At 54.7% G+C, this 57,671-nt stretch carries 46 protein-coding genes and 1 pseudogene; 30 read left to right on the forward strand and 17 right to left on the reverse strand.

The annotated features are described in order from the left end of the window. Window positions 1-253 (forward strand): transposase (locus B060_RS24955; protein ID WP_018081519.1); only part of this gene is annotated, 253 nt, incomplete at its 5' end. A gap of 64 nt (window positions 254-317) precedes the next feature. Here B060_RS24955 and B060_RS28465 read toward each other — a convergent pair. From B060_RS28465 to B060_RS0116590, 3 genes and pseudogenes are all read right to left on the reverse strand, one after another. Continuing rightward, a pseudogene (locus B060_RS28465) lies at window positions 318-429 on the reverse strand (IS5/IS1182 family transposase); the annotation flags it as partial. A 115-nt stretch (window positions 430-544) separates the two neighbouring features. After that, window positions 545-1,756, reverse strand: coding sequence for a glycosyltransferase family 4 protein (locus B060_RS0116585; protein ID WP_018082929.1), 1,212 nt, complete (start codon window positions 1,754-1,756; stop codon window positions 545-547). Window positions 1,757-1,759: 3 nt separating this feature from the next. Continuing rightward, a complete protein-coding gene (locus B060_RS0116590) occupies window positions 1,760-2,050 on the reverse strand; it encodes a hypothetical protein (protein WP_023447354.1) in 291 nt (96 codons plus the stop codon). Window positions 2,051-3,566: 1,516 nt separating this feature from the next. On the opposite strand from B060_RS0116590, the gene B060_RS0116600 reads away from it, so the two are divergent. From B060_RS0116600 to B060_RS0116645, 9 genes are all read left to right on the forward strand, one after another. Beyond that, entirely contained in the window at window positions 3,567-4,742 is a 1,176-nt protein-coding gene (locus tag B060_RS0116600; RefSeq protein WP_201768109.1) for a glycosyltransferase, read from the forward strand. Between the two features lie 697 nt (window positions 4,743-5,439). After that, a complete protein-coding gene (rfbF, locus tag B060_RS0116610; protein ID WP_018082933.1) occupies window positions 5,440-6,213 on the forward strand; it encodes a glucose-1-phosphate cytidylyltransferase in 774 nt (257 codons plus the stop codon). Between the two features lies 1 nt (window position 6,214). Then, the gene (gene rfbG, locus B060_RS0116615) at window positions 6,215-7,282 is read left to right on the forward strand and encodes a CDP-glucose 4,6-dehydratase (RefSeq protein ID WP_023447355.1); all 1,068 of its coding nucleotides are present in this window, start codon (window positions 6,215-6,217) and stop codon (window positions 7,280-7,282) included. 14 nt (window positions 7,283-7,296) lie between these two features. Then, on the forward strand, window positions 7,297-7,854 hold the full coding sequence (gene rfbC / locus B060_RS0116620) for a dTDP-4-dehydrorhamnose 3,5-epimerase (RefSeq protein ID WP_018082935.1): 558 nt from the start codon (window positions 7,297-7,299) through the stop codon (window positions 7,852-7,854). After that, window positions 7,851-8,750, forward strand: a complete 900-nt coding sequence (locus B060_RS0116625) for an NAD-dependent epimerase/dehydratase family protein (RefSeq protein ID WP_018082936.1) — start codon at window positions 7,851-7,853, stop codon at window positions 8,748-8,750. The genes rfbC and B060_RS0116625 overlap by 4 nt, the downstream gene beginning before the upstream one ends. Then, entirely contained in the window at window positions 8,751-9,650 is a 900-nt protein-coding gene (locus B060_RS0116630; RefSeq protein ID WP_018082937.1) for a glycosyltransferase family 2 protein, read from the forward strand. After that, window positions 9,647-10,852, forward strand: a complete 1,206-nt coding sequence (locus B060_RS26670; RefSeq protein WP_018082938.1) for an acyltransferase family protein — start codon at window positions 9,647-9,649, stop codon at window positions 10,850-10,852. The genes B060_RS0116630 and B060_RS26670 overlap by 4 nt, the downstream gene beginning before the upstream one ends. Then, window positions 10,849-12,234: an oligosaccharide flippase family protein gene (locus B060_RS0116640; protein ID WP_018082939.1), complete on the forward strand. Its 1,386-nt coding sequence runs from the start codon at window positions 10,849-10,851 to the stop codon at window positions 12,232-12,234. The genes B060_RS26670 and B060_RS0116640 overlap by 4 nt, the downstream gene beginning before the upstream one ends. Before the next feature lie 35 nt (window positions 12,235-12,269). Beyond that, the gene (locus B060_RS0116645; protein WP_018082940.1) at window positions 12,270-13,643 is read left to right on the forward strand and encodes a hypothetical protein; all 1,374 of its coding nucleotides are present in this window, start codon (window positions 12,270-12,272) and stop codon (window positions 13,641-13,643) included. A 348-nt stretch (window positions 13,644-13,991) separates the two neighbouring features. Here the strand turns inward: B060_RS0116645 and B060_RS0116650 are convergent, their stop codons facing one another. The 3 genes from B060_RS0116650 to B060_RS0116660 all read right to left on the reverse strand — a co-directional run bounded on the left by B060_RS0116650 (window position 13,992) and on the right by B060_RS0116660 (window position 17,414). After that, window positions 13,992-15,206, reverse strand: a complete 1,215-nt coding sequence (locus B060_RS0116650) for a hypothetical protein (RefSeq protein ID WP_018082941.1) — start codon at window positions 15,204-15,206, stop codon at window positions 13,992-13,994. Window positions 15,207-15,397: 191 nt separating this feature from the next. Then, a complete protein-coding gene (locus tag B060_RS0116655) occupies window positions 15,398-16,273 on the reverse strand; it encodes a glycosyltransferase family 2 protein (RefSeq protein WP_018082942.1) in 876 nt (291 codons plus the stop codon). A gap of 91 nt (window positions 16,274-16,364) precedes the next feature. Further along, window positions 16,365-17,414 carry a glycoside hydrolase family 16 protein gene (locus B060_RS0116660; protein ID WP_236621623.1) on the reverse strand — a complete coding sequence of 350 codons (1,050 nt, stop codon included), beginning with the start codon at window positions 17,412-17,414 and terminating at the stop codon, window positions 16,365-16,367. A 72-nt stretch (window positions 17,415-17,486) separates the two neighbouring features. On the opposite strand from B060_RS0116660, the gene B060_RS0116665 reads away from it, so the two are divergent. Beyond that, the gene (locus B060_RS0116665) at window positions 17,487-17,774 is read left to right on the forward strand and encodes a hypothetical protein (protein ID WP_018082944.1); all 288 of its coding nucleotides are present in this window, start codon (window positions 17,487-17,489) and stop codon (window positions 17,772-17,774) included. Window positions 17,775-17,939: 165 nt separating this feature from the next. Continuing rightward, on the forward strand, window positions 17,940-18,818 hold the full coding sequence (locus B060_RS0116670) for a sugar transferase (RefSeq protein WP_236621624.1): 879 nt from the start codon (window positions 17,940-17,942) through the stop codon (window positions 18,816-18,818). Window positions 18,819-19,714: 896 nt separating this feature from the next. Here B060_RS0116670 and B060_RS0116675 read toward each other — a convergent pair. The 5 genes from B060_RS0116675 to B060_RS0116695 all read right to left on the reverse strand — a co-directional run bounded on the left by B060_RS0116675 (window position 19,715) and on the right by B060_RS0116695 (window position 27,060). Beyond that, window positions 19,715-21,187 carry a V-type ATP synthase subunit I gene (locus tag B060_RS0116675; protein WP_018082946.1) on the reverse strand — a complete coding sequence of 491 codons (1,473 nt, stop codon included), beginning with the start codon at window positions 21,185-21,187 and terminating at the stop codon, window positions 19,715-19,717. A gap of 95 nt (window positions 21,188-21,282) precedes the next feature. Further along, a complete protein-coding gene (locus B060_RS0116680) occupies window positions 21,283-22,737 on the reverse strand; it encodes an oligosaccharide flippase family protein (protein WP_018082947.1) in 1,455 nt (484 codons plus the stop codon). Window positions 22,738-22,868: 131 nt separating this feature from the next. Continuing rightward, window positions 22,869-25,052, reverse strand: a complete 2,184-nt coding sequence (locus tag B060_RS0116685; RefSeq protein ID WP_018082948.1) for a GumC family protein — start codon at window positions 25,050-25,052, stop codon at window positions 22,869-22,871. A 37-nt stretch (window positions 25,053-25,089) separates the two neighbouring features. After that, window positions 25,090-26,361: an outer membrane beta-barrel protein gene (locus tag B060_RS0116690; protein ID WP_018082949.1), complete on the reverse strand. Its 1,272-nt coding sequence runs from the start codon at window positions 26,359-26,361 to the stop codon at window positions 25,090-25,092. A gap of 96 nt (window positions 26,362-26,457) precedes the next feature. After that, window positions 26,458-27,060, reverse strand: coding sequence for a polysaccharide biosynthesis/export family protein (locus tag B060_RS0116695; RefSeq protein ID WP_018082950.1), 603 nt, complete (start codon window positions 27,058-27,060; stop codon window positions 26,458-26,460). 589 nt (window positions 27,061-27,649) lie between these two features. Here B060_RS0116695 and B060_RS0116700 point away from each other — a divergent pair. Beyond that, window positions 27,650-28,384 (forward strand): metallophosphoesterase family protein, encoded by a 735-nt coding sequence (locus B060_RS0116700; protein ID WP_236621625.1) that lies wholly within the window; start codon window positions 27,650-27,652, stop codon window positions 28,382-28,384. A gap of 110 nt (window positions 28,385-28,494) precedes the next feature. Here B060_RS0116700 and B060_RS0116705 read toward each other — a convergent pair whose 3' ends face one another. Further along, window positions 28,495-29,580 carry an acyltransferase family protein gene (locus B060_RS0116705; protein WP_018082952.1) on the reverse strand — a complete coding sequence of 362 codons (1,086 nt, stop codon included), beginning with the start codon at window positions 29,578-29,580 and terminating at the stop codon, window positions 28,495-28,497. Between the two features lie 648 nt (window positions 29,581-30,228). Here B060_RS0116705 and B060_RS0116710 point away from each other — a divergent pair. From B060_RS0116710 to B060_RS0116800, 14 genes are all read left to right on the forward strand, one after another. Further along, a complete protein-coding gene (locus B060_RS0116710) occupies window positions 30,229-30,849 on the forward strand; it encodes a RipA family octameric membrane protein (protein ID WP_018082953.1) in 621 nt (206 codons plus the stop codon). Between the two features lie 1,147 nt (window positions 30,850-31,996). After that, window positions 31,997-32,263 (forward strand): tetratricopeptide repeat protein, encoded by a 267-nt coding sequence (locus B060_RS28470; RefSeq protein WP_018082956.1) that lies wholly within the window; start codon window positions 31,997-31,999, stop codon window positions 32,261-32,263. A gap of 139 nt (window positions 32,264-32,402) precedes the next feature. After that, complete coding sequence (locus B060_RS0116730; protein ID WP_018082957.1) at window positions 32,403-33,365, forward strand: endonuclease/exonuclease/phosphatase family protein; 963 nt, start codon at window positions 32,403-32,405, stop codon at window positions 33,363-33,365. A gap of 288 nt (window positions 33,366-33,653) precedes the next feature. Next, window positions 33,654-34,820 carry a nucleotide sugar dehydrogenase gene (locus tag B060_RS0116735; RefSeq protein ID WP_018082958.1) on the forward strand — a complete coding sequence of 389 codons (1,167 nt, stop codon included), beginning with the start codon at window positions 33,654-33,656 and terminating at the stop codon, window positions 34,818-34,820. Window positions 34,821-34,935: 115 nt separating this feature from the next. Then, on the forward strand, window positions 34,936-35,916 hold the full coding sequence (galE, locus tag B060_RS0116745) for a UDP-glucose 4-epimerase GalE (protein WP_018082960.1): 981 nt from the start codon (window positions 34,936-34,938) through the stop codon (window positions 35,914-35,916). Between the two features lie 2,318 nt (window positions 35,917-38,234). Then, window positions 38,235-38,948, forward strand: a complete 714-nt coding sequence (locus B060_RS24975) for an AAA family ATPase (RefSeq protein WP_018082963.1) — start codon at window positions 38,235-38,237, stop codon at window positions 38,946-38,948. Beyond that, entirely contained in the window at window positions 38,945-39,298 is a 354-nt protein-coding gene (locus B060_RS26225; RefSeq protein WP_018082964.1) for a ribbon-helix-helix domain-containing protein, read from the forward strand. The genes B060_RS24975 and B060_RS26225 overlap by 4 nt, the downstream gene beginning before the upstream one ends. 52 nt (window positions 39,299-39,350) lie before the next feature. Continuing rightward, on the forward strand, window positions 39,351-40,277 hold the full coding sequence (locus tag B060_RS0116770; RefSeq protein ID WP_018082965.1) for a replication initiator protein A: 927 nt from the start codon (window positions 39,351-39,353) through the stop codon (window positions 40,275-40,277). Between the two features lie 771 nt (window positions 40,278-41,048). Further along, on the forward strand, window positions 41,049-41,780 hold the full coding sequence (locus B060_RS0116775; RefSeq protein WP_236621626.1) for a hypothetical protein: 732 nt from the start codon (window positions 41,049-41,051) through the stop codon (window positions 41,778-41,780). After that, entirely contained in the window at window positions 41,780-43,474 is a 1,695-nt protein-coding gene (locus tag B060_RS26230) for a hypothetical protein (protein ID WP_018082967.1), read from the forward strand. The genes B060_RS0116775 and B060_RS26230 overlap by 1 nt, the downstream gene beginning before the upstream one ends. After that, window positions 43,461-44,414, forward strand: coding sequence for an AAA family ATPase (locus B060_RS0116785; protein ID WP_018082968.1), 954 nt, complete (start codon window positions 43,461-43,463; stop codon window positions 44,412-44,414). Before B060_RS26230 ends, B060_RS0116785 begins: the two co-directional genes overlap by 14 nt. Then, the gene (locus tag B060_RS0116790) at window positions 44,414-45,730 is read left to right on the forward strand and encodes a DUF58 domain-containing protein (RefSeq protein WP_018082969.1); all 1,317 of its coding nucleotides are present in this window, start codon (window positions 44,414-44,416) and stop codon (window positions 45,728-45,730) included. The genes B060_RS0116785 and B060_RS0116790 overlap by 1 nt, the downstream gene beginning before the upstream one ends. Before the next feature lie 13 nt (window positions 45,731-45,743). Then, a complete protein-coding gene (locus B060_RS0116795; RefSeq protein WP_018082970.1) occupies window positions 45,744-46,799 on the forward strand; it encodes a stage II sporulation protein M in 1,056 nt (351 codons plus the stop codon). Then, on the forward strand, window positions 46,799-47,719 hold the full coding sequence (locus B060_RS0116800; protein WP_018082971.1) for an RDD family protein: 921 nt from the start codon (window positions 46,799-46,801) through the stop codon (window positions 47,717-47,719). The genes B060_RS0116795 and B060_RS0116800 overlap by 1 nt, the downstream gene beginning before the upstream one ends. A 235-nt stretch (window positions 47,720-47,954) precedes the next feature. Here B060_RS0116800 and B060_RS0116805 read toward each other — a convergent pair whose 3' ends face one another. The 4 genes from B060_RS0116805 to B060_RS0116820 all read right to left on the reverse strand — a co-directional run bounded on the left by B060_RS0116805 (window position 47,955) and on the right by B060_RS0116820 (window position 52,889). Further along, window positions 47,955-48,704: a hypothetical protein gene (locus B060_RS0116805; protein ID WP_018082972.1), complete on the reverse strand. Its 750-nt coding sequence runs from the start codon at window positions 48,702-48,704 to the stop codon at window positions 47,955-47,957. Between the two features lie 68 nt (window positions 48,705-48,772). Beyond that, window positions 48,773-49,855, reverse strand: a complete 1,083-nt coding sequence (locus tag B060_RS0116810; protein ID WP_018082973.1) for a LacI family DNA-binding transcriptional regulator — start codon at window positions 49,853-49,855, stop codon at window positions 48,773-48,775. A gap of 481 nt (window positions 49,856-50,336) precedes the next feature. Beyond that, window positions 50,337-51,203 carry a glycoside hydrolase family 16 protein gene (locus tag B060_RS0116815; protein ID WP_018082974.1) on the reverse strand — a complete coding sequence of 289 codons (867 nt, stop codon included), beginning with the start codon at window positions 51,201-51,203 and terminating at the stop codon, window positions 50,337-50,339. An 81-nt stretch (window positions 51,204-51,284) separates the two neighbouring features. Next, complete coding sequence (locus B060_RS0116820) at window positions 51,285-52,889, reverse strand: sodium:solute symporter family transporter (protein WP_018082975.1); 1,605 nt, start codon at window positions 52,887-52,889, stop codon at window positions 51,285-51,287. 142 nt (window positions 52,890-53,031) lie between these two features. Between B060_RS0116820 and B060_RS0116825 the strand changes: the two genes are divergently transcribed. From B060_RS0116825 to B060_RS24985, 3 genes are all read left to right on the forward strand, one after another. Further along, window positions 53,032-54,936, forward strand: coding sequence for a S9 family peptidase (locus B060_RS0116825; protein ID WP_051081103.1), 1,905 nt, complete (start codon window positions 53,032-53,034; stop codon window positions 54,934-54,936). A gap of 58 nt (window positions 54,937-54,994) precedes the next feature. Beyond that, window positions 54,995-55,510, forward strand: a complete 516-nt coding sequence (locus tag B060_RS0116830) for a mismatch-specific DNA-glycosylase (RefSeq protein WP_018082977.1) — start codon at window positions 54,995-54,997, stop codon at window positions 55,508-55,510. 89 nt (window positions 55,511-55,599) lie between these two features. Beyond that, on the forward strand, window positions 55,600-56,529 hold the full coding sequence (locus tag B060_RS24985; protein WP_018082978.1) for an NUDIX domain-containing protein: 930 nt from the start codon (window positions 55,600-55,602) through the stop codon (window positions 56,527-56,529). Window positions 56,530-56,921: 392 nt separating this feature from the next. Here the strand turns inward: B060_RS24985 and B060_RS0116845 are convergent, their stop codons facing one another. Beyond that, entirely contained in the window at window positions 56,922-57,482 is a 561-nt protein-coding gene (locus tag B060_RS0116845; protein ID WP_018082980.1) for an OmpA family protein, read from the reverse strand. Window positions 57,483-57,671 lie beyond the last annotated feature (189 nt).

Here is a 57,671-nt window from a genome sequence, read left to right on the forward strand (position 1 = left end):
TATCAAACGCGAACTGAAACGCAGAAGTGCCATCGAGCCTGTCATCGGGCACATGAAAGCCGATGGAAAACTCGAGCGGAACTGGCTTGCCGGAGCACATGGCGATGCGGTCAATGTCCTCCTGGTGGCCGCCGGCCATAACATCCGTCTCCTCTTGAACTGGCTGAAGAGTTTTTGTGCCTTCGTCATGGCCCTGTCCATGGCGGTCACGAAGACAAAAAACTATGCGGACTACAGCCAACTTGCCGCTTGAGTTCAAAAACTGAATTGTTCACGGGCGACTCGCTAGACGGTTCGAAGATGAGCTGTGATGAGGCCTTTTCAGCAGCCAATGTGATGCGATGACGCCCCTCCATGCGGCCAAGCATCCAGTGCGGCCTCGCGCTCCGCGGTTCCGCTTGCATGGGTCAGCGTGGCATCGACGACCAGACACCCAAGTCGCCACGCATCATATGCTCCATAAACGGAAATTTATCTCAATTGCACGCTTGCAAGTTGTGCACCGCCCTACCCTTCAAAATTTTAAACGAAAGCTGCTCAATTTTTACAACAGTCTTTTGAGTAAACCATTGGCCGCGCTTATCGCATCAAACTTGCCCAGACAATCGTCGAACGCCTTTTTTTGCATCCCGTTTAAGTAATCAGAATTATCAATATGTTCGATTATCAAGTCGGTCAGTGAGACAAGATTTGAGGCTTCCAAATAACCCAACCCTGCAGGCGTTGGCAATCCACTGACGGCACCGGTCACCCCCATTATGGGGAGCCGGTGAAAAACATATGACAGTAGCCTTAATTTGAAGCCACCACCGACAGTGTCGGCGATAATACCAATTCGGCATTCCGCCATCAGCGCCTCGATATCACTTACGTACCCCCTCACAATAACCTCAGGGTGAGCTCGCTCAATATGCTCTCTTAAGGCAGAGTCCATCGCTCCTGCAACAACAATTGAAATGCCCATTTGACGAAGGGGGGCGCACGCAATTTCAAGCCAATCCCTTAAAATCTGCCGCTTCTGTTCAGATTCTCTTCCTCCAAAAAGCAACACCTGCCTCGGAGTAGTCGAATCGATGCACCGCGCCTCGACTACTCGCTCACTATACCCTGGAGGAAATAAGTAATAAGGGACGTGTGGTGATAGCGACTCAAAGGTCGCTTTGTCCCCTTCGTTTATTACCGTAACGAGATCGACAGATTTTAACAGCTGTAACTCTGCCCTTTTTACTTTCAGTTCGTCTATTTTGGCGGCGAAAGTAACAAGCGGGCTTAGTTTATAACTTTTATATTTTTGTCGCCGAGTAAGATATTCATATTCATGAGAAATATAGACAAGTCGTACATCTGGATGGATTAGTTTATATTTCAAGCACTTGGGAAGACAATGTACAGAGCCCAAATTATCCAGAACTATAATATCCCAGTCTTGGCGCAGCAGAGCGTCCAAATTTTTGTGATAACCATTGGTTCTACCCTTCCAAGCAACATTTGGCAAACTTGAAAACACAGATCCCGCCCGGCCCTTACGTACAGAACCGCCAATATGCCATTTCGCTTTCCCAAAAGCATTCAGGCCTTCGGTACTAGAGGCGCATAGCACTTCGACACGCGCAAGGGTGGAGAGCGCCTCAATGATGCCTCTAGAATATACGGCGTCGCCGGCCATCGCCCGCCCATATGGCATGAGCTTTGTGAGATACAATACTTTCGCATCTGCCAGATCTGCTTCTTGAAAGTTATGATGAATTGATTGCATGACCTATCTCGATTTGACCAGATTCCAGACGAAGAACCTTTGCACACACATCGCCCTAACCACCCCCGCCAAGGCAGCAACTAGTCCGACAATTACTTCAATAAGAGCGCCAGCAAGCGCCGTACCGATCAATTTGCCCCGCATTAAACATGCCGCCAGCAAAAATGTAGCCGCCAGGCCAATGGGCACAGAAAGCTGAAATACAACCAACAGGCCGTTAATCGCTCCAATAATGAGAAACAGTCCGGCAAACCAGCGAATAATTTTTCTAAAAGTATTTTTGGTGCTTTTCATTTTCGCCCTCCGTGAATAGGCGTGACCAAATTTTAACACTCAGCCAACCCATCATCGAAGGCTAGAACCTGAAGGTGCAGATGCCTTGCCTTCAGCAACTCTATATTTGCCAATTTTGCAGGCATAGACGTTTTTTGACGATAGGCTGCAAATACGAGCGTGGCTTTAACATAACGCCGAGACCTCAATATAACCAAGGATGAATTTAACGACATCAAAAGAAAAAAGAAAATAACATATGTGTACACAAGCACAATTGCACAATAAATCTTTAAAAAGATGTCGGTAACATTAGGAAACATGCGATCAAATTATCAGGACGTAACTTGACGTTAGTAAGGTTATTATGCGCCCAAGAAGAGCAAGACCATGTAAATATTGAAACGCAACCAGATCATAAGATTGGTAGTTTCCAATCAAACTACCGCAGCTGACCATCCCGCTAGATCACAAGCTCCTAACGCTGACATGAGCATAGCGCACCGAATTCTAATTTGTAAATGAAATTGATGCGCCGCAGCATAGATTGTGAGTATTGGCTCGGCTATGCCAGAGCAAAGATTCAGTCGATGAGCTGGACGCCGCGAAAAGCCCTAACCGGTCCAATTCAGCGTAACCAAGCCGGGGCTAAGCCCCCTAAATCGAGAGGGCGACGTCGGCCAGATCCACTTGCAGCTGTTACTGAGTTACTGAAGGCGTCGTTTGACGCTGATCCCTGGAAGACGTCTCCCGAGCCACTCGACAAATTACAGACCGAGGTGCCCGAAAAATACCCGAACAAGCTCTTACGTAAATTGCAGCGCCGATTGAAGGTCTGGCGTAGCCAGCGGGCTCACCTGATGGTCTTTGGTGACAGTCCAGGTAACGATGTCGCAGATTGATGCGAAATGACTACAGCATTCACCCAGCAGATTTTGGTGGCCGGGGCGCGGCGCAGCTTAATCGCGACGCGCACCTAGCACCAAAATGGCCCCACATGTGAACACCGTGTTGGTTAGGCTTTATATGGTGTCGTAAAGGAACATTATTCTGAGGTAACTTAGACAGAGTTGGGGAGCATAATCTGGTGAGGCAATACGTCCTCTCATCCTGATTGACGCGCTACAAGCATAAGCCATCGGCCCGCTTTGCAGCCATATAGCATCGAGCTCAGTTGAGTGACTGTTTCATCTTAAAACCGACGCGATTACTAAAAAAAGAAATTTCTCTCTCGACAGCGCTTCGGTTGCGGTGCACAATCGCTCGTGAAATGGACTAACGGAAAGACCTATAGAGTTTCAATAGGCCGCATGTCACACTTCTGATCAAATGTAGGGTTATTTTTTATAGCCAGTGGGCTCCACAGATGGCTATAACCCGCGAGTTGGGCGTTCCCATTTCGGGAATATTTGGAAATGATTGACATATGGCATTGAAACAATAGAAACAGAGCGCATCGCTTAAACTACTTGCGCCATAATGAAGTCCTGTAGCAAATTGGGTTTTGCCACTAGCACGGCAACTTAGCAAAGCTTAATTGTGGACTGAATTACCTAAATTACAACTTAACTTACATGGTGTCTTGGTGTTTATAAATATCGCAATTGCTGTAACATTTTGTTGCGCGTTGTTAATTGTGTATCCATACGCAATATACCCGATAGTACTGCATCTCCTGCCCAGTAAGCCGGTTGCCACTGACGCAGCATACAACTGTCAGGTGACGCTAGTTTTTTGTGCTTTTAATGAAGAGCGCTCGATTGCGCAGAAACTGGCCAACATCGAAATGCTGAAAAAAAGGCATCCACAGCTCCAAGTGCTGGCATTCGATGATGGCTCTAAAGATAATACCGCTGAGCTTATCGCAGCGCGTCCGGACCTGGTTACATTGGTACGTGGTGCTGGAAGAAACGGAAAAGCCTACGGCATGAAGATCTTAGCTCGGATGTCGCAAGGAGACATAATTGTCTTTACCGACGCAAACGTGACTTTGAGAGAAGATGCTATTGCTCGGCTAATGCAGTATTATGCAGACCCTACAGTTGGAGGTGTATGCGGATCTCTCCGATACTATGGAGAAGGTCAATCTTCGACCGCAGAAATCGGGTCCCTATACTGGAAGTTAGAAGAGCATCTTAAAAAGGAAGAGTCGCGAACTGGCAATGTGATGGGGGCCGATGGTTCCATTTTTTCCCTTAGACGTGAGCTTTATCCGGAATTTCCAGATACTGTCTTAGACGATTTAACCGTCTCAATGGCTGCCGTTTTCAGTGGGCATCGATTGATTAAAGCCGAAGATGTGATTGCTTTCGAGGCTTTGGTCGCAAAGCGGGGGGAGGAATTCGCTCGTAAAATGCGAATATCAACGCGCGCCTTTCATACACATTTGGTAATGCGTCCACAGCTTAAGAAAATGGCTGCTGCTGATAAATTTAAGTATGCTTCTAGAAAAATGATTAGATGGTTTGGCGGGCTTTTTTTAATTTTGGGTGTCTTTAGCGCCGTCCTAACAGCATTAAAAATCTACACAATGCTGGGTATTGGAATTGCACTTCTACTCGTGTTTACCGTCATGATCGGCATGAAGGCCACGCGTGGCCCACTTGCCGCAGCCATTGAGGTAGCAATGGCGCTCGTAGCTACACTTGTCGGCGTCTTTAAAGCAATGCGTGGGCAAACATTTACCATTTGGAATCCGGCGAAGTCTAGATGAACACGCTAGTTTCCGATGTTAAAGTCATGTCCTCTGGCCGCGCTAATAGCCCCCATACTCGCTATCTAACAAAAATCTTTCCTTTTCTGCCGGCTTATGGTGAGCCCCACATGACGGAACGTGAAATCGGAGCCACAACGTCCCGCCGGATAGCGGCTTTGGGCGGTCGAGCGCCCCTTCAGACGCAGCAAATACTGAAGGATTGGTTTGAGTTGTCTTATGACCAGCTTCTCCGCTACCGTAACAAAATTAAAATTACCGCCTCCATGAGCGCTACTCTACGAGACTTCATTTCTGTCAAGTATCCTAAAGCGAACCTACGTAGGCACGTGGAAGACATACAAGCCCTCCTCGCTAGATGCAGAGCCGGTGTTGTGGATGGTTTGGTGGGAGGTGATCTTAAAGTTCGCCTGCTGACATATATGTTTAAGCGTCCCCGGATGCTGATATTGCAAGGATCGGTGAGTGGGCTTCCCAGACATGCCAGGCGCGGCTTCTTGTCCGCCCATCACCTGCCCGCGTTGGCCGGCCTTGTTGTCAAGAGCAATGATGACTTCGCAGGTTTGAATGCCCTAGCATCGCCAAGCTTTCGAAGACCGCAGAGCCGAGTTAGACCAGGTCGTTCACAACCGCAAACTTCAACAAGCACTCGATTTGGCACATCCAATATAATCGCAATTTACGAAGGGGTTAATTAATGCGTGCAGTAATTCTGGCCGGTGGCCTTGGAACACGTCTAGCCGAGGAAACTTCAGTTCGGCCAAAGCCGATGGTCGAGGTGGGTGGATACCCGATTCTGTGGCACATTCTAAACATCTACTCCCAACACGGGATCAATGAGTTTGTGATTTGCCTTGGGTACAAAGGCTACTACATCAAAGAATACTTCGCGAACTACGCACTCCATCAATCCAGCATCTGCGTAGACATAAAGGAAAAATCGGTTTCATTCCTTGGGGACGATAAATTGCCGCCATGGAAAATATTCCTGGTCGACACAGGTGCGGAAACTATGACCGGCGGGCGCCTGAAGCGTGTTCGCGATTATCTGCCCGCTGACGAGCCGTTTTGCATGACCTACGGAGATGGGGTCGCCGATATCGACATCTCAAAGCTTATCGATTTTCATAACGGTCATGGCCTCGACGCTACATTAACGGCGGTCCGCCCGGCAGGTCGATTTGGCGCGACAGTTATTGAAGGCGACCGTGTTGTCCAATTCACGGAAAAGCCGGCAGGAGACAATGCGCAAATTAATGGCGGCTTCTTTGTACTGCATCCTCGTGTAATTGACAGGATTGCTGAGGACGAGACAGTTTGGGAAAAGGAACCTTTGGAAGGATTGGCCCGCGACGGGCAGCTAGCGTCTTTTGAGCACAATGGCTTCTGGCAACCAATGGATACTCTTAGAGACAAGCAGTATCTTGACAAGCTTTGGCAGGATGACAAAGCGCCATGGAAGGTGTGGTAAGATGGGTAAATTGGATCGGACTTTTTGGGCGCAACAACGAGTCTTCCTGACAGGTCACACCGGCTTCAAGGGAAGCTGGATGACGAAGTGGCTCTCGCAGTTAGGTGCGGAGATTTACGGATTTTCACTAGAGCCGGAAACAACTCCTAGCCTTTTCTCGGTCTTAGGCCCACTACCGAGCGTGACTTCTACAATAGGAGACATTCGCGACGTCGACGCCGTCGAAGCTGCAGTGTTGAACGCTAACCCCACGGTAGCCATCCACATGGCTGCGCAGCCCTTGGTCCGGAGATCGTATCGCGAACCGGCAGCGACCTACGCAACCAACGTAATGGGTACATTGAATGTGTTAGAGGCTCTCAGGAAGGCACCGAACCTAAAAGCCATTCTAGTGGTGACAACTGACAAGGTTTATAAAAACGATGACACTGGACATATTTTCATTGAAAGCGACCCGTTAGGGGGGCACGATCCATATTCAAGCTCAAAAGCAGCGTGTGAAGAGGTCGTCTCTTGCTATGATCAAAGCTTTTTTTCGGATGCCGGAATTGCAACCGCGACAGCTCGCGCAGGGAATGTCGTTGGCGGAGGCGACTGGTCGGAAGATCGCCTAGTTCCTGATATGTGGCGATCACTCCAAAGCGGCGACCAACTCGTCTTGCGAAACCCGCTCAGCACACGTCCTTGGCAACATGCCCTAGACCCACTATCCGGCTACCTTACATTTGTAGAGCAACTCTGCAAAAAAGGTCGAAACGATTTGCCCAAAGCTCTAAACTTTGCTCCAGTTGCCGATCATCCACTCACCGTGCAAGCCGTAACCGAGATTATGGCTGGAAAGCTGGGGATATCAGACTCCTGGCGGCAGGCAGAAGGGTATCAACCTGTAGAGATGAAGCTTCTGGCTCTAGACGCATCGTTGGCTGCCGAAACTATCGGCTGGCGGCCTCAATTAACCGGACGTGAAGCGATCCAGTGGACAGCCGACTGGTACCTCAGGATGCATCAAGGTCAGGACATGGTTTCATTCACGGAAGAGCAAATTTCCGCATACGAAGCACTGTCATAATTGTAGGTGAAGAAATGAAATACAATCCTACTCCACTCGAAGGCGCCTACACAATAGAGCTTGAACCCCGTGCTGATGAGCGCGGCTTCTTTTCTCGTGTTTATTGCGAAAATGAATTTTCAACACATGGCTTAGAAACACATTACGTTCAATTCAACACCTCATTTACACAGAAGAAACACACCCTTCGTGGAATGCACTATCAACTGGGAGACTCTGCAGAAGTTAAAGTAATTAAATGTATTCGCGGATCTCTTTTTGACGTTATACTAGACCTAAGGCAAGACTCAGAAACATTTGGAAAATGGTTTGGGGCTGAACTTTCTGACCAAAACAGAAAAATGATGTATGTCCCACGCGGCTTTGCTCATGGCTTTCAAGCCTTAACCGATGACGTTGAAATGATGTACTTCGTCAGCAACACCTACAGTGCTACGAATGAACGATCAGTCCGGTGGAATGATCCGAAATTTTCCATTGATTGGCCCTTCGAACCCGTCATGATTTCCGAAAAAGACGCTAGCGCCCGTGATTTTGAGACGGGGTTTCATCTAGGTAAGGAAACCCCATGAAGGAGAAAATACTCCTGTCAGGCGCGACCGGCCTGATCGGCTCAGCTGTTTTTAACAAGGTAGAAGCAGAATACGACGTCACAACTATTGGACGGAACAATAGGAATGACATTTTAGCGGACCTATCAAAGCCGGACAGCTTTGCTAATTTGGACATCGAACGAGTCGATACGTTAATTCACTGTGCTGGCGTGGTGGACGAGGACTTCAAAGAGAATCCGGAACAGGCCTTCTCCATGGCTGTCTTGGGGGCAAACAGTCTGGTCGAGGCCGCGGCCCGTGCCGGCGCGAAGAAGTTCGTTTATATTTCTTCAGCTCATGTCTACGGTCCAATGATTGGGCACGTAGATGAGAGCACGCCGGTTAACCCTATTTCCGATTATGCCATCGCTCATTTTGCAACCGAGCAAGTATTTCGCCGCAAAGCGAATACGACAGCCTCCGTACTCGCCGTACGTCCTTGTGCAGTTTTCGGACACCTAGAGTCACCAGGAGCTTTCCGCAGATGGGGCTTAATTCCGTTCTCCTTCCCGAGAGATGCGGCGATGCACCAAAAAATTACGATTCGTTCAACGGGCGAACAGCGACGCAACTTTGTCGGCACCGAAGACATTGCAAGCGTAATTTTAAGCTGGCTCAAAAAACCGAAGCTTGGCTTTGCCGCTGTCAATCCTACGGGCAGCACCTCGTGCTCAGTCTACCAATTTGCGCAACTTTGTGCTGCCTCAGTTAAGGAGCGCTATGGACTGGACTGCGAAATTGAGCGGGTTACACCTGACGGTCGCACCGTTGGTGATGACTTCGACTATGTCAGCCTATTCAGCTCTGCTCGCGGTCAACAGTCTCTATCCAGCTTTGCAAGTGAATTCATGACAAGCTTGAGGGAGGCTTTGTAGATGGCTCCAAGACTTACAATCGGCCTGATAATTTATAATGGTGCAACGTCAGCCAGGACCTGTATCGATAGCCTATTATCTCAGTCTTTCACCGATTTTGAACTCTTGATCTTCGACAATGGCTCGACCGATGGAACAAGTGAGATTTGCGAAGAGTATGCATCGAGGGATTCCCGAGTTCGGCATGTTCGACACCCTGAAACGGTTCCACAGAGCGTGAATTTTCGTGGCGTGCTGATGGCCGCCCAGACCCAGTATTTCATGTGGGCTGCTGACGATGACGTGTGGGGACCGAAATTCGCCGAGCTATGCATTTCGGAACTCGACCGTCATCCAAACGCTGTCGCCTGTTGCACGAAAGTTATTTTTCGCTATCCAGATGGCAGCGAGAGGCCCGCACGAGGCACGTTTCCTATTAGAGGAAATGCCGATCACCGCGTCTCTACGTATCTTACCAATCCTCGAGATAGCGCTCGGCTCTATGGAGTTTACAGGACCGCTGCGCTTCAGGCCAGTTATCCCGAAGGAATCAGTATGTTCGCATATGACTGGCTGGTGGTCGCATTATCTATGCTGCAGGGTGATCATCTCGAGGTTGACGAATTTCAACTGCTCCGGAGCGGGCACGCGCCAGGTAAGTATTTTGAGAAATACGATAGGCATTTCGTTAGAGAGAAAAATTTGACCGGGCTCCTGTCTTGGGCGCTACCCTTGCTTCCTTTCTCAAAGGAGTTGAAGAAGCGCCTTCCTAACAGCAGTTGGGGCGCTTCCTATTGGCGGGTCGTGCGATTGAACTTGCTGCAAACGCTACTACTGCTAAAATGGAAATTTCCGGCGCTCTCATTTTTATTTTCTATTGCTAAGAGGGCCGACAGAACCTTCGCCGGTCAGCCCAAATGACGCCGCCTTCCAACAAACCAGTCGCCAGAGAACACTTTAAATCGCTAGATTCTTGGCGAGGCGTATGCGCTATCCTGGTGGCAGTACACCACTTCTTGCTTTTCTCAAACAACCAGTTTAACGGGAAGATATTTCATTCATTATATCTTTGTGTAGACTTTTTTTTCGTATTAAGTGGATTTGTTATTACGTACAATTACAATAATCGGATAGCTAATATCTCCGATTTAAAGTCCTATGCCATAAAGCGGATAGGAAGGGTTTGGCCCCTTCACGTAGCATTGATGTTTGCGCTTTTAGCATTGATCATGACCGTAAAGCACTTTAATATACCGTCACCCTATACAATAGGAGCCTCTCCGACTACTTATGATTTAAGGAAATTTTCCCTAGTACTACTTTTGACAAATTCATATGGCTTTTTTTCAGGTGGGTGGAATCTCCCTAGCTGGAGCATTAGCGCCGAATTATGTTCCTATATAGTTTTCGCTTTTGCGTTTATGCGCAGGGCAAAATTACAATATATAGTTCTGATTACAATTATCTCCGCCGCATTTACTGTCGGATTGTCAAATGATCACATGAACCTGACCGCCAACTTTGGGGCGTTCCGTTGCCTTTGGGGCTTTGGAATGGGATCTATTTGCTTCTTCATTTATGATCGTTATCAAGTGGCGTTAAGAAAAGCCTCCTCCATTTTGTTCGCCATCGCGGAGCTCAGCATTCTCGGACTAATCGTGTGCATGTTGAATTTTTCGGTCACAATGCAAGGTAATACCACGGCTATATCGTACTTAGCACCGATCATTTTCCCAGTAGCGGTCCTGATATTTGCCTTTGAGAGAGGTTTGGTGAGCAAATTTTTGAAGATGAAATTCCTTATTTATTTTGGGAATTTATCTTATTCTATATATATGGTTCACTGGATTGTATTGCTTGCGCTATCATCCGCCAACTACATTTATAAGTTGAAGCAACACTTGCCGGCGTACGACGCTGTTCCGATGTGGGGGCATCTGTACTGGAAATGGAATCTTATGGAGAACGGAGAATTCTTTCAATTTCTCTGCCTCTTCTTGATATTAGTAGTCTTGATTTCTCATGTTACGTATCACATGATAGAAGTTCCGTTTAGAGATATGGCTAGTCGCTTTGTGAGCAACATAAAAAAAAATAAATCGATTGGATTGATTAGCCAATGAACCGCCTTAAATCGCTAAAGAAAAACACTATTTTCTCTATTGCTGAGGTAGTACTGAACGGCATAGGGCTCTTTTTTATCTACAAAAACGTCGTTTCATCACTCGGCGTTAAAATGCTAGGCGTTTGGTCATTAGTCTTAGCAACGACAGCTTTTGGTAGACTTGCCGATGTAGGAATTTCAGCCGGCTTGGCTCGCTTCGTGGCTAGAGAGCTTGCGAAAGATAATCCTGACGCGGTAACAACGTATGTGCAAACTGCCATGATATCTGTGGCGGGCATAATGGGCATACTAACACTCATCGCATATTGGCCAATTTATTTTGCCTTAAAGATCGCGCTATCGGGGAGCGAACTGGAACTGGCTCGTTCAATAATCCCTTTTGCTTTGCTAACTTTTTGGATGTTAAACTTAAATTCGGTAACGGCGGCTTCCTTGCTTGGGTTGCATCGGGCCGACCTGCGATCAATTTCGAATATTTTTGGCATGCTTGTCCAGGTGGCTACCTCCTTGGTGTTGGTCAAGAGCTTTCAGCTGATGGGACTAGCTTGGGCACAAACCGCTCAATACGTCGTTGCCATCTCTATTTCCTGGTTCTTCATTACACGTGTGCATAGAGCGATGCCGATCGTTCCCCTTGAGTTCTCACGGCCCGTGTTTAAGGAACTTCTCGGCTTTGGCACGAAATTGCAAATTGGCACGATAGCAAATCTTCTGTTCGAACCGACGACGAAAATCATAATTGGGCACATCGGCGGTACCGCTGTGCTTGGTGTGTTTGAGCTGGCTTATAGAATGGTATACCAAGTCAGAGGTATTGCGGTCACAGCACTTCAAAATTTAGTTCCGGCATTTGCAAATCTCAAAGAGACTGATTCAAGCGGGCTGACAGTGCTTTTCAAGAAGACATGCAAAGTCGCTGCAATATTGAGCGCTCCTATAATGTGCGCTGTGACAGTAGGTTCGCCGATAATTGCGATTGTTTGGACTGGCCACTATAACCCCCTCTTCGTGGAATTTTCGGCGCTTCTGGCGTTAACATGGACTGTAAATATCTTAGCTGCACCAGCCTACTTTTTAGGTCTTGGAACCGGCTCTATCAATATGAACGTTATTGGGCAAGTCGTAACCGGTTTCATTTCGCCGATTCTAGGTTTTACCATCGGCCTATTTTTTGGTGGCGTAGGAGCAGTAATCGGTGTTTCACTAGGTAAAGTGATCGGGGATCTTATACCTGCTTTTGCCAACCGCCCCGAGAAGCACTTCACTTCATCGGCACTCCTATACAAGCCGAATCTTGTAGCAATCGCTACTGTTGCAGGCGTTTGTTCCATCGTTTATGCTTTAGCCGCCAAAATCGATGTTTCGCAAATCAAATTCTGAGCAATCGCTCTCGCTGCAACTGAATACGGAATTACATGATGCCGCTCCAAAATAAGCTTCTCACCTCAGAGCTGAGTGCGCCTTCAGGTAAGGCAGTTCGCGACTTCACACCTCTCCTTGCGCAAATTTTGGTAGTCCTTTTCATCATCGGCTTCCAGACCAGAGTGTCCCTCTATTCTGGTAATACGGTAATCCTGCCGATGTACATTAGTGTGCTCTCAGGCTTGTCCATGCTCTTCCTGTGCCGAAAGAAAATTGGCTCTAGAACGCTGAAGGCAATGGGGGCCATTTTCGCCCTCTTGATAGCTGAGCTTTTCATCAATATGGCTATGGGTGGAGACGTTTTGAATTTAACGAAAGGCGTTGTTCAATTAAGCATATCTATAGCTGCATCGATTGGCTTCGCACTCACTCTGCACCTAATTCCTAAAGACAAAGCACAAAGGCTTTTCTTCACTTTCTGGTGCATGTTCATCGTGCTAGGGGCAATTGAGCTAATACCCGCGGTGCGATCAATCTACCAATTTATTACAGACTTAATTTATGCTGGCACTCCTAGAGGAATATACGCAAGCATTAATAGAGATATCGAGATTTATGGTCACTATAGACCTAAGGTTTTTTCGTCTGAGCCCTCTTTTCTTGCAGCCACCTTGTCGGTCTTGTCGATCTTGACCCTGTTCACGGCGTCTAAGGATAAGCGCTCAAGGCCATACTTAGAGTATTGCATAATGGCTGCAGTCTCCTTTGCGCTCGTTCCCAGTGTGTCGGACTTCTTCTACATAGCTGCCGCATCTATTTGTTATTTCTGGCCTCAAAAGGCACTTACCCGGATCACAGTATCGTTGGCGATTTCCACCTTAGCGATTGCAATTCCAATTGCTCAACTTAACATGCCCGCCAATCTTTTTGAGCAACATCAAAAATCTGGAAGCTTCTTCGGCAGGATTACAGCTGGCCCAATCGCAGGCGCCCAGGCTCTTGTGCGTAGACCTATTGCCGGCTACGGGGTGGGCGACTCGGAAGCGACATACCCCCTAATGGCGGACGTATGGGCTAATAATGGAGGCTACACACGTTTTCCTTGGTATATGGGTTTGCGTGCAAGTGATCTTATGTCGAACGGATTTTGGTGGCAATGGATTTTCATGGGTGCAATTGGGGGAGCGCTATTTACTGGTCTTATAGGACTGCTGCTGCGAAGTATAAACGTTAAGAATGTCGTCCCAATTATACTGGGCACCTGGATTATTTGGTATGCCGGCGCAGCCTTCGTCGATATCGTATCTTGGTCAGTCTTTGGTATACTTGCCTTCCCGTCAATAAATTCGTTAACTAAACGCAATCCTACTGGTAGACGCAGGCGTCGTTACGAATTTAGCCCGCAATCGTCTCGGCGAGTTGAGTGATATTCGCTCACAGCGCCAATTTACTAAAGCTGATCGCTTACCCAGCTGATCGCTTACCTTGCTGATGATCATCACTATCGTTCATTACGAGATCCTCCAAAGCGTCAAGCCTTGGTCATTTCACGCAAAATGCTCTCAGGAAAGATGGGGCGCTCGCAACAGATACGATCAACCTTGGCGCATTATGTCCATCGGCATACGACAATGGGCCAATGAGTTCTAAGCCGCGCAGACTGGTATCAGCTGTTCGGTTGGCGCAGGTTTGCCCGCGCTCGCGGGCTTATGCACGATTTGGAAAAGGTACCTCTCGCGGTAGACAACAACACCAGGTAAAACATGACAATGTCGTCAGTGATATAGGCCGTTTAAGTTCTTGAATGACTGAGTCAATGCGGAATAGGGCTTATTCATGTTATCAACGAGCCCCCAGTTGTAATTTTCGCCAGATGCTGTCCAAGCGCCTTGTACCGGGTTGTCACTGTACTTGTACCAAATATATCCGACTAGATTCGGCTCTTGCTTCATTTCCGCTAGATAAGCCTTTAATTGTAAGGAACGCTGATGCTGGGTAATCACCATTATACCTGCCACCGCTTTTGATACATTGAAGCCCAGACCACTGTCCGTTGCGGCGAAGGAAAATTCCGATATGATCAAGGGAAGGTTTGTAATCTCGCGAATTCGTGTGCCGGTGCCTTGTGGGATCGGGTAGCCGTAGCGGTTCCAGCTAACGGCATCAACATTTCCCCGCATTCCGCGAAGCACTGGCGTAAGCACATCATTCGTTCGAAAGCGGCATCCTAGAACAAGATGGTTAGGGTCTCGCAATTTGAGCTGTTTGTACGTATAGCTGAAGTATTCTCGAGCCACTATTTCTCGAAAGCCGTCGGCATCTTCGTCACTTATATGCGCTGCATCCAGATGGTTTTGAACGATGTATTCCATAGCTTTTGAATATCCCGGCGCAGCTTTCGGAAGGTGAAGATACAGTTGAAGCAAATTCACTTTTCCCTTGTATACTCCCCACCAGTTAAACTCGTTGTCTGTGAAATACCCAATCAAGTTTTTGTCGATGATCGTTTGTGGCGTGATCCGCGATATGTTGCGAGAGACTGTATCACGCCACGATTGGCTAAACACATCTGGAATTTCTCCGCCTTGTACATACGTCCCCTCCGACAATTTTAACAAAATTACGTACGGAAGCCCGCGAGAGTTCAAGCCAACGTCAGAGCTCGCGCCAATTGTATTGAATCCCCATTGCTTTATTCGGGTTACAGCTTGCCGAGCCCACGCCCCCTGGTCTGAATGAAATTGCTCTTCCACCGCTTTATGATAGGGCGAGGCCTTACCGCCCGCCAAGTTGTCTCCAATGTAGCGGATGCCATGCACCCCTTTGATGAAAAAGCGCTGGCCCTGTGGGTCGATTAGAGACCAGCCGCCAGCTTGCCAGTGAAAATGGAAGAAATTCTGCTGGCCAATTGGCGCAGGTGCCGAAAGCCCTGGTTGAGCGAACAAGGCTCCGAACATCATGCCCCAAAGGACTATCACTCGAAAATTCATGGCTTATCCAATTCGTGTCTATTCGAGCCCGAACGTCGAGCACAGCGACAAATATAAACTCCACTTCGGGACGGTCTCTGTCCAAAGTATGTCTTTTGACGATGAAATCATCGGCGCGAGTGGACGAAAAACGGATAAGGGGGTAAATCGATTGAGCGGATTGACCACGGGAGGCAAACCTAACTATTCATCTAAAGCCTAAGGGCCCGTTGAGGGTCTGCCGGCCTTAGAAGGCAGTCCTTGAGAGCGATCAAATTTCCCCTAAACCGCCCTTTGCGGTCTGCCCATGGCTCAGGCTTGAACTGGCGCACCATGTTCGCGAAGACATTTCGACCGATACGTATCAAACCCACCGAAACAGGAACGCTGCCTTTTTGAATCATATATACGATGTTGGCCACTTGTGAGTAGCCAAGCTTCTGTCCTGGGGTTCTGCCGGACTTTGAGCCCATGTGTACGCCGCGCAATCGGTTAGATTTTATAATCTTGCCGAATGGCGCCAAACGCCGTGAAAAGTCAACGTCCTCCCACCATCCGTATAGCGGCAGAACCTCATCAAATAATATGTTGTTGGCTGTCGCAGTCTTAATGCGAACGACCATGTTGCAGCCATAGGCATTGAAGACTTCTGATACCTGCTCACCAGGGAGATTAGGCAACCCGGAAATCACCTTCTCCGCCTCATCTAAGCTTAAGCCTGGACCATTTATTCCATCCGCGACAACATCCCCAGTGGCTATGACAACACTAGGCTGCTGCTCGAAGATCCTCTCGACTTCGCTTAAAAAGTTGGCATCTGCCACAAAGTCGTCGTCAAAAAAAGCCAGCACGTCAATGTCGCCTGCAGCTCGGATGATCGTGTTGCGTTGCGCGGGCAAACCCTTGGGACCACGGATGACAAACACCGGCATGCTAAGGGCAATATTGCTTGCCGCATCGTAGTCACCATCAGCTGCGGGACATACGTATATTGCGTCCGGCAAGCGTGTTTGACGCTTAAAGGTATCGATGACTTTTGGGAGCAGATCTGGGCGCCCCGCCGTAGCGATTGCAACAGCTATTTTCATGAAACGGACTTCTTTTCGTACGAGTTAGCGAACCATTTGCGTTCCGGCCGACCGAATGCCTACCCTCACAGGCCATCCGACACAAATTTAATCAAGCGTTGCTGCGTTTATATACTCTGACGTAATCGACCAACAGGTCAGATGGGTTCGGGGTGTTATCCGTCGACCATCCACTCCCCAAGGCTAAATCAACCAAGACCATTAGCGGGTGCTTGTGTTCCGGTGGGGTCTCTGTGCGCCAGGTCTCAACACCATCCAAATACATCACGACCCAGTCGGGCTCAACGCTCACGCCATAGCGATGATAGTCCGCCGTCAAGGTCCCCCCTTCTACGCGGTGGATATTATTTTTTCCACGCTTCTGTGTACCATCCTTAGGCCAAACCGTCACCGTTGAATGGAGCGCATCGGGAAATTGACCGTAGTACTCAAACACGTCGATCTCTACATTCGGGTCCGTCATAGTTGGTGACCAACTATTGAGCCAGAAAGCGGGCCATGTCCCCTCCCCTGGCGGGAGTTTGGCCCGAACTTCAAAATAACCATATTGCTGGGTAAATCCAAAACCCTCATGATTGACGCTGGACATTATCCCTGACCGCCATTTGCCGTCGCTACCTTTTCGAGCTTCTATTTGCAGGGAACCGTTGGCAACAAAGAAAGGAAATCCCGGCACCGGGTCAACGAACATCGCCTCGCCAAAATCACCCCACCAAGGCGTGTGAGGGTACCAGCGTTTCGAAAACTCCTTGAGCGAGAAATTAGGATCATCAAACTCCTCACTGAAGGTCAGCGTATATTTGCTAAGATCAATTTTTTGAGGGTTAGAGTCTTGCGCCTGCAATATCGAATAAGCGGAAGCCGTCACGACACCGATGGCGCCGGCGCCCAGGAGTAATCTTCGAGTCAACGAACCTGATTTTGGATCTGTGGTTTTCTCGGCCCTAACAGGAGTCCGCTTGACCCGTTTCTTTTTCACGACATGAGGCATCGCACGTTCCTTCAGCGAACCAATCCAATGCGATTGGAATGTTTTAAAATTAGAAGACTCATAACCTAAAGCGTCAAGAGTATCACCTACCGCAATGCAAAAAATACTTACAATCAGCAGCCCACTTGGCGGGGCCAAATATTTAGTCAAAATTAAGTATCTTTTTAAAAACAATGCTTACCTTATTGCCCTACTGTGTCTCCATACCACGGAGACAAAGTCATGGCGTTAGAAAAACGTTCACCCTCTCATAGCGATGAGTTCCTGGCGCAGAAGCCAGCCAGCTCCCCCGTCCTTCAAGATGTCACCAAAGCGGCCAATCTCTCAGGCGACGCGACGGTTGCGGTCCACGATCTCCAGTCGAGCATAGACCGGGCGTTTTCCTTTTCCCCACGCAGCACTTCAGAGGTTGAACCTTTGGCTTTCGTGGCAGGGATCGGCGGCGCCGTCCTCTTTAGTGGGATGGCGTGGATAGGTTTGGCGAAAGCTTTTACCCTTTTGCTCGGATAATTCGCCCGCGAGGCGAAAATGCGCTGTAATTGATACGTCTCAAAAAAAAATGCAAAATTTCCGCAATGCACAATGGATATTGCCTAAAGTATCGCATATGCTAACATCTAGTACTCCGGCGGGAGACGGCTATGGCGAATCCAAAATGGGTTTGCTGCGAGTCGCGTGAAGGTTTTGGTTGAGCCAAATGTTCAAGCTGAAAATCTTTCCGAGCGTCCACACGAGCCAATTTTAAAGAATTTCGCTCGGATGGTGTTACGTATTTGGGGCCAAGTCGAACACAACTATAAATGCGACATGGTCTTTTTTAAATCTACTTCAACATCATGTTTGATGAAGGGCTGTATCATGGCTAGCTTGCAGAATGGTGTTCTAACGGAGAATCGCTTCGTGCACCAACGAACAGTCGATGTGTCACCTCGTTTACCAACGCTCAATGAACTCGCTATTCGCATTTTCGATATTGTGATTAGCTTATCTGCTATTTTGTTTCTTGCGCCGGCGCTTATTGTCGTTGCCATATTGGTGAAGTTGCAAGACCAAGGTCCCATCTTCTTTGCGCAACGCCGCATTGGCCGAGACGGTCGGGAGTTTCCCTGCTTCAAGTTCCGCAGCATGCGTGTGGACGCAGCAGAGTTATTGAAGACTCTGCTGGCGACCGATGCTCAGGCGCGCGCAGAATGGGCCGCTGACCACAAACTTCGCAATGATCCGCGTATTACAGCGCTGGGTCGCTTCTTGCGTAAGTCGAGCATCGATGAACTCCCCCAATTATTCAACGTATTACGCGGCGATATGAGCCTTGTAGGCCCTCGTCCCATCATTCAGGCCGAAATTGTCAAGTACGGTCGCTCCTTCGACAACTATGTGTCAGTCCTTCCTGGGATCACCGGCTTGTGGCAGGTCATGGGCCGCAATGACGTCACCTACAACCGCCGCGTCGCCATGGACCGCTTGTTTGCTCGTAAAAGGTCGTTCCTGATCTATATCATGATCCTCGTCATGACCGTGCCGGCTGTTTTTGCCCAGCGTGGATCTTACTAAGTTCAACCTTAGACCGCTCAAGTATAAAACTGATAAAGCCCTGCCGGTTCGGCAGGGCTTTTTTACTAATGGCGATCTCTTAAAGGACTTAGATAGACACGATCATCTTTTCCAAATCGTGCAAAAGTCCACGATCGCAGGCAAACCTGCGCCAACCGAACCGCTGACCTGGCGATATCCCGATCTCCCGCGCCAATGCCGAAGCGTTCACGCCCGGAACCAGCGAACGCGACGTCTTCTCGGCTTTGTAGTCGTCAGCCTACTCTCGACGAATTCGACCAATAAAACCCGAGCCGGAACTGACCACCTCCACAAATTGGAAGTTTCTATCCCTACGCATATCTCCAGACATAGAAGTTCACCATCGCAACGCTTCTCGGGCTGATAACATGGCCGAAAACTACCAGCTATATGGGGCCAACTGCCCGCTTGCAAATGAGGCAACTATCCGCGGCTTAGGAACATTTCAGATGGAGCAATGCGAGCTCTCATCCTGATTGACGCGCTACAGGTCTTCGCGCCCCGAACTTATCAAACCCATCATCGTACATCTGAACTCCTTCGCCAAAAGCTGATAGGAGCATGATCGCGCAAACCTAAATCAAATGGTTTGTGGGGCGCTCATGCCGGATACGAATGATCTCTATTTATTCCGCTTGATAAGCCGGACGAGCCTGCCGAGTGTTGCGACGACACGAATTGGTTGTTTATGGTTCTGAGGCAGGGAAACATGTTCAACCTTGTTAGCTTCAAGGAGCGAAACGAAGTCGCCGCCCTCGCTGCCATAGAAGACCTGGTGACCGGGGGGCGGATTGGGTACAGGCCAAGTCCACGGTCGCGTGGACATTTCCATTGCCGAAGATACAGTGGTTAGAAAGATGGAGAACACGCATGTCTTAGAGCCTGCCTACACGAGAGCTTGGACGTTTACGCTGCGGCACATCCTCTTCCGAGCCATCGTCAGACACCGCAGCTTCGGTCTTAGACTGGTTCCGAACGCGGCCCTTCCGTGTGGCAAGACCAACAATCAAACCAAACATCACCGCGAGGAACACGCCGTAGTCGGGGGTTGTACCCGACAGGTACATAGAGACGAAGGCAACCAGAATGGCAAGCTTTGCGCCGTGCGCCAGTTCAAAAGCCTGACGATCCGATGACGGGATACGGGCCGCGAAAACGCGGACGAGAAAGGCCGCAAATAGTGCTCCCCCCAGGATGCCCGTACTCGCCAGAATATTGACGAAAAAGTTGGAGGTTCTTGCCGCCCCCGCCCCCACGCCGATGCCATGGCTTTCGCGAAAAGCCGTCATGCCCTGCGCGGTCCAGGCCGAGCGCTCTAGATAGGAGCCTGACTGCGTCTTGTTAAATATGATGGCGTCCAGCATATCTTTAACCATCTGACGTAGTTCAGGCGACGAGAGAAAGATGCTAGCCCCTATTAAGAACACCGCCAAACACCCGAGCAATTCGTAGAAGAGAACGACTTTTTGGGCCTTTGGCGCAAACAATGACCGCCACAGGATGTCGATGACATTTAGGAGGCCAAAGACGGCCAGGGCACCGTAGGCCGTCGAGGCCGTCGACAAAAGAGCGAAAACCAGGCAGGCGATTGAGATCGGATAGACGTACAGTTTTCGGACACGCGGGGAATAGGCATTTCTGGTGAAAAACAGGAGTGAACCGAAGCTTGTCGAAAGCGCGCCAAAACTCGAGGCCTCCGACATCATCCCGATGACGCGGCGAACCCCGTTGACGTCAGACCCATCCATGAGGACGTACGAGGCCGTGCGGAATTGCTCAAGCACAACATCGAGGCCTGCCGCGGTCCCTATCATATCCAGGAGACCCGTGAAGACAACAGCGGCACCGCCCCAGAGCAAGGCTGTACCTAGTTTCTGAGAAAAGCCGCTCCAGCGCGCCATGGCATAGATTGACACAGCTACGCCCAGAGCTTCGATTTGGTTGAGCGCCTGGTTGAAATTGGAGGACGTAGGAGCAAGCGGGACCACATAGGACACGAGCCCCGCCGCTTTCATCGGATAGACCATGATTTGGCCCTGGAACATGCGCGGAAGGGTGAACGCGCCAACAACGGCCACAATGCCAAATAGGCCCAGCAGCCCCATACGGCGTACATCTATCAGCGCAACAACCATCCGCTCGGCCTGGCCGGCGATCAAAGCCTGACGACCGACAAGAAGTAAGAACGCCACGGCCGAGGCCAGGACCGTGGTTCCGCCGATCATGTCTGGGGGGATGATGGCCAGGGTTCCGAAGCTACAAAGCGCCATGGCTATAAACAGAAGGGTGTTACCCGGTCTGAAAAAACCGACGGCCAGGGCGAGCAGGACGATAATGGCGGCGATCAATTAACGTGTCCAACAAAGGGTGTGGCGAAGCTAGGGGCAACAAAAAGCATATCACGCGTCCTGATCGATTGGGCAGAAGGTTCTGACGCCCGACATTAGCCGATGCCCACTTCTTGGTCTCGTTTCTTCCAGACCAAACTCAATACGGTCAACAAATCAGGTCCGAACAGTTTGCGGTCAAACAGAAGCTGACCAAAAACAATAATGCCACCATATACGGCCACGGCAATAACACCTCCCAAAATGGTCGGATGGGATAGCCCGATCGCAAATAAGGCGGCAACACCTGCCGTCGAGGCCGCGATGGGTCCGAGGGCGTGTCGAAGCAAGGTGGCCGTATCGAAGCCGATGAGGGTGCGCGATACGGCGTAGGCCGCAATACATTGCCCGATGCTCACAGCGCCCACGGCCACGCATGCCGGCAATAAACCAAATTGTGAAAAGATCAGGATGGCCAGGAACCGGGCTAAAGCGGTACAGACGGCGACGACCATCGGTATCTTGGCATGCCCCCGGGCATAAAGGACCGCCCCCGTCATCGACGAAATGACTGTAAAGGGCGAAGTGATGCAGAAGATGGCCAGCGGCCAACCGGCGAGAGCCCACTTCGGCCCCAGCAACAAGGGAAGGATATCGGGCGCCAGGGCCGCGGCCAGAAATGAGCCTGGAACCAAGATCATGCAAAGCAGACGCGTCATCTTCGTGAAAATGGCGCCGAGGTCCTCTTGCTTGGCGTGGAGGGACTTGTAGTAGAGGTTTGCCCAAATTGAATTCCCGACGGCCTCCGCCAGGAAACGGGCGGCCTGTGTGGCAAATCCATAGGTTCCAAGCGCTACACCGCCCATGGCTCTCGAGACCTGAGAGTTTTCGGCAATCCGCCCGGCAAACTCGACAACCTTTGAAACTGTCATGGAACTGCCAAGACGTAGGTGGCTATGCAGACCGGTCATGGAGAAGGTGATATGTGGCAAGTAGAATTCGCAGGCGTTGAAGAGGATGGCGCGCATGACGAACACGGACACATATTGCCACACCATGGCCCAAACGCCGAACCCCGAATAGGCACAGAAGACGCCCACGCCCGCACCGCAAATATTGCTCGCCAAATCGATCATTGCCGGCGCCACAAGCCTGCCCTTCTGGATCATCCGTGCCATCGGTAGGACGCCAAGGGAGAGAAGTGGGAAGATGAGGGCCAAGGCCATAATGATCAGAGGCAGGCGCGGCTGGTTCGCTGTGAAAGCGATGAAGTAGGAACCACCGATGACACCGGCACCTAAAAGTATGGCGACACACTGAAGCATCCAGAAGGCGCTGGACCAAACTCGGTGATTGGATTGATCTTCGCGGGCAAGACTGTTGGCAAGCCCCGCATCCGCCAGCGGCATAACGAGGGAAACAATCGGAAGAGCTAGGGCATAGAGCCCCATTTCTGCTGGGCCAAGTAGGCGCGCCATGATGGGCAGCATAAGAAGCTGGACGAGCGCCTTGACAAGGTTCGCGCCCCAGCTTGCTACGATGTTCGTGGCAACTTTCTTACTATCACTCATGAGAACATTCCAGACTCTGCAAGAGCAGGCAGGAAGCCAGAATTCTCGCGTTTGCCGATTGAAGGCACTTAAGTCCCAGTACTATAAGCGCAAAAAGCTACCGGCCCCTAAGGGCCGGCAACCTATATTATTTAGTTTTGGACGTAGTAGCTCTTGTAGTCTTTGTAATAATAGCCAGCGTCGCCGTAGCCATATTTGCCTTGAGCTACGACGTCGACCTGTGTCAGAGCCGCGCCGTTGATTTCAACACGCGCCCCTTCAAGGATGTCAACAGCGGCCTGGACAGCACGCTTAGGCGTCTTGCGCCAGCGTATCAGCAAGGCGACATAGTCAGCCTTGCGCGCCAGAATGCGGGTATCGGCAACAGGCAGGATAGGCGCCGTATCCAGGATGACGTAGTCGAACTGTTCCCGAAGCAAGTCCAACAGGGCGTCAAATTTCGGATTACTGAAGATATCCTGGCTGGTCACCGGGTGCACCGACAACGGAACATAGTGAACCTTGGTGGCTTCGTCCTGCTGGATAACCTGTGCAAGACTGACCTCTCCCATAACCGCTTCAACCAGACCCTTTTCGGGCGACTGTTTGAAGATGGCGTTCAAAGATCGCTTACGAAGGTCGCAGTCGACCACCACGACCGAGTTACCCGCCAGCGAAAAGGCTGTCGCCAGACACACGGAGGTCGTCGTCTTGCCTTCGCCAGGCAAGGCGGAGGTTACGGCAATGACCTTTGGGACCTTGTTGGGTGAATAAAGTATCGCCGCCCGCATATTGCGGAAACCTTCCGCGAACACCGAGAGGGGTCTTTCTGCCAGGTACAGATATGGCACCTTAGACGTTTCGCTCTTCTTCAGCGTCGAGCTCACATCGGCAATGCTTGCCAGATAATTGATACCCAAGGCATCTTCGATGTCCTTGCTGGTCATCAAACCCGAATCGAGGGCTCGGCGAACGAGGACGGATGAGCCGGCCGAAAAAGCCCCTGCCACCACGGCCAACATGAGGGACAGAGCCAGCTTCGGAGACGAAGGTGCCTGCGGCGTCTGAGCCCGCGAGGCCACAGTTGCGTTGGACGTCTGCAAGCCGGATTGCGTTGAGGTCTGCTTCATGCGGTCAAGATAGGATTCATAAAGCTGTCTGACCGATTCAGCGTTCAACTCGAGTTCATTAAGCTTGACGCTTGCTTTTGAATTCGAGGCGAGTTGCCCTTGTGCACGACGGACGGCGCCCACCAAGGACCCGGCGCGTTGCTGCTGAATCTTATCCTGAGCATCGAGGTTAGACATGATGCGACGGATTTCTGCCTGAATCTGGCTATTGATATCTGCGAGCTGATTCTTGGCCTTGATGACTTCAGGGTGCATGGGGCCATAGTGGCTCTGCAACTCGGCCAAATGCGAGGAAATGGTTGCAGCCTGAGTGCGCAGATTGGATACAACGGAAGAGCCCAGGGCTTCACCGACGTCGTCACCGCTCGAGCCGGCCGCCATTTGATTTCTGGCGGTGTTCAGACGGGCGGCACTTTCGGCCCTGTCAACTTGCGCAGATGCCAACTGACGATTCAGGTCCGAAATTTCCTGCTCCGTGAGCGTGGAGCCCGTCGCACTCATCAGGTTGTTTTGAATTTTGTACTCTTGAACAGCACGCGCCGACTCATCGACCTGCTGCCGCAACGTCGTGAGTCTTTCGTTCAGCCAACCACTTGCCTGTTGGTTAGCGGCTTCGCGTACGGCGATTTTTTCGTCAAGATAAGACTGTGCCCACGCGTTGGCGACTTCGGCCGAACGTCCCTTGGAAGTGCTGGTGTAATTTATCTTGATAAGACGCGTCAGGCCCACGCGCTTGACGTCAATATTTTCAAGGAGTGCGTCGGCTGCCGTTTGAACGACCGGATCCACATCTGGCTTGGCCGCCACCGCTGACTTCTTTGCTCCACCAATCAGTTTGCGAATGCTAAACTTCTCGGCGGAAGCCGTACCGTTGTAGGCTGGGTCATTTTGCAGCTTCAATTGCTTAACGACGCGAACAGCGACCGCATTCGACCTCAGAAGCTCGACTTCGGAATCGACGGTTGCCGTATCGGCTTGCTGACCGTTATCCTGCTGGCCGGGAAGCGCCACCTGAGCTTCGTTGGAAATCAGGACGCTTGAGGTCGCCGTATATTTCGGTGTCTTGAAATAAGTCACCGCGAAGACCAGTGCGGCGACAGCAACAAACACGATGAGCATAAGCCCCGTATATCTGCGCAGATCAGATATCACCGCTTCAAGCGTGATATTATCGCCGTGTTCCTGTTCGTTGGTAGACGCTGCCATGAAATGTTCCGTCGAGGAATGGAGTTAAAAAAAGTGTTTAGTAGGACAAGACTGCAGAGAGCAGTATCGCGTTATCATCAAACGAACGAATTGCGTTCAAGCCCGATGAATCGTATTTTTGGTGAGATAGTTTCGCAACGAACCCAACACGGCGACTGATCATGTATCGGCCCGAGGCTGAAAGGGTATCGCTGGTATCTGTGCGCGCCCCGTTTCTGAAGTCATAGCTGACGTGGGTATAGTTACCCGTTACAAGCAAGTTACGCAGGAGCTCATGATCGACGGTGACGCCGGCAGTTGTGGTAAGCACGCCCGAGGAGATGGTACCTGACGTCGGGTTTTCATAATAGCCGCGATCGAGCAGGCCCGTCACAGTCGTAATCTGGGTCGGGAACCATTCGACCTTGGCATGGGCGTAGCCACTGGTCAGCTTGCCCGACGTCAGATTCTTATAATCCTGAGATATGGTACCTAGCTGGATGTCGCCACGCGCCAGAGCGCCAATTTCAAAACTCGTTCCCACGGCGAGGAAATAGCCGTCCGAGTCATTACGCGATGACTGATCGTAGCGGCGTTGGTTGGCTTCGCCGGCCACGAAGAGCGCGAAACTTGGGCTGATCGCATAATCGACACGGCCGCTCTCAGCTGTCGTATTCAGGTCGCGGTAATCTTGCGGAATCGTACCGCCCGCCGTGGAGTTGACCGTGTGATAATTCTCGGTCTGACTGCGCAGACCGCCGACAAATTTCACGCGATTGCTTACGAGCGTTGTACCGACGCTCACGACGTCGATGTCGATCGGAACCGGCTTTTGGGCCAGGGGGTTTGAAATATAAGACGCGCGTGATTCGTAGGTTCGATTATGTGACAGGCCGCCATTAAGGCTCGCACTGGAATTGATATCCAGTCGGCCATTAAGGCTTGCGTTCCATGCCGTCGTATTCTCAGTTGATGCCGAGCTATAGCTGTCGGAGACCGCGCCCACCTTGAACGAAAGGGCGTGACGGCTCCAGGTGGTGGCACCGCTTACGGCAGGCGCGACCCTGAACATAGCGGCCGATGTTTTGTCCGATTGGGTGTAACGGACGTTGTCGTTATAGCCCAGACCCGCTTCAACGGTCGGGCTGACTTTGAAGGCACCCAGATTGAGGCCCAGAGGCGTAAATTCAGGGTGCTGACGATCAGCGACCGAGACAGCATGGTCGCGCGAAAAATTGTTATCAATCGTTTGGGCCTGCACCCCGGCCGCAAAAGCCAAACCCGCGATTGCCACCCCCGAAGCGGCAAAAAGGCCAGTTGTTTTTCTCATTATAAATCCTCTATCGCGCGACCAGTCCGTCTGGTTACGCGCTCGCTCAGCCCGCCGGGCAGATATTTTTCGCTATACGCTCAGGTGATCAGGTGATCAGAAATAACGCTCTACAATCCGGATCGTATCACCCGGCTCAATCACCAACTTCGAGTCCAGAGGCAACTGAACCTCATCAGTCGCGTTAGCGCGCTTGATATAAACTTTTTTGTGGTTGGCCCGGTACGTGTAACCTGACGCCGTGGCGACAGCGCGCTCTACGGTCATCCCTGATGAATAAGGATATTCGCCAGGTTTGTTGACCTCGCCCAGAATATAAAACGGACGATAGCTCAAAACCTCGACACTAACCTTGGGGTTTTGCAAGTAACCGTCAGCCAGCGCCTTGGCAATCCGCGACTGCAGTTCCGACGCGGTAGCGCCCACAGCCGGAATTTCCCCGATCAGGGGAAGTGCGACCTTCCCATCACCCGACACAGCGAACTCGCCACTGAGATCGGTTTCGCCAAAAACAATAACGCGAACCTTGTCTGCCGAACCGAGGCGATACTCGTTGCCCTGAGGCGACAGGACCGGAGCAGATGCGCTCATAGCAGGCGCATCAGTACTGGCTTGGGCAAAGACCGCTGGCGCAACCGCCGCAGAGGCCGTTGCCATCATGAGTGCCAAAATAAGAGTGTTCTTCACGCGTCGCGACATATGTTCGTTCTCACAGCTTTCGACCTAATTAAGACCAATACCTTAATATAAGCTTGTTCGATTTCAGCCTACATTGTTTCTTTCCGCAGTGCAACATAAGCATCGCCGGTCGCACGGCCAACACAAGCAAGGGCCATGCCAGCTTGACAGAGCCGCCATGGAATAGGCCCTGGGCCGTGGCGGGAACGCGGAATCACCAGCGACTATAATAAACAAGAGCGAATGGCTTGTTTACAACAATAATCCCATATTGTGTCAATGGGGAATCCGCCCCTAATCCCTGCCTTCCCACGCACACCTAACTGGGAACGGTCTTTAAATAGCAGGTGTCGCAAAATTAATACGGCTTTGTCGATGTGGTCCCAAAATGGCACAGGGCGAAGGTCCTCGGAGCATAAAAAAATGAGTATAGAGTCATATTGGCGCTTGCCTGTGTTTGCGCGAACGGCCAGTATAGTCGCGCATAAAGTGTCCGCCTAAGTGACATTTCCGCTACCCCTCCCCCAGCACTCCGAACCCGGTCTCAGACACATCGAGCATATTGGAATTAATGAGTAAGATGTGGTCTTGGCTAACACGAAAATCGGCAATGAAGACGTCCACTAGGCTCCCGCAGATTGATCGGGTGACCTACGCGATAGGTGACATTCACGGCTGCAATGATCTGTTCATCAAATTGTTGGCCACCATTCAAGCGGACGCGACCGAACTTGGGGAGGTGCCTAGGCTTGTGTTGCTGGGTGACTACGTTGATCGAGGGACCGACTCGTCGGGCGTCTTGGATACCATTCTAGAGCTGGAAGGGCAGACGTGGTGCGAATTGCATGTTCTCCTTGGCAATCACGAAATGATGCTTAAGCGCTTTCTTCTGGAAAGTGATTATGGGGCTGATTGGGCTGCCTATGGAGGCGCTGCGACACTCTCCTCTTACAATGTGCCAACGCCTCACCCACGAGCGCCTGAGGAAGCGTGGGAAGAGGCAAGGCGGGCACTTGCGCAGAATATGCCAGACCAACACGGCAAGCTTCTCGACCGCGCCGAACTGAAGTTTATTGCGGGCGATTATCTCTTTGTCCATGGCGGCGTAAAGCCAGGTGTACCGCTTGATGAACAAAAGGCGGAAACGCTGCTATGGATTCGGGACGAGTTTTTGAGTGCACCCAAGGCGTGTGATTATGTCGTCGTCCACGGTCACTCGGCGCGTGAGGACGTGATGCAGACCGATTGGCGGATCGGCGTCGACACAGGCGCCTATGCAACCGGTGTGCTGACCGCCGTGCGCTTACGCGGCTCAGAACGCGTCTTCATCAACGCCTCCCGTTAAACTGACGAGAGTCAGTCGCGCTGTTGAGCGTCGAGGCTGAAAATCTGGGAAATTGCTGGCCCCTGACGACTTCACGCGGATTGGGAGCCCCCCTAGATTCAGGGTCAGGTTCAGCGCTCCTTTCTTAATGAGCCCTTCGCTTTTAAGGCGGCGTATCCGGCAAAGAGCAGGCGTCTAACTCGCGCATCGATATGGATCAGAACCCATGCCAATCCGACGATAAAGGCCAAGAAGACGGGCAGCAATGCTTGCGAGGGTAGGTCAAGCAACTTTCTTGCTATGAAAGCCCAAGCATAGATCAGGCTAAAGTGAACCGCATATATGGGAAAGCTGATGTCGCCCAAAAATTTAAAAAAGGTCTTCAAAAAAAATGGAGGCTGCCATCGTGCCCCGACGGCGACGAGCATAGGTGAAACCAACAGAGCAATAATGAGATCGTATTGCCAATGCAAAATTGGCGGAACTTTTAACATCAAAACTGCGGCAAGTACCCCGATGGGGACGAGGCACCAATAAGACGGCTTTCCAGACTGTCTTCCGACGCCAAGTTTCTCCAGTATTATGCCGCAGATGAATCCAAATGTAACGCGAAAGACCCCACTTAGAAAGGTATCCCAGCCCCAGCCGATATTGAGCGTTCCGGCTTGAGCCGCCGCCATAGCCAGGCATATGCCCGCACCTCCCCCAATCACGACCAGCACCGCCGGTTTGGCTTTAAAAAGCCACAGGCCAAAAACAATATTGATGGCAATTTCAAAAAACAGCGACCACGCCGGACCGTTTAGGGGAAAGAGTTCAACGCCGTTGACGAACGAAGGGAGCATAAAAATCTCGGTCGAGAAAGCAACTATGGCTTTCTCAGGCCCGAGCCCCGGGTAATTCAGGACCATCTGCGCGAATGGTTTAACCAACGCAAAACACAGGCCGATGGCGAACAGGGGCCACAATCGAATAAACCGCTTAACGATAAACTCTGAGGCGAATAGCGTCGTGGACAACTTTTTTGAATAGGCCATGCTAACCACCAGGCCGCTCAATATAAAGAAGAAATCAACCGCCAGATATCCATGGCCCTCAATCGGACAAACCACGCCGCAAAAATGATAACTTACTACGAGCAGTGCTGCCACACCACGCATTGCGTCCAGCGTATATGACCGCTCTGTGGTAGCCGTCGGTGTCAAGATTTCATACATATCGCTTCATTTTTCGCAGACAATATTACAGCTCATAAACCTAACGATAGTCGCGTTCACGACTTCCCATGCTCGCTACGACGCCTCCAGTCTGTCGGGGAACGGGGCTAGGAATCTGAAAAAATTGTTTTACCCGAATGACATAAACCTAATTCAGAGGATTGCCCGATGCCAGCAGACTGTAGCCCGGAACGGTCCGATTTTGCCAGAGTTGAATCGCTTCATGTTGAGGCTGTCGTTACGTGCGGGCCGTCACGTCAGATCCCGGCGCCGGTCTTCCCGGCGCAACGGACAAAGCCGTCGGTCGTGTTGAGCGCTTTGCCGTCTGCTTTTCAGACGGCTTTCGCGGACCTGATAGAACACGACGTAAGGAGCGCTTAAGGCCGCCAGCGGGGAGTTTGGCCTATCCACGGCCTGCGAAGATCGCAACGACCGTGATGATTGGCGCCACGGTCCGGAGAAGGCCATTCTACGGCGCTTTTACACTCATTCCAATTGCTTGTGTCCTGTTCGACGACCCGGCGTCCTTTGCCACTTCAGGGTCGTCGTTGCGGCGTGCCATGCAACGCGGCATCCGAGTTGATACCTCGCGGCCCCCTTCTTGCTTGGATGTAAGGGCTTCAATTGGATCCTGGAAGGAAACATAACATGTCCACTGACGTGTCAAATGATAACATACTGAAGTTATGGGAAAAACTGGTCGAGATGCGGATGTTCCACGATGGGACTAATCAGCAGCGTTTGCGCAATTTCATGGTGGTTGAGGCCGCCATTATGCTTGCCTTCGTCCTCGTTCTGGTTCAGGTCTTCGACAACAGGCTGATATTACCGCAATTTGTCTTTCTCGTTTTGGGAAGCGCCCTCTGCGTCATGGGCTTTCTGCTGGCGCGACGTACGGCGAGGCTCGATCTATACAGCCAGCGCCACCTGCAGAGCATTAAACGGCAACTGAGCGCACTGGATGCCAAGCTAAAGCCCATCCTCGCGGAACTCGACATCACGCAGTCGGACGGTGTAAGATATAGGCGCAGGCGTTCGCAAAAGGCGTCGGTCAGCGGTTTCCTTATCCGATCTCTCCGCCGTCAACTGCGCCATACGTTCATCGGACGTCACAAGATCAGGGCCGATCGGCTTCTGATCCGGGCGACGTCCTTGGCCTGGCTGGTAGCGTTCCTGTGCATGTTAGGCGTCCTGACGGTGATGATGACCCCTGATCTCAACGTCGCCATGATCAAGCTCTCGGGCCACGCCATCGGCCAGGTTATTTAACCGCCAACCCTCTGGGTGTGAGGTCGATCCTTTAGGCCCACCTAGACTTTTTAAAGCCTTTTAATATTTCGGAAGTGATAGCGAAACCATGAGTAAGCAAGTTTGCAACGGCCAAGGCCTGCTCCGCCTCGTCCCAGGACTGGGTGGGCGACGGGGAAGCCTCACGTGGACATGGCTCACGGCAGTTGCCGTTCTTCTTAGCTTGGTCTCGATCGAAACGGCCTCGGCGGAGGTCGGTGATACGCGTTATATCGAAAATCCCACCCCTGCGCAGCTTCAGATAGATTGCCAAGCCGGCTACAGTTTCGCCTGCGTGAACCTCGGCATGTATTATCAGAACAGGGAGACGGCCTCTGGACGCCAGCGCGCCCGCAGCCTCTATCTCGAAGCCTGCGACATGGGCGATGAGCGCGGCTGTCATTACTGGCGTCGCATGCAGCCGGTTGTTGTAGAAACAGACAGGCAGTACGTCCCTATCACGCCAAGGGCGCATGCGTCGAATGCACCTGCCCACCGCGTTAGCTTTTGCGATGCGAGGCATACAAAGGCTTGTGTGGCTCGCGGCAAGTCGCTAGAGGCGACTGGTAAACGGGCGAACCGTGCGCAGGCTAGGAAGCTATATGACCAAGCCTGCAAATGGCACGACCGAGCGGCTTGTGGTCATGCCAAGCGGCTTTCCTCATTGGCTCACGTGACCTCAAAGCCTGCCAAGAGCCATACAAAAGCCGTGACCTCCAAGCCTGCCATGCCGTCCCGGACGCCCAGCAAGACCCAGCATGTGCAGCCTGTGTCAAAGCCGGCCGCAGCCAAAGCATTCGCCATCGCAAAGCCCCCGGTGGTAAAGCCGTCCGTATCGCCGAAGAGCTCCACCGGCGCCACGACTTTGAAGCCGCCGCTCCCAAAGCCGGTCCCAGCCGTAAAACCCGCCACGCCGGCAAAGCCTACACCTCAGGTTCCTGCACCCGCGCCTAAGCCAAAGCCCGTCCCAGCCGTGGCCAGCAAGGCGCCTGCCATCCCGGCCAAGCCTGTGGCAACACCCGCCAAGACGCCACCTGCCCCGGCCCTGCCCAGCCAGACACCTGCTACAGTCGCCTTAGCGGCTGCTTGTCAAAAAGGTGATGGAAACGCCTGCCTGTCAGTGGGGCAAATGTATTCTGGTGGCGTGGGCGTTGCTCGCAACGTGAACCTCACCCTTCAATTTTATGACCGGTCTTGCAAATTGAAGACAGCCCCGGCCTGCCTCGCCCTGGGTACAATGTACGAAATTGGCACAGGCACGAAGCCCGACCTCAAGAAGGCAGCAGGCTATTATCAAATGGCCTGCAACAACGGCAATGCCATTGCCTGCCAAATGACGTCTGGACATCCGGCGCCAGCATCAGCCGCTCCCCCCCAGAAGGCAACGCGACGGTAGGATTTCGGCGTACACCGCCTCTACCTGACGGAATAATGTTGCGCCGCAGCAACAGAATTAGTAAATTCCTGTGCCGGCAAAGCTTTGCCACAAGTCAGCCCTATCGAGGTAGGGCAGATGGCCTGCTCAGGATTTCAATATGCTTTTCAAAATCGGTAAATGGCAAACCTTTGTAACGGCTTGCCTCGTGATTCTGGTGATCAATTTCATCTTGTCGATGTCGGCTCACATCTCGCACATCATCGGCATGATGTTCTTGTTTTGGCACTATATTTTCATAGGCTTCAGCATCGTTGTTCTTCTAGCCGCCGTCTTTTGGAGGACGGCTCGCCTGGCGGCGCTGGGTCTTTTCTTCACAACAGCTGTCTGTTTCAGTTGGCCGCTCCTTACCGATTTCGCGGCCAATCAGGGCGTCCCCAAAGAGGGCCTTGCCCCCCCGTTGAAGGTCGTCACGTTCAACTGGCTGGGCCGCAACACCCAACTCAACTCGGTTTACGACTGGCTTTCCGTAGAACAGCCGGACATTCTGGCCATTGAAGAGTTTTCCGGCCGTGCGCCCGGCGTTGAAGATCGCCTGTACAAGCTATACCCGTCTCACACGGTGAAAGCCAACGACGTCATAATTTTATCCAAGTTTCCCATCGTCAGTCAGCACGTTGAGAACATCAACGGTCGTACGGTGTCCGTCGCCGCTCTGCAAACGCCTTACGGAGAAGTGGTCGTCTATGGGATTCACGCCCCCACCTTAAGAAGCGTGTCTGATCTGGCACAGCGCAACGGCTATCTTTTGCAAGAGTCGCTTAGGATCCACGACAAAGCCCCTGGCAGGATTATGCTTGGTGATTTCAACGCTACCCGCTGGGATCCCCATTTCCGTGAGCTGGTCGATAAGAACAAGTTGCATGAACAACCACGGCTTTTCCCCTTGGCCACACGCGTCGCGGTTAGGCACGGAAACGCCGCCATAGGCTCTCCGATCGACCATATTCTGGTCAAGGGCGGGCGAATCGCCAATTGCAGGACGGGGCCAGCCCTCGGTTCGGACCACCTCCCCCTGATCTGCGACGTGTCGTTTCCTCAAATCCCTCCTCATACCGGTTGATAAAGGCCAAACCGGTGACAACGCTGTTCCAGGGGTGAGATCAACAGGTCAGCGCGGCCATTGCCGGACGACTATAAATCCGGCTGTTCTTACCAAACCTATGTGTGAAAATGAGAAACTCACGCGGACTTTGAATCAAGGTGGCGCCAAGAAGACGCAAAAAGTTCGGCAAATTGCAATGGCTGACCTTAACGCCACTGTTACTACCGCACCGCAACATTGAGGTTGACGTTGCCGGGCTCACGACCGATAAGTAGCTCGGGCAATCGCAATACAGAGACGCATCGCATGAAAATCGCCATATCTGGTCTGGGCTATGTTGGCCTGTCTAACGCCGTGCTTCTGGCGCAGCACAACGAGGTCGTGGCTCTGGACGTCGTGCCTGAGAAGGCGGCGATGATTAATCGGCGGGAATCCCCCATTGTTGACGCCGAGATCGAAGACTATCTGAAGAATCGCCCGTTAAACCTTGTTGCGACGACCGACAAGGCCCAGGCCTATACAGGCGCACAGTTTGTCATCGTGGCGACGCCTACGAACTATGATCCCGACACCAATTATTTTGACACAAGCTCGGTCGAGTCGGTGATACGCGACTGTATCAGCATGGCGCCTGACGCCTTGATTATAATCAAGTCAACGATCCCCGTCGGCTACACCGAGGGTTTGCGCCAACGCCTGGACAGCCAGAACATCATTTTTTCGCCAGAGTTTCTGCGCGAGGGCAAGGCGCTTTATGACAACCTTCATCCGTCACGGATCGTGGTGGGCGAGCGATCAGAGCGCGGTGAGGCGTTTGCCAACCTGTTGAAGCAAGGCGCGATCAAAGAAGACATCGACGTTATTTTGACCGGGTCCAGTGAAGCCGAGGCGATTAAGCTTTTTGCCAACACCTATCTCGCCATGCGTGTTGCCTATTTCAACGAACTTGATTCGTACGGCGAAGCGCTTGGGCTCAACACCCGTCAGATTATTGAAGGCGTGTCGCTCGATCCGCGCATCGGCAAGGGCTATAACAATCCGTCCTTCGGCTATGGCGGTTACTGCCTGCCCAAGGATACCAAGCAACTGCTGGCCAACTACTCAGCCGTACCGCAAAACATGATCCAGGCTATTGTCGATGCGAACACGACGCGCAAAGACTTCATTGCCTCAAGCATCTTAAAGCGCCACCCGAAGACGGTTGGGGTCTATCGTCTGACGATGAAGGCCAATTCGGATAATTTCCGCGATTCGTCTGTGCAGGGCGTTATGAAGCGTATCAAGGCCAAGGGCATTGATATCGTCATTTATGAGCCCGGCCTCGCAAGTGACACCTTCTTTAATTCGCCGGTTATTCGTGATCTGGAAGCGTTCAAGGCGATGTCGGACGTTATTCTAACCAACCGCACCTCAGACGAACTGGCCGATGTCGCCGACAAGATCTACACACGGGATTTATTCGGGACCGACTAGGCTTATCTTCACGATTTAAGACTATGGATCCCAGCCTGAAGCCCTGCAAAGCGGCTTTTTTGGCACATTTTGGCGGTGTGTCCAAGTGGTTCGCCAAAACCCTGATGGAGCGGTCATGACCGAAGCTATACTTGTTGCCGGCGGCGCCGGCTATATCGGATCACAAACTTGCAAGGCCCTTGCCGAAGCGGGTTATCTTCCGGTTACCCTGGACAACCTGGTCACGGGTTATGAAAAGTCGGTCCGCTGGGGCCCCTTGGTCAAGACCGGTCTGAATGATCGTGAAGCGATCACAGATGCTGTGACCAAATATGGCATCAAGAGCGCGATCCATTTCGCGGCCTTCAGCCTGGTTGGCGAGAGCACGCGTGACCCCGCGAAATACTACGATAACAATGTGGGTGCGGCTGTTGCCTTCACCCAAGCTCTGATCGATGCCGGCGTCGAAAATCTGGTGTTTTCTTCAACCGCCGCGGCTTACGGTATTCCTGCGGTCTCCCCCATACCTGAAACGGCCCCCCTCACCCCGATCAACCCTTACGGTGGCAGCAAGGTTGCGTTTGAGCAGGCCCTGCACTGGCTGAGTACGGCGCACCCCTTGCGCTACACCATCCTGCGCTATTTCAATGCGGCGGGTGCTGATCCTGACGGCGAAATCGGCGAGAGCCACGTGCCCGAAACGCACCTTATTCCGCTCATATGCCAGGCAGCGCTTGGCACCGGCAAGCCCTTGACCGTTTTTGGTACGGACTATGACACCAAAGATGGCAGTGCGATCCGCGACTATATCCACGTCGTTGACCTGGCCAAGGCCCATGTGGCGGCCATCGAACGTCTGCGCGCTGGTGGCGACAGCCAGGTATTCAATGCCGGCACCGGTGAAGGTGCGACGGTACTAGAGACGCTTGCGGCAGCAGAACGGGTCATGGGCATGGCCGTGCCACATAGCTTAGGGCCAAGACGCGATGGCGACCCGCAATCCTTGGTGGCCGACGTCACCAAAATTAAGTCCATGTTGAACTGGAAGGCCGAATTTAGCGATCTTGACACGATCATCAAGACGGCGGCTGACTGGCAGAAGAACAAACTCTACTAAGCAACAGGGATGCGGAAGCGTCTCACGCGAGACAAGTTTTTAGTCATTGACCGGAGATCAAACGGCCTTGTCACTGTGCAAGGCCGTTTTTTTATAGGTGTATACTATCAAATGTCGACTTCGCGTTGCGTGGCGGCCTGGTCTGCGGGTTTGACCTTCAGAGGCGGGCCCATCATATTTTGAAAGAGCATGAGGGTAAACAGGCGCCCCAACGTGCATGACGTGCGGCGCGACAACGGCTCTCATCCTGATTGTCGCGCTACAGGGCTTCCTTCAACCGCCTGCCCCTGCCCTTCCCTGGCGACGAGGTGCCCCAAATACGCCCCCAGCAATACGGCGTTTGGATGGGATTTCTGGTCCAAGCCTTTCCCACGTGGTGCCTGCTTTCGGCAAGCCATCCGCCAGGGGGTACGGATCTTTGGCATAACGTCATGGATCCGGGGCACTGGCGCCCCGCTTAATTTTTGGGGCTGCCTACACCGTCTCACAGTGGCGTCCCGAGTGCCATAGCTAGCCTTCCGTCCCGAAATGACGTCCGGATAACAGGTGTCGGTACGCGCCTTGCCTCCCTGACCGCAGTTTACGTGCCGGCCCTCCCCTGTTCGCAGAATCGGCCTCCGTTTCTCGGGCATGATGTGGGGTATGGCCGCGTTCAGATGGCAGATGGTGGATTGAGACCTGAAGCGGTATAAGGGTTTGCGGGTCTGATGGCTCCGTGCCATGCCGGTTGGGGTATGGCCGATCATGACGCCACAGTCTTGACCCAGCGCGCCACCCGGCCCGGGTATGGCCGTGGTTTTCAGCGCGCCTTCGCGCATCATATGCTGTAGATCGCAGGCTAAGGTTGGGCGCGCCCGGCCCTTTGGCCGGCCCAAGCGCCTGATCCGGATCGTCCAGGAAGAGCGCGTGGCGAAGCGCCAGGTGCAACGGGAGGCCTCCCGGCCCAAGGTGTCGCAAGAGGCGTCACAAAGGCTCGCCCATAGGCCGCATCGGTCCACAGATAAAGTGACTCCGCCAGGACGAGCTACGGGTGCGAAAGGGCTGTCCTGTGTCGCCTTTCGGCGGCGATTTTTCAAGGTCGACATATCAGTATGTGGGCCTCAAGGCGACCGCGCGGGCATCTACAGGCGGACATCTTCGTAGTTTGTGGTTCTCGTGGCAGACATAGCCGTGGATTACGCCTTTTCAGGTGCTCTTCATCATGGATAGCTGTCTGAGGTCGCATCCGATGAGTAGCTGTTCCTTTAAAATGGGGTGAAAGGTGGCGACGACACGACAACACGTGGACACACCCTCACCTTGATGCGCGAAACTACCTCCTTTCTTGTGGCGGTCAAGACGCCAACGTACCGACTCGTTGGGAGGGTAAAAACACTAGAAGTCTGACCGAAGCCGATCATTTTACCCACATGTGTGAACGTGGACACCTCTACACGTCTCACAACCCTCCCCGCCCCTGTCCCTTGATTTTTGGCGAAGATCGACTCGGGTCTAGCGGCTATTCGGGCGTGCTGGCCCTTATGGCACAAGGCTTTGCAAACGCGTCTGGTACATTTCGTGGGCAGGTGGCACTGCCCTCGCCTGGTTCTTACCTGTCCACAACTTGTTCGGCCACCGCACCGCCTACGGCCCGTTGTTTATAGAATATTTACTAATTTAGCCGAATCATGCGCGTGGTACTGTCCACACGTGCCCTCGTCGTCAAGATGAAGTGTTGTAAAAGTAAAATTTCCTCAGGACGACACCTCGTCAAGATGGGTCGTCATCACGCGGACGGTTTGGCTTTTCGTGATGTCGGGAAGCGCACAGGTCGCCACGTTGATACGTGGAAGCGTGTGAGTTTCAAGTCGTCCTTATGGGGGCATGCGGACAGAGCTAGAAGACAAGGAGTTTGGATGTCCTCGACTGGGCTTGTCCAATCCCCCACCTACCCACGTGTCGCCTAATCCACACGCTGGGCTGTTGCAATGAGGACTTTGTATCATGTCGCCACGACCACACGATGAAAGCTCAACAGGCCTACCTGTGGACACGTTTGAATTGACCACACACCAACACCGCGTACGTGCGGACAGATCCTCAAGCGGACGCCTCTTACACGTGGACGCGCACGCAAAGCCCACAGGTGGACACGTCGGTACCTTAGGCACGTCCACGTGGCTACAGCTCTACGCTACAACACGACCACACCTTTCTACGTCCGCGTATGAACTTGCCCACACGCCCTCTTACCAACACGTCCGCACGTCCAAGTCAGGACCTGATGGCGCGTCCATATACCAAACTGTCCGCACGTCTCGTTATCCAAAGGCTTACACATGAAAACCCTGGCCATAGTCTCCCAGAAGGGCGGCGTGGGTAAAACCACGATAGCTGTCCATATCGCCGTCGCGGCTGCCCGCGCTGGCTACAGTGTCGCCATCATCGATCTCGACCCCCAGGCCACAGCCGCACAATGGGCGGACTGGCGCGGGGCAGGGGAGGCCAACCATGATCCAAACCCGGTCGTGGTCGCCGCCCCCCACGCACGCCTGGCACCCACCCTCAACGAAGCGGAAAAGATGGGAGTCGATCTCGTTATCCTCGATTCGCCCCCTGCGGCCGATAGCGCCGCCGTTGCGGCCGCCAGGCAGGCCGACTACGTGCTTATCCCGACCCGCGCCTCGGCCTTCGACCTCCACGCCATCAAGACCACCGCCGAACTCGTGCGCGTGGCCCAGAAGCCGTCGGCCGTGTTGCTCAATGCCGTACCAGCACGCGCCCACAGCCTGATCGATGAAGTCGCCTCGGTCATCCATAGCCTTCAGCTGAATATTGCGCCGGTGTGCCTGGTTGATCGTGCCGCCCTGCGCCACGCCGTCATCAACGGCCAGACCGCCAGCGAATACGAGCCGCTGGGTAAGGCGGCTGAAGAGGTGCGCGAACTCTACAAGTGGGTGTGTGGACGCCTGGACATGCCCGCATATCCAAAAGCCGACAAAAAAGCCCTCCGAATTTTCAAAGAAAAACAACCCTTTAAAGGTGCCGCATGAGTAAACCCGCTTCCCGCCCTTCACTTGCTGACCGTCTGGCCGCCGTTGCCGGTCCACAAATATCTCCTTCCGCCGTTATCGAGAAGGAGGCCGCCCAGGCCGTCAAGGCACAGGCGCCCAAGATCTCCAGCGCCGCTACCCGTGAGCCCGAGCCTGAGCCCGCCTCCGTGTCAAGCGTTACCAAGGCGCGTGTTGGCAAGACGATGATCGCTGGCTATTTCACGCCGCAGATGGCCCGCGCCGTCAAGATGCTGGCGGTGGAACGTGACACCACAGTCCAGGCGCTGATCGGGGAGGGGCTTGACGCCGTTCTCCACAAGCACGGTAAGCATCCCATGGGTGAACGTTAGTCGGTGTGCGGGATTCGACTCCGCCACGGGAATCATGAAACGGTAAAAGACCATGTCCAAACGCCGCGATCCCAATGCCGAGTTAGATCTCTTTATACCTTTGCTCCACGATGTGGCGCTTAAGGATCAGCGCGAGACCATGGAACGGCCGTTTTTTTCGCTGCAAAAGCGAAAGCGGCTAAAGCCGATCGAGTACAAGAGCCCCGATGGCGAGGTCTGGGTCAAGGTGGAAGCCATGCCGGCCTATGGCATGGCCACCATCTGGGACGCCGATATTATCATTTGGGCGGCCTCAGCGCTGAACCGTCTGAAGGCGCAGGGTGTGAACGATCTGCCCCGCACCCTGAAAACCACCACCTACGACCTTTTGCGCGCCATCAAGCGTGACACGGGTGGTAAAAGCTACGCTGAACTGCAGGCGGCGCTTCAAAGGCTGGAAACCACGTCCATTCGCACCTCCTTGCGTGCACCGACGCGCCGTCAGGAAGCGCAATTCGGCTGGCTGGACGGCTGGACGTTGGAAATTGACCCGGAAACCGGCCAGCCGCGTGGCATGACCCTAACCCTGTCCAACTGGGTGTATGAGGGCATCACCGGCGAACGCTCGCTGTTGACCATGCACCAGGACTATTTCCTGCTCACAGGCGGGCTCGAGCGGGCACTTTACCGCATTGCCCGCAAGCATGCCGGTGTGCAGCCTGAGGGCTGGGTGTGCAGGATCGAGGTTTTGCACAACAAGACGGGCTCTGACAGTCCGCCCAAGGAATTTAATCGCATGTTGCGCAAAGTGGTCGAGCGCAACCAGATGCCGGAATACGATATTTCCTTCACAAAGACGCAGGATGGCTCGCCTGCGGTGTTTATTATCTCGCGTTTGGCCCAGCTTGACGACCAGGTGGGTGGAGAATTGGCCCTGCTGAACGCCCAGGATCCGGATATCGCCCTATCTGCGCCTAAAAAGACCGGCAAACGGGCCTGAATCCTTCATCTCCAAGGGTTTGACGAGGATAAGCACGGGGTATCGCACACCCGAAAGCCCTGTAAAGCCTTACACATAAGGGAAGGGCAGGCGGCGACATCTTGGGAATCATCGGGGTATCACACACCAAATGAAGGTTAATGAAGCGTTAACGTGTACTTTAAGCTGGGTCAGACCCGCCAAACGACTCGCCAAAGAGGCACATTCAGGCCTTCGGGGGATTACACACCCTGCAGATAGGGCCAAGGCCGCGATAAGATTCGCGAAAGACAGATTTGACGCCTTCATCGGGGGATCGCACACCGCCATTCCCCCCTCTTATGACCCTAGCTCTGTGGATCAATTTGGGGATAACTCGTCCAGGCGAAGCGCTCGACGGCTTATACCACGGGGGAACGCCCACTAAAGCCTCGGGGGATGACACACGCCTGAAGCGGGGTTTCACCCACCAAAGCACGGGGTATCTCACACCCAAGTCCTCCGTAAAGCCCTGAAACATAACAAAAAAACCGCCTTCCGATTCGGCTTAACTTACTTAAGGATTCTTATAAGACTCTCTTTAACCCTTAAGGGATCGGGTTACCGTGTAAAGGGCGGGTCTCTGGCCTTAGAGAGGGCCAGCCCCGCCTCAATCTGAATGCGGTGTGCGGAATGTCTGATTACATTTGACTCTACGAAGCTTCCCGACCTAGTGTTTGGGCGCATTCTAAGACGGGTGTGTGATAAGAGGCGAACGTGGGGGCGTTGGCCAAAGAAGGGGGATATCGCATCTTGACGCAGACCGGGGCAAAAGACAGCGCCTTACAGGTGTCTGGCCAGGTTGCCAGCCAGGCTGCGGCCTCTGCCACCCCGAATGCGCCGCTTGACCTCGCCCAAGCCAACAAACTGATCGGCCAGGTCAACAGCCAGCACGATCTCCAGACCACCTTCACCGCCATGCCCAAGCCCGATCTGAAGGCATTGGCGTTCTGGAAGAAGGTCATGGATTCGATTGGACATTTTTTCGAGGGCATCGCCAAGGTTTTCGCGCCGCTTGGCCCCTTTATGCCCTATATTCTGGGTGCTCTCGCCATCGCCCTGATCGCCGTTCTGTTATCTCCGGTCGTGCGTTTAATGATCAGCACACGCTTCCAGCGGCTGTTCCAGCGCGACCATCTGCGTGCCGATGCCCCGTGGCGGCCCACACGTGAGGCTGTGGTGGCCTTGCTGGCCGATATTGATGCCCTGGCCGTCAAGGGTGATTATGACGAGGCTGTGCACCTCCTCTTGGCCCGCTCGGTCGCCGATATCAACGCTTTCCGTCCCAACATGGTGCGTAAACACTATTCCGCCCGGGATATCAGCTCACACCCGCTGTTGCCGGAAGCGGCACGGCCGGCCTTTGTCGAGATCGTACGGTGGGTGGAAATGAGTTATTTCGCCGGCATTCCCGCCGGGAAAGCCGGTTTTGACGCCTGCCGCGCAGCTTACGTCGCCTTTGTCGCCGCCGAGGGGATCACCTGATGCCCCGCAAGCCGAAATCCCACACACCCGAAAAGACGCAGGGCAAATCGTGGGGCGAACGCCTTGGCCCTGCCTCTGGCTGGCTGCCGGCTGTGGCCGCGTTTATGATCCTGTGTCTGTTCGCCGCGGCCGGGGCTGCGTTGTTTGATGTCAATTCTACCCCTAAGACCGGCCAGAAAGCCAATGTCACGGGCTTGTCAGCGCAGGGCACAGCGGGCCTTGGCCGTTTGCTGGAGGCGAGGGGGCATGAGGTCGTGGTCAATCGCCTGGAGGACGGCCCGCTGATCGACCACGCGGCTCTGGAGATCATAACCCTAGATGATGATGGCGGTACGCTCACCTATGCCTACCATTTCGACGAGGAGGATACGTCGTCCGCCTCGGACGAGGCCATAAGCGCTGCCGGTGAAAGTGCTGTCAGTTCCAGCGAGGCCAGTGCTAGTGAAGCCAGCGAGAGCGACGACGACAGCTACGGGGCGGTCCAGATACCTGATCCGAAGCGCTCGAAACATGTGCTAAGCGCGCCGCTCGGCAAGGTCGTGCTGATTGTGGCACCCAAGTGGAACGCTGGTCGCGATCCGCGCAACCCGTACTGGGATCGCGGCCCCTCGCTGGTGGCTAAGTCCAATGTGACCGAAAGCCTTGGCTTTCTGTCGCCGATGCACGAGGCCAAGGCGCCGGAGGACGACAAGGACGCCGCCGCAAAGATGGCTGCGTCGCCACCGGGTACCAAGACCGTGCGCAATGGCGACATGTTGGTGACTTTCGATGACATGGCCTACGTGGTCAACCGCGACAGCCGCTCTGTGGTCACGCCGGCCGAGCCAAGCGGTGATTCGAACTCAGACGCTATTGCCGACGAACTCAATAAGCTGACGCCGACCCGTGAGCCCATGAAGCATCTTTGGGCCTTCACCCCGGCCCCTGGAGACAGCACCTTCAAAACGCCGCTTACCGTCGGCGCCATCACAGCCCTGCAGTCGATCACCGGGCCAAATCTGCGGCCGGTTCTGGTGGGCCCTAACGGCGAGGCCGTGTTGTCGCGGGTGATCGTGACGGGGGGACGGGCCCAGCCTGAGGTTCCGGTCTACCTGCTCAGCGATCCTGACCTGCTCAACAATCAGATCCTGTCTGATCCGCAGAAGGTTTTGAGCGCGCTTACCCTGGTCGATACCCTCAGCCCTAAAGCCGCCAAGCCGGGCCGCGTGATCTTCAACCTGACCTTCAACGGCCTGTCGCTCGATCATGATCTTCTGCATGTCCTGAGCCGCCCGCCGTTTATCGGTGTGCCCTTGTGCCTTCTGATCGCGGGTCTTGGTTTGATGTGGGCGGCTTTCGCACGCTTCGGACCGGCGCGCGAAGCCCCGGCGGGGGCACCGCTTGGCCGAGGGGTTAGGATTCTCGCCGATAATGCCGCGCGGCTGATGGCGATCACGCTGAAAGAGGTGAAGCTTGGCCCGGCCTATGCCGATCTGGTGCGCGATCAGGTCATCAAGGACAAGGGCTACCGTGCCGGCATCAGCACCGAAAGCCCCGATGCGCTGGCCGACCGCATTGGCCGGACCCACTCAACCACCGACACCTTCACCGACCTGAAAGCCCGCGCAGGCAAGGTCATGACGGTGCACCAGCTTATCGATATTACGCTCAAACTCCATGCCTGGAAGACGGAGATACAACGTGCTCATACCTGATATTCAAGCCCTGGCCGAGCGCTTGCGCGCCGAGATCGCCAAGGTCATCATCGGCCAGAAGGATACGGTCGACCTGTTGCTGACGGCGCTGTTTTCCGGCGGTCATATCCTGCTCGAAGGTCCGCCGGGCACGGCCAAGACCTTGCTAGCCAAGGTGTTTTGCCAGTCCTTGAGCCTCAAATTTGGCCGCATCCAGTTCACACCGGACATGCTGCCGGGCGATGTCCTGGGCTCTAACCTTTTCAACTTCCAGACATCGAGCTTCACCCTGACCAAGGGACCTATTTTCTGCGATCTGCTGCTGGCCGATGAAATCAACCGCACGCCGCCGAAGACACAGGCCGCCTTGCTGGAGGCGATGCAGGAGCATTCGGTGACGCTCGACGGTGTGCGCCATGACCTCGGTTCGCACTTCACCGTCATCGCCACGCAGAACCCCATCGAACAACAAGGCACCTATCCGTTGCCGGAAGCCCAGCTTGACCGGTTCTTGTTCAAGCATGTGCTGGGTTACCCTTCGCTTGAGGAAGAAAAGCGCATTGTCGATACATCCGGCAATGCGGCCGCCAGCGATCCGGCGACCGCCGGCGTCGGGGCGGTGTTGAGCGCAGCGTCACTGGCCGAGGCCATCCGCGTGGTCTCGACTGTCAAGCTCAACGACGCCAATCTGAACTACATTGTGGCCCTGATCCGCGCCACCCGTGAGACGCCGCAGCTTTCAGTCGGGGCTAGCCCACGCGCCGGCGCCTTGCTGGCGCGCGCCGCCCGTGCCCGCGCTGTGCTGGATGGCCGCGACTATGTGCTGCCTGATGACATCAAGGCGCTCTATCCGGCCTCTATGCGTCACCGCGTCCTGTTGTCGCCATCGGCTGAGATCGAGGGCGAGAGCGTCGATCGCGTATTGCAGGATCTGCTTGAGCGTATCGAGATCCCGCGCTGATGAACATCTATCCCACCCCCCGTCTTCTGGTGTTGTTGGCCTTAAGCGTGCCGGTCGCGCTCGGTGTCGGCATCTTTGCGCCGGGTGTGTGGGCGTGGGTGCCGCTGGTGGCGGGGCTGTGCTTTGTCGCTGCCCTGCTCGATGGGCTGTTTGCGCCGGTCGGGGAGGGCCTGACCTTCCAGATGTCTGCGCCCGAGACGCTCGGCGTCGGGCGCACTGTGGAGGTACCCTTTACGGCGCGTTTCACGCGCTGGCGGCAGCCGGGCCTGATCGAGCTGCGGTTGGGTCTGGGGCGCGTGCTGGCGGCGTCTGAGTACCCGCGCAGACTGGTACGCCAGGACGGCGCCTTTGGCGGCACCTTGAGCCTGAAAGCCACGGCACGGGGCCGTGGTGAGATTGAGGCGGGCTTTGTGCGCTGGCAGGGCTTCGCCGGCCTGGTCTATGTCCAGAAAAAGCTCACGCTCGATCACGAGATCGTCGTTACCCCGGATATTCACGGCGTCGAGCAGGATGCTGCCGATTTGTTTTCGCTCGATAACATCTACGGTGTGCGGGTTCAGAACCAGCTTTACAACGGCTCGGAATACCATGCGCTGCGTGAATACGATGCCAGCCAGGATCACCGCCGTATCGACTGGCGGTCCTCGGCGCGTCACATGAAGCTGTTCAGCCGCGAATATCAGGCCGAGCGTAACCACCATATCGTGCTGGCCTACGATACTGGCCGTCTGATGGGCGAACCTCTGGCGGGCCTGAAACGCCTCGATCGCGCCATCTATGCCGGCCTGTTGCTCGGCTATACGGCGCTTAAAATCGGCGACAATGTCCGCACCTTCGCCTTTGCCTCCAAGCCCTATCATGTGGCGCCGGCGGTGACCGGCATCCATGGCTTCAATGCGCTGAAATATCAGTTGTCCGCGCTGGAAGACACGCCTGAGGAATCCAACCACACCCTGGCCCTGGCCGATCTCAACGCCAAGGTGGCGCGGCGTTCGCTGATCATCCTGTTCAGCGATTTTATCGATGAGATCAGCGCCGACCTGATGGTGGAAAGCCTCAATCGCCTGTCGAAGAAGCATTTGGTGCTGTTCGTCGCTTTCAAGGACGAGGTGGTTGAGGACCTGATGACACGTCCACCTGTAGAACCTGAGGACGTGACAAAGGCGGTGTTCGCCAAGCGCCTGTCAGACCAGCGCGAGCGGGTGTTTGCGCAGCTACGCCGCCAGGGCGTCGAGGTGTTAGAAACCCCGACGGAACTGTTGGCGACGTCGATTGTCAGCAAATATCTGGCGCTCAAACGCGCCGATCGCCTGTAGGGAGCCTCAAAGAATGACCGATCAGCCGATCCCGCACACCGCCGCACCAAAGCCCGTTCTGCGTCTTAAGAGCCAGAAATTTCGCGAGGCCCGTCAGGGAGACTGGCGCGCTTTGTCGAGCCAGCTCGACAAGGTCGAGAAACGTGGCCTTGGCAGTTTCTCCATCGAGGAACTGCTCAACCTGCCGGTCCTCTACCGTTCGGCCATGTCGTCTTTGTCGATGGCGCAGTCGATCTCGCTTGACCGCAACATGATCACCTATCTGCAGGCCCTGTGCGTGCGCGCCTATGTTTACGTATACGGTCCTCAGACCCGCTTGAAGGACGTCCTCAAAGGCTTCTTCATCCACGCCTGGCCGTCGGCTGTGCGTCAGTTGGCGCGTGAGATCGCTCTGACCTTTACGATCTTTGTCACCGGTATTCTTGCCGGCTGGCTGTTATGCAGCCACGATTCAAGCTGGTATGGCCTTCTTTTGCCGGGGGAGCAGGGGAGCCGCGATGTCGGCTCTTCGGCGGCGGAGTTGCGCAAGACCATCGGCGACGGCGGGGATCATGCCCTTTCGCCGTTTGCCGTTTTTCTGATGACCCACAATGTCGGGGTCGCTATCTCGACCTTTGCGCTTGGCGCCTTTTTCGGCCTGCCGACCTTCGCGCTCATCCTCTATACGGGCATCACCATGGGCGCCATGGTCTGGCTGTTCGCACAGAAGGGCATGGGCGTTGAATTTGCCGGCTGGCTGACGATCCATGGCACGACTGAACTTTTTGCCATCATCATCGCCGGCGCCTGTGGTTTCCATATCGCGCGGCGCCTGATGTTTCCGGGTGATGCCAGCCGCCGCACAGCCCTTGCCGAAGCTGGCCTTCTTACTGGTACGGCCATGATCGGCGTTGCCATCATGCTGACCATCGCGGGGTGTCTGGAAGGCATCGGTCGCCAGACGATCACCGACACGATGGTGCGCTTTGCCATAGGCCTCGTCATGCTGACCATCTGGTGCCTCTATTTCACGGGGGTCGGCCGCGGCAAGGCCGCGACCGACCGCTTTGGCAAGAGCGGGGACGCCTGATGGCCAAGCGCGAAAAACGCGACCTGATCGGCGATGCGCCCTACGGCGAATATGGCCGTACTGCCAGCGAAATCCTGACGCCCGAAGGCGTGATCCTGCCCTTTATCAACGCCACGTTTGGCGAGCGGGTAGGGGCCTTGGTCATCGACATCCTGATCATGATCGTGGTGCCGATACTTGTCCTTATCGTCTGGTTGATCCTGCCGCTGGAGCATGTCTTCGAAGATAACAAGAACAAGGCGTTGGCGTCCTTCCTGCAGATCATCGCCTTGTTCTTCCTGTTCTTTTTGCGGTCTGGTTACTTCATCTTTTTCGAGATGGGCGCGCGCGCTGCCACACCTGGCAAGCGCGCCATGAAGTTGCGTGTCATCTCGCAGGACGGTGGTCGCCTGACGCCTGCGGCGGTCTTTACGCGTAACGCCATGCGCGAGGTTGAGCTCTACCTGCCGGTACCTCTGGTCTTCGTCATGGTCGCAGGCAGTCATAGTCTTGGCGCCTGGCTGGCCGGCCTGTGGGCGCTGGGCATGCTTCTTTTGCCCCTGTTCAACACGCAGCACGCGCGGCTGGGTGATTTCCTGGCCGGTACCCGCGTGGTGCATATGCCCAAGGCGTCGCTCAGCTATGACCTGGCCGATCTCGAAAGTGATCGTGGGCTTGGCATCAGCTTTACGCCGGAGCAACTGGCCTATGGCGAGATGGAGCTGAGTGTGCTGGAGCAGGTCTTACGTGAGCGTAAAACTACGGTCATGCGGGCGGTGGCCGTGAAGATCAAGGCGCGCATCGGCTGGGTCGATCCCCAAAACGATGCGCCGAACGACGAGAGCTTTCTTCGGGCCTATTACGGCGCGCTGCGCGCGCATCTGGAGAGCCGGATGTTGCTCGGCAAACGCCGCAAGGATAAGAACGCAGCGCCGGTCTAGCCCGATGAAGGCTTATATCCGGCCTCTGGATCCCTTACCCAAAAGGGTGATGACAAGGACAGGTTCCAAGCGCGGTGGGAAGCTATAGATGACGGGCGTGGGCTGGTCGTCGTTGAAGGGCAGACTTAGGCGTGCCTGATCCCATCACATCGGTGGCGAATGGCGCTATGTCGCTCGAGGCGGGCGCTTTGTCTGCAAATAGGGCGAGGGTGGGCTTGGACGGGGCAGTGTTTGCTTATTCAAATACGGACGCGGTTTGTTCGGGATCGCGTTTGTCCTTGCTTTCGCGCAAGGTGACGTAGATGGCGGCGTAAAGCACATTGCCGAACACGCCCAGGATGTCGGTGGCGGCGGTGGTCAGCGGCGTCAGGATGGTGTGTGGCAGCAAGGACATCTGCATTGAGCCCGCCACCATGCCGGTGAGTATGGCGACGACAATGCCGCTCAGCAGGCCTATCAGGAAGATCGAGCCGCGGTGGTTGCGCGTCAGGAACAAGGAGCGCTTGAGGGCGCCGATGACGCCCAGATGGCGTTCTCCGACGTAGCATGGGATAACCACACTTAGTCCCAGGCTGAGGATGATGCCGGGTATGATGAGGGCGATGAAGCCAAGCCCGATCCACAAGGCGCTCAAGATCGAAATCGCCAGGATGGGCAAGGCGTTGTGCAGAGCGCTGGCGATAATCTGGTTGATACGGGGCGTTTTGCCGACAGCGCGCAGAATGGCGACCTCGGTGACCATCGATATATTGAGCAGGTACAAAAAGATGCCCAGCAGGACGACCACGAGACCAACCCAGGACGAGGTTATCGAGGTGAAGACATTGTTGTAGGCATCGTCGATATCGGCATAGATATTACCGATGAAGCTCAAGGCGAGGTCGGGCAGGACATAGCTCAGCAGGCCGAGCAGAAAGATCAGCGGAAAATTTTCGCTAAGCAGTTTGAAAAAACGACTGAAAGCGATTGAAGACGAGAAGGTCATGTCATGCCCCGATGAAATGTCCCTAGATGCTGTGTCGCAGGGTAGGACGCTCTTGACCCCGTGCCAAGCTATTTCGTCTTGCCGCGGCGCAACGGCGCGGTTGACGAGCGCAGGACGATATCATGCGGCAGGATTTGATGCGGGGCCGGATCGGGCCAGGAGTTGCCGTTGAGGGATGGACCGCCCAGTGGCGACAGGCGTGTGAACAGAAGATCTCCGGCGGCGGCGCCCAGTTTTTCGACCGGTTGACGGACCGTGGTCAGGGATGGCCACAGCATTTCTGAGGTTGAAATGTCATCGAAACCAACGATCGAGCAGTCGTCGGGCAGTTTCAGGCCCATTTCGTGCGCCACAGTGATGACAGCGGCCGCCATTTCATCATTGCTGGCGAAGATGGCGGTGGGGCGATCCGAACGGTCGAGCAGGCGGTGTGCGCCCGGCATGGCGGCATGATAGCGGAATTCGCCGTCTTCAATCAGGGCTGGATCGATCGTTAGGCCGGCCTCGTGCATGGCCTGTTCAAAGCCGGCAAAGCGCAAGATTGTGGCGGAGTGGTTGGGCAGGCCGCGGACAAAGCCGATGCGGCGATGGCCAAAAGCCAGCAGGTGCTGCGTCAGCTGGTAGGCGGCGCGTTTTTCATCTATTTTGACCGAGGGCAGGTGGCGCAGTTCGGTCACAGGAGCCACGCGGACATAGGGTACGCCGGCGTCATCGAGCACGCCCAGGACCGTTTCGTTGTCGGTGAGGGGGGCGGTCAGCACGGCACCATCGAGCTTGAGCCGACGGACCAGATCACGGGTGCGACGCTCGATTTCGGGGCTTTGATAGTCCAGTTCCTCGACCACCAGGTGGTAGCCGAAATAGTGGCATCGGCTAAGCAGGCCGATCTGGACGTCGCTGGTATAGGCGCCGCCGGGATCGCCGTAAAGCTGAGCCACGACGTAGGATTTTTCCGGCGTCAGGCTGCGCATGCCGCGCGCTGATTCATTGGCCTCGAAGCCTAGCTCGTTGACGGCTTGCCTGACGCGGTCGCGCATGGCGGCCGACACATGTGGCTCGTCGTTGATGACGCGTGATACGGTTTTGATGGACACGCCGGCGCGGGAGGCGACATCAATGATAGTGGGCTTGCGGTCGGAGATGTCGGCCATGATGTCTTTGTCTGGAGTTTTTTGTAGAGATACCACGCGGCGCAATAGGCCGCAATAGGCAGTGTGGCGATGTAACGCACTGATATTGATGAGAAAATCTCGTACAGCGAGGCGTGCGTGACGTCTTTTGTGGACAAAATTGGCTCGTTTGTCTGGCGTTATTGTCAGTTTAACAGGACAATAATTTCACATTTTAATAAAAATTATTTCATAAATATAAATAAAAATATCATATAATGCAGTATATTAGGAAAAATTCGTCCCCGTAATTTACATTGACAACGTTGTCACAACTTGTTGACCTTTGTTTGAATTTTTGCTTAGTCTGGAAACGTCGCAGAACGCCCCTTGCAAGACGGGACGCAGTCTGCCGATCTGCCTCGACATGAATTTGGGGGTGGGGTGTCGCCACGGAACAACAGTCGTGTCGACAACACAAAGCGCCTCCTGAGTTCCCGAGACTCAGGAGGCATCTTTTTTTTCAGGGCTTCTGATAGACGCGCACATAATCGATCTTGAACTGCCACGGCATCGTCGTGTCATCAACGCCGGTCTTGCCGCCGAAATCACCGCCGACCGCCAGGTTGAGGATCAGCATGTGGGCGCGGTTGAAGGGCCAGCTCGCCTTGTCGGCCTTGCCATCATTGCGGAATTCAAAGAAGAAGCGGCCATCTACACCTTCCTTGATGGCGTCGGGTGTCCACAGGAGGCTGTAGGTATGCCATTCGCCACAAACGGCCGGCATGGCCTTCAATATGCCCTTTTGCGTGCCCTTGACGTGGTTGTAGGCGCCGGTGTGGACGGTGTGATAGATGACGTCCTTGTCCCATCCCACATATTCCATGATGTCGATCTCGCCGTCGTCGGGCCAACGCATGTTCTCCATGGCGGGCAGTTGCCAGATGGCCGGCCAGGTGCCGAGGCCGCAGGGCAGTTGCGCCCGCACTTCGACATAGCCGTAGGTGTAGGTGGTCTTCGATAACAGTCGGGCAGAGCTATAAGGCTGGCCGCCCCAGTCGGCCTTGTCCTTCAGGTCTTCCTTGCGGGCTTCTATGACCAGATGGCCGTCTTCAACGCGTGAATTTTCTGGTCTCGCGTCGGCATAATATTGCGCTTCGTGATTGGCCCAGCCGTGCTTGTTGGCCTGGGTATCGTAGCGCCACAGCCTTGCATCCGGCAGGCCCGGGGAGGCAAATTCATCCGACCAGGCGAGCTTGTAACCTTGGGGCACGCCGCCGGGTTCATCGATGCTGAGGGTGTCGGCTGCCGGCTTCACCGACGGGTCGGCCAAAGCGACCAGAGGCAGGACAAGGCCTGCGAGGGGGATCAGTTTTATGAACGACAGCATGCGGTTAACTCCCTGAGAGCGTTCGGTTTGGTGTTGCACACCCTGCCTTTGCGGCTTGATCAGAAGGCTACCAGATTATGGTTACGCAAACCAGACCACAATGGCGCCGGTCAGGAGCAGGAGCGCTACGCTGAGATAGCGATAGTTCTGATACCATTTGACCGTTTTCAGATGCTCTGTTTCGGCCTTCCACACGTCTTTGGCAAACATCATGTGCCCGACGACGGCCGGATCGGGCGGCGGTGCGGTGAGGCTGCCCAGGAAAAGCGCCACCAGGGAAATCGCAAAAATGACAATCGCAGCGACAAGAAAATGCAAGGGGATGGCGTGGAAGACCTCGACCCCGAAGAACAGCACAAAACTGGAGATCGTCCCGACCACCAGCGCGGCGCCGGCGCCTGGCACATTGGCGCGCTTGATGAACAGGCCGGCGATGAAGACCGCGGCGATCGGCGGGACGAAGTAGCACAAGATGGCTTGCAGATAGGACCACAGGTCACCGAAATGGACGATCTGCGGTGCCCAGACAATCGAGATGGCCATCAGCACAACGGTTGTCAGCTGTCCGGTCCGTATCAGCGCCATCTCACTCATGCCGGGACGCAATTTGCGTATAAAGTCCATGGTCAGGAGGGTGGAGGTCGAGTTGTAGATACCCGACAGATTGGCCAGAATCGAGATCAGGCAGGCGGCGAGGATCAGCCCGACCAGTCCCGGTGGCATGACCCCGAAAACGATATGTGAAAAGACCTGGTCGGGATTGTCGAGTTTTGGAAACAAAAGCACGGCCGCAGCACCCGGGATGATGACGAGAAACAGATTGGTCAGTTTCATGGCGCCGCCCATCAAGGACCCCCAACGGCCGTGATCGAGCGACTTGGCCGCCAGAACACGCTGCACCATGATCTGGTTGGCGCACCAGAAATAAAATCCGATCAGGGGCACGCCGGTTAAGAGGCCCGTCCACGGCATCGAGGGATCACTGGCCGGCATGATCAGCTTTAGGTGTGTGGGATCTAGCGTCTGCATCACATGGGTCCAGCCGCCGGTGACGCTGCCGCCGCCTACGGCCTTGAAGGTAAAGAAGGCGAGGCTGGCGCAGGTGATCACGAGGATCATACCCTGCACGGATTCGACCATGATGACGGCACGCAGGCCTCCCGCGATCAGGAAGGCGCCCGCCAGTACGGCCAGCAGGGCGCACACCTGCCAGAGTGGCCAGTCGGGGAACATGATCTGGAACAGTACCGCTCCGGCGAACAGCCCGCCCGCGGCGTCCAGAAAGACGCCGAGCGCCACACCGAGGGCCGACACATAGGTTCGGACAAACTTGCCGTATCTCAGTTCGAGAAACTCAGGCACGGTGAAGACCTGCGATCTTATATAGGTCGGCAGCACAAAGGCGCAGAAGATAGTCAGCACGATCGCCGCCATCCATTCGTAATTGTAGACCGCGATACCGTGGGCGTAGGCCGATCCGGTCAGGCCTACGAGCGAGGTGGCGGAAATGGTCGAGGCATAGAGCGCAAAGCCGATCCTGGGCCATGAGGCCGAATTACCGGCGAGGAAGTGATCGCGCGCCAGCTTCATGCGTTTGCGATCGCGCAGGCCCAGCAGGATCAGCCCGCCGATATAGGCGCAGAAGATGCCGATATCGAGCCAGGTAAGATGTTGCGTCAAGGGCATGATGCCTCTCTCCCCCCATTATTGCGCCAACCTATCGGATTCCGGCATAGGTGCAAGTGTCGTCAGCCTGAGGGATGATATCGCTTGAAACTGTCAGGCCACGGTCTATGGTCATGGATCCGTCCTATATGGAGTGTATCCTGTGAGCTTTATCGCCGCCCTTGCCTTGTCTGCCGCGCTTTCCGGCGATGTCGCCACCTTGCATAAATATGACGGTCTGTCCCTGTCGCCCGACGGCAAGACCCTTGCCACCTTCGAATCCGCCGCAACCGTGGGCTCGGTCGCATCTGTGCATTCCCTGCTGACCCTGCGCGATACGTCCGGCAAGATTATCGCCACGAACGATCCGTGTGCCGAGTGCAAGTATGACGCGCTTGCCTGGTCGCCGGACAGTCTGGCCCTGGCCTTTCTGGCGGCTGATCGCAAGTCCGGCGTGACCACGCTCTATGTGCTGGAGGGCAAGACCGCGCGCGTCGTGACGACGATCAAGGGCAATGCCGGTAGGCCACGCTGGTCGCCCGATGGCAAGACCCTGGCGGTGCTGGCAACGGTCGGCGCGCGTAAGGAAACCGGCGCGACGCAAGCGGGCGCAGCGCTCGTGGGTGAAATCGGCGTGGCGGGCGCTATCGACGAACAGCGTATCGCCACCGTGCCGGCGGCAGGCGGCGACTTAAGTTTTGTGTCGCCCGCGGATACCTGGGTCTATGAATATAGCTGGCTGCCGGATGGCAGCGGTTTTGTCGGCACCGCCGCCAAGGGCGACGGTGACAACAACTGGTGGACGGCGAAACTGGAAGCTTTTGGGCGCGACGGTTCGGAGCGGGTGATCGCTGCGCCGAAGCTGCAGATGAATATGCCGAAGGTCTCGCCTGATGGTCAGAACGTCCTCTTTATCGGCGGTCTGATGAGCGATTTTGGCGTGGTGGGCGGCGACGTTTACAGCGTACCCTTGACAGGCGGAGAATTGCGCAACCTGACAGCGGATTATAAGGCCAGCTTCACCAGCTTGAGCGTAACGAAAAGCGGCGTGCTGGCGACCCTGATCAGCGGCGGCGATACCGGTGTGGCGCGCATCGATCCGCTCAAGGGTGGTGTAAGCGTCCTATCGAGCGGCCCGGTGTCATCCAGTGCCGGCGAGGGGCGCATGGCCTTCGATGCTGCGGGTACCACGGCTGCGGCTGTGGTGGAAAGTTTTACCCAGGCGCCGCGCATCGCTTTTGGCAAGCCTGGGGATCTGAAGCCGGTGACCTCTGACAATGACGCGGTGACGGTGTCGTTCTCGGCCAAGAGCGTCACCTGGACGCACGATGGGTACGAGGTGCAGGGCTGGCTGCTCGCCCCCGCCGATGTGGAAAAAGGCAAGACCTATCCCATGGTCACCATCGTCCATGGCGGCCCGGCCTCGGCGGTCACGCCGCGCTTTTCGGCGTCCGGTTCGATGTATGAACTGTTGAAAGGCGGCTACTATATTTTCCAGCCCAATCCGCGGGGATCGTTCGGGCAGGGCCAGGCTTTCACCCGCGCCAATGTGCGTGATTTCGGCGGGGCGGATCTGGGCGATATCCTGTCGGGCATCGACGCGGTGGAGAGAATAGCGCCGGTCGATGACAAGCGCCTGGGTGTCTTTGGCCATTCCTACGGCGGCTTCATGACCATGTGGACCGTGACGCACTCCAAGCGGTTCAAGGCGGCCGTAGCCGGCGCCGGCATCGCCAACTGGATCAGCTATTACGGCCAGAATGGCATCGACCAGTGGATGATCCCCTTCTTCGGCGCCTCGGCTTATGACGATCCGGCGATCTACGACAAGCTGTCGCCGATCCGCTACATCAAGAACGCGGTGACGCCGACCTTTATCTATGTCGGCGAGCGCGATGTCGAATGTCCGCCGGCCCAATCCATGGAGATGTGGCACGGATTGAAGGCGCAGGGCGTACCGACCTCTTTGGTTATCTATGAAGGCGAGGGGCACGGCATCCGCAAACCGGAACATATCCGCGATCTGAACAACCGCATCACCGGCTGGTTCGATACCTATCTGAAATAGGCCTGAAATAGGCCGAAAATAGCCTTGTATCAGGGCGCGCCTAGCCTAAATGACAGCCATGGATAAGTTCGGTTCGCTTCCACCTGATCATGTGCCAGACCTCCTGGCGCCGGGTCTGAAGGTGGTGTTTTGTGGCACGGCTCTGGGCCGCGTCTCGGCGGAACAGCGCGCCTACTACGCCAATCCGGGCAACTTCTTCTGGCGCGCTCTGCATGAGGCGGGTTTGACGCCGCAGCGGATCAAACCGCAGGACTATGCCCGATTGCTCGATTACGGTATCGGCCTGACGGACCTGTGCAAGGCCCATTTTGGCAATGACAACCAGTTGCCGCAAGGTGCGCTCGACGCGGCGGCCCTGCGCACCAAAATCGAGCTTTATCAGCCGGAGGTTCTGGCTTTCACCAGCAAGACCGGTGCGAGTGTCTTGCTCAATCGCCCGACGGGCCGCATCCCACTCGGTTTTCAGCCGGAGCAGATCGGCCGCACGCGCCTCTGCGTGCTGCCGTCGCCATCGGGCCAGGCGCGCGTCTACTGGAGCTCCCAGGCGTGGCAGGATCTGGCGGACGCGCTGTGATGCGCTTTGGGTGTGTGATCCCCCGATGCTCTTGCTCTTGAGGGTCGATCATGTCTTTTGGCGTTTCGAACCCACAAAGGACCTACCCAATGACGCTTGACGCTTCCCCGTTTGCGATTGCCGGACACTTCGCCCCCTTGTCACGCGAGGAGGCGGCTGTGATCCTGGACGTGTGTTCGCGTTACGGCCAGGTGGTCGTATGCATTACCGGCGCGGATTGCGCGCCTTCGACGCAAACGCCGTGGTCGGCAGGCGAACGTGAAGCCATGATCCGTGCCGTACTGGGGCCGTTGGCGGAGCGTGTGACGTTCCATCACGTCCGTGACCGCCGATATCGTTCCGATCTGGCGTCTAAATCCGCGGTCGAAACCGTAGCGATGGAAAGCCTGCCGGATATTGCCGCGCCCATCCGCGCCGCTTTTCTGCGCGAGGGGCCGGGCGGTGTGCGGGATTTGGTGCCGGAGGCCGTTCTTGCCTGGCTGCAGGCATTTGCGTCAACGCCCGCTTTTGCGCACCTGCACGCCGAGCAGGTCTATATCGACGACTATCGCAAAAGCTGGGCGGTGTCGCCCTATCCGCCGATCCTGGTCACGGTGGATGCGGTGATTGAACATGGTGACCACGTTCTTCTGGTCAAACGTGGTGGGCAACCGGGGCGGGGACAGTGGGCCTTGCCAGGCGGCTTTCTCAATGACGATGAAACCCTGCTTGCGGCGGCGGTTCGCGAGGTGCGAGAGGAAACTGGCCTCGATCTGGCGCCAGAGGCTATTGCCCAGCATCTTCTTGGCAGCCAGGTTTTTGACGATCCGAAGCGTTCGGCGCGCGGCCGCACCCTAACGCACGCCTATCATTTCCGCTTTTCGCAGGGTGAGGTGCCCAAGGTTGAGGCCGCCGATGATGCTGAAGAGGCAGTTTGGGTACCCGTGGCGACACTCGAGCGTCTACGTGACCAGATCTTTGAGGACCATGGTGATATTCTCAACGCCTTTGGGCTTACGACGTCTGCGGGTGATATGTAAGTCCTGCGGGCGGGCAGGGTGTCGACCAAGGGACTACAGCCATCGGCGGGTGCTTTGAGTGCAATCACCCACCCATCTTTGTTGTAGACAGGATGGGGATCTTTCCATGCAGGGCTGCGGATCGGCAGGTCAGGGTGCCCCACGCAGCGCGAGGATCCTGCCTCGCAAGTCCGCGCTTTGCGGTGCCATCAGGGGGCGCCGTTCTGACCGCTTTTGAGAGATGCTCGAGGTGTTCGGCGCTGGCACTCGTCTTCGTTGCGTGGTCGTCGCGGCCGTGAACCGCAGTGACCGATTTCATGCCCGCCTCACCCGACCAGGGGAAGCGCACCGACACGTCCAGGAAGCGCGCTTGGGCCTGGGCGAACCTGGCTCACAGCGCGCTTTTGTCTTGATTAGGACAGCACCACGATCACGACACGACGGTTGGCGGAGCGGCCTTCGGATGTGGTGTTCGGTGCCACCGGGTGTTCGGCGCCGTAGGAGATGGACGCCATGCGAATTAGCGCGACCCCTTGTGTGTTGAGGAAACGGCGAACGCTGTCGGCGCGTTCGGTGCCAAGCCTATAGTTTAGATCGTCTGTGCCGGTCGCATCGGTATAGCCCTGGATCTCGAGAAACACGTTTTTGTTGTCAGCCTTCAGGCGGTCAGCAAGTTGCGTCAGGCTTGCCTTGGCCGCGTCAGATAAGACAGCCTTACCACTGTCGAACTTGACCGAGTCGTCGCTGAGCACGATGGAATAGACGAACTTGCCTTCGGCCAGCTTGCCAGCAGAGGTGGCGCGGTCAAGGGCTTCCTGGGTTGTTTTGTCAAGCTGACCCAGGTGCGCATCCTGACCATCAAGCCGGCTGTTCACGCCAGTAATTTTGGTATCGACATATTTGTGGCTCGCGCACGCCGAAAGCGAGAGCATCAGGGGCAGGGCCAGGAGAAGAGCGGATTTCAGAGGTTTCATTGTATACCTATATTTTTCTAAGTAGGCCCGCCGGCCGTAAGATGTCTGGCACGTCAGCCTGAGCTTAAACTCAGAGAAACCAGTCATCTTGGCGGCGAGCGGGCCCTTTTTGTCCGACGACCAAAGACGGTGCCGGAAGGCGTTTGAAGTCACGTGTGCGTCGACAGTGGCGCGATGTCCGCGTCAACG

Source organism: Asticcacaulis benevestitus DSM 16100 = ATCC BAA-896 (assembly GCF_000376105.1).
GTDB classification, from domain to species: domain Bacteria; phylum Pseudomonadota; class Alphaproteobacteria; order Caulobacterales; family Caulobacteraceae; genus Asticcacaulis; species Asticcacaulis benevestitus.

Bases quoted from the DNA above. Each gene is read 5' to 3' on its own strand.
- B060_RS0116795 (WP_018082970.1), top strand. From the start codon at position 45,744: ATGACCGATCAGCCGATCCCGCACACCGCCGCACCAAAGCCCGTTCTG.
- B060_RS0116625 (WP_018082936.1), top strand. From the start codon at position 7,851: ATGAAGGAGAAAATACTCCTGTCAGGCGCGACCGGCCTGATCGGCTCA.
- rfbF (WP_018082933.1), top strand. From the start codon at position 5,440: ATGCGTGCAGTAATTCTGGCCGGTGGCCTTGGAACACGTCTAGCCGAG.
- B060_RS0116630 (WP_018082937.1), top strand. From the start codon at position 8,751: ATGGCTCCAAGACTTACAATCGGCCTGATAATTTATAATGGTGCAACG.
- B060_RS0116710 (WP_018082953.1), top strand. From the start codon at position 30,229: ATGTCCACTGACGTGTCAAATGATAACATACTGAAGTTATGGGAAAAA.
- B060_RS0116805 (WP_018082972.1), bottom strand. From the start codon at position 48,704: ATGACCTTCTCGTCTTCAATCGCTTTCAGTCGTTTTTTCAAACTGCTT.
- B060_RS0116820 (WP_018082975.1), bottom strand. From the start codon at position 52,889: ATGCCCTTGACGCAACATCTTACCTGGCTCGATATCGGCATCTTCTGC.
- B060_RS0116695 (WP_018082950.1), bottom strand. From the start codon at position 27,060: ATGTCGCGACGCGTGAAGAACACTCTTATTTTGGCACTCATGATGGCA.
- B060_RS0116845 (WP_018082980.1), bottom strand. From the start codon at position 57,482: ATGAAACCTCTGAAATCCGCTCTTCTCCTGGCCCTGCCCCTGATGCTC.
- B060_RS0116645 (WP_018082940.1), top strand. From the start codon at position 12,270: ATGATGCCGCTCCAAAATAAGCTTCTCACCTCAGAGCTGAGTGCGCCT.
- B060_RS0116685 (WP_018082948.1), bottom strand. From the start codon at position 25,052: ATGGCAGCGTCTACCAACGAACAGGAACACGGCGATAATATCACGCTT.
- B060_RS26230 (WP_018082967.1), top strand. From the start codon at position 41,780: ATGCCCCGCAAGCCGAAATCCCACACACCCGAAAAGACGCAGGGCAAA.
- B060_RS0116830 (WP_018082977.1), top strand. From the start codon at position 54,995: ATGGATAAGTTCGGTTCGCTTCCACCTGATCATGTGCCAGACCTCCTG.
- B060_RS24985 (WP_018082978.1), top strand. From the start codon at position 55,600: ATGACGCTTGACGCTTCCCCGTTTGCGATTGCCGGACACTTCGCCCCC.
- B060_RS0116800 (WP_018082971.1), top strand. From the start codon at position 46,799: ATGGCCAAGCGCGAAAAACGCGACCTGATCGGCGATGCGCCCTACGGC.
- B060_RS26225 (WP_018082964.1), top strand. From the start codon at position 38,945: ATGAGTAAACCCGCTTCCCGCCCTTCACTTGCTGACCGTCTGGCCGCC.
- B060_RS0116770 (WP_018082965.1), top strand. From the start codon at position 39,351: ATGTCCAAACGCCGCGATCCCAATGCCGAGTTAGATCTCTTTATACCT.
- B060_RS0116815 (WP_018082974.1), bottom strand. From the start codon at position 51,203: ATGCTGTCGTTCATAAAACTGATCCCCCTCGCAGGCCTTGTCCTGCCT.
- B060_RS0116790 (WP_018082969.1), top strand. From the start codon at position 44,414: ATGAACATCTATCCCACCCCCCGTCTTCTGGTGTTGTTGGCCTTAAGC.
- B060_RS0116590 (WP_023447354.1), bottom strand. From the start codon at position 2,050: ATGAAAAGCACCAAAAATACTTTTAGAAAAATTATTCGCTGGTTTGCC.
- B060_RS26670 (WP_018082938.1), top strand. From the start codon at position 9,647: ATGACGCCGCCTTCCAACAAACCAGTCGCCAGAGAACACTTTAAATCG.
- B060_RS0116735 (WP_018082958.1), top strand. From the start codon at position 33,654: ATGAAAATCGCCATATCTGGTCTGGGCTATGTTGGCCTGTCTAACGCC.
- galE (WP_018082960.1), top strand. From the start codon at position 34,936: ATGACCGAAGCTATACTTGTTGCCGGCGGCGCCGGCTATATCGGATCA.
- B060_RS0116665 (WP_018082944.1), top strand. From the start codon at position 17,487: ATGGCGTTAGAAAAACGTTCACCCTCTCATAGCGATGAGTTCCTGGCG.
- B060_RS0116730 (WP_018082957.1), top strand. From the start codon at position 32,403: ATGCTTTTCAAAATCGGTAAATGGCAAACCTTTGTAACGGCTTGCCTC.
- rfbG (WP_023447355.1), top strand. From the start codon at position 6,215: ATGGGTAAATTGGATCGGACTTTTTGGGCGCAACAACGAGTCTTCCTG.
- B060_RS0116700 (WP_236621625.1), top strand. From the start codon at position 27,650: ATGAAGACGTCCACTAGGCTCCCGCAGATTGATCGGGTGACCTACGCG.
- B060_RS0116640 (WP_018082939.1), top strand. From the start codon at position 10,849: ATGAACCGCCTTAAATCGCTAAAGAAAAACACTATTTTCTCTATTGCT.
- B060_RS0116585 (WP_018082929.1), bottom strand. From the start codon at position 1,756: ATGCAATCAATTCATCATAACTTTCAAGAAGCAGATCTGGCAGATGCG.
- B060_RS0116690 (WP_018082949.1), bottom strand. From the start codon at position 26,361: ATGAGAAAAACAACTGGCCTTTTTGCCGCTTCGGGGGTGGCAATCGCG.
- rfbC (WP_018082935.1), top strand. From the start codon at position 7,297: ATGAAATACAATCCTACTCCACTCGAAGGCGCCTACACAATAGAGCTT.
- B060_RS24975 (WP_018082963.1), top strand. From the start codon at position 38,235: ATGAAAACCCTGGCCATAGTCTCCCAGAAGGGCGGCGTGGGTAAAACC.
- B060_RS28470 (WP_018082956.1), top strand. From the start codon at position 31,997: ATGTATTCTGGTGGCGTGGGCGTTGCTCGCAACGTGAACCTCACCCTT.
- B060_RS0116650 (WP_018082941.1), bottom strand. From the start codon at position 15,206: ATGAATTTTCGAGTGATAGTCCTTTGGGGCATGATGTTCGGAGCCTTG.
- B060_RS0116680 (WP_018082947.1), bottom strand. From the start codon at position 22,737: ATGAGTGATAGTAAGAAAGTTGCCACGAACATCGTAGCAAGCTGGGGC.
- B060_RS0116810 (WP_018082973.1), bottom strand. From the start codon at position 49,855: ATGGCCGACATCTCCGACCGCAAGCCCACTATCATTGATGTCGCCTCC.
- B060_RS0116705 (WP_018082952.1), bottom strand. From the start codon at position 29,580: ATGTATGAAATCTTGACACCGACGGCTACCACAGAGCGGTCATATACG.
- B060_RS0116655 (WP_018082942.1), bottom strand. From the start codon at position 16,273: ATGAAAATAGCTGTTGCAATCGCTACGGCGGGGCGCCCAGATCTGCTC.